The sequence below is a fragment of the Streptomyces sp. NPDC127119 genome (assembly GCF_042677425.1).
Taxonomy (GTDB): domain Bacteria; phylum Actinomycetota; class Actinomycetes; order Streptomycetales; family Streptomycetaceae; genus Streptomyces.
In genome coordinates, this window is record NZ_JBHXTO010000006.1 from 111,678 (window position 1) to 153,813 (window position 42,136).

At 70.2% G+C, this 42,136-nt stretch carries 41 protein-coding genes, 2 pseudogenes and 1 riboswitch; of the genes and pseudogenes, 18 read left to right on the forward strand and 25 right to left on the reverse strand.

The features are described 5' to 3' along the window. Window positions 1-151 precede the first annotated feature (151 nt). Window positions 152-802 carry a TetR/AcrR family transcriptional regulator gene (locus ACFVH5_RS05120; protein ID WP_385832158.1) on the forward strand — a complete coding sequence of 217 codons (651 nt, stop codon included), beginning with the start codon at window positions 152-154 and terminating at the stop codon, window positions 800-802. A gap of 66 nt (window positions 803-868) precedes the next feature. Here the strand turns inward: ACFVH5_RS05120 and ACFVH5_RS05125 are convergent, their stop codons facing one another. Continuing rightward, the gene (locus ACFVH5_RS05125) at window positions 869-1,318 is read right to left on the reverse strand and encodes a DoxX family protein (RefSeq protein WP_385832160.1); all 450 of its coding nucleotides are present in this window, start codon (window positions 1,316-1,318) and stop codon (window positions 869-871) included. Between the two features lie 328 nt (window positions 1,319-1,646). Here ACFVH5_RS05125 and ACFVH5_RS05130 point away from each other — a divergent pair, with 328 nt between their 5' ends. The 3 genes from ACFVH5_RS05130 to ACFVH5_RS05140 all read left to right on the forward strand — a co-directional run bounded on the left by ACFVH5_RS05130 (window position 1,647) and on the right by ACFVH5_RS05140 (window position 3,520). Then, a complete protein-coding gene (locus ACFVH5_RS05130) occupies window positions 1,647-2,099 on the forward strand; it encodes a MerR family transcriptional regulator (RefSeq protein WP_384796843.1) in 453 nt (150 codons plus the stop codon). Window positions 2,100-2,145: 46 nt separating this feature from the next. Next, a complete protein-coding gene (locus ACFVH5_RS05135; RefSeq protein ID WP_385832162.1) occupies window positions 2,146-3,252 on the forward strand; it encodes an NAD-dependent epimerase/dehydratase family protein in 1,107 nt (368 codons plus the stop codon). 91 nt (window positions 3,253-3,343) lie between these two features. Then, window positions 3,344-3,520 (forward strand): hypothetical protein, encoded by a 177-nt coding sequence (locus ACFVH5_RS05140; RefSeq protein WP_384796837.1) that lies wholly within the window; start codon window positions 3,344-3,346, stop codon window positions 3,518-3,520. 82 nt (window positions 3,521-3,602) lie between these two features. Here ACFVH5_RS05140 and ACFVH5_RS05145 read toward each other — a convergent pair whose 3' ends face one another. Beyond that, a complete protein-coding gene (locus ACFVH5_RS05145) occupies window positions 3,603-4,109 on the reverse strand; it encodes a CGNR zinc finger domain-containing protein (RefSeq protein WP_385832164.1) in 507 nt (168 codons plus the stop codon). 108 nt (window positions 4,110-4,217) lie between these two features. Between ACFVH5_RS05145 and ACFVH5_RS05150 the strand changes: the two genes are divergently transcribed. After that, a complete protein-coding gene (locus tag ACFVH5_RS05150; RefSeq protein ID WP_385832165.1) occupies window positions 4,218-5,084 on the forward strand; it encodes an alpha/beta fold hydrolase in 867 nt (288 codons plus the stop codon). A gap of 23 nt (window positions 5,085-5,107) precedes the next feature. Here the strand turns inward: ACFVH5_RS05150 and ACFVH5_RS05155 are convergent, their stop codons facing one another. From ACFVH5_RS05155 to ACFVH5_RS05175, 5 genes are all read right to left on the reverse strand, one after another. Next, the gene (locus ACFVH5_RS05155; RefSeq protein WP_385832167.1) at window positions 5,108-6,526 is read right to left on the reverse strand and encodes a glucoamylase family protein; all 1,419 of its coding nucleotides are present in this window, start codon (window positions 6,524-6,526) and stop codon (window positions 5,108-5,110) included. A 171-nt stretch (window positions 6,527-6,697) separates the two neighbouring features. After that, complete coding sequence (locus ACFVH5_RS05160; RefSeq protein ID WP_385832169.1) at window positions 6,698-7,900, reverse strand: glycoside hydrolase family 1 protein; 1,203 nt, start codon at window positions 7,898-7,900, stop codon at window positions 6,698-6,700. 174 nt (window positions 7,901-8,074) lie between these two features. Continuing rightward, window positions 8,075-8,971: a carbohydrate ABC transporter permease gene (locus ACFVH5_RS05165; RefSeq protein ID WP_385832170.1), complete on the reverse strand. Its 897-nt coding sequence runs from the start codon at window positions 8,969-8,971 to the stop codon at window positions 8,075-8,077. Then, complete coding sequence (locus ACFVH5_RS05170) at window positions 8,968-9,948, reverse strand: carbohydrate ABC transporter permease (RefSeq protein WP_385832171.1); 981 nt, start codon at window positions 9,946-9,948, stop codon at window positions 8,968-8,970. Before ACFVH5_RS05170 ends, ACFVH5_RS05165 begins: the two co-directional genes overlap by 4 nt. A 35-nt stretch (window positions 9,949-9,983) precedes the next feature. After that, the gene (locus ACFVH5_RS05175) at window positions 9,984-11,228 is read right to left on the reverse strand and encodes a sugar ABC transporter substrate-binding protein (protein ID WP_385832172.1); all 1,245 of its coding nucleotides are present in this window, start codon (window positions 11,226-11,228) and stop codon (window positions 9,984-9,986) included. Between the two features lie 749 nt (window positions 11,229-11,977). Here ACFVH5_RS05175 and ACFVH5_RS05180 point away from each other — a divergent pair. Together ACFVH5_RS05180 and ACFVH5_RS05185 are read left to right on the forward strand one after the other, a co-directional pair. Next, window positions 11,978-12,892 (forward strand): acetylxylan esterase, encoded by a 915-nt coding sequence (locus ACFVH5_RS05180; RefSeq protein WP_385832224.1) that lies wholly within the window; start codon window positions 11,978-11,980, stop codon window positions 12,890-12,892. Window positions 12,893-12,961: 69 nt separating this feature from the next. Further along, a complete protein-coding gene (locus ACFVH5_RS05185) occupies window positions 12,962-13,831 on the forward strand; it encodes an alpha/beta fold hydrolase (protein WP_385832173.1) in 870 nt (289 codons plus the stop codon). A 104-nt stretch (window positions 13,832-13,935) separates the two neighbouring features. Here the strand turns inward: ACFVH5_RS05185 and ACFVH5_RS05190 are convergent, their stop codons facing one another. The 3 genes from ACFVH5_RS05190 to ACFVH5_RS05200 form a co-directional block, all read right to left on the reverse strand. After that, the gene (locus ACFVH5_RS05190; protein WP_385832175.1) at window positions 13,936-14,838 is read right to left on the reverse strand and encodes a DUF1963 domain-containing protein; all 903 of its coding nucleotides are present in this window, start codon (window positions 14,836-14,838) and stop codon (window positions 13,936-13,938) included. A gap of 94 nt (window positions 14,839-14,932) precedes the next feature. Continuing rightward, window positions 14,933-16,018 carry a LacI family DNA-binding transcriptional regulator gene (locus ACFVH5_RS05195; RefSeq protein WP_385832176.1) on the reverse strand — a complete coding sequence of 362 codons (1,086 nt, stop codon included), beginning with the start codon at window positions 16,016-16,018 and terminating at the stop codon, window positions 14,933-14,935. A 204-nt stretch (window positions 16,019-16,222) separates the two neighbouring features. Further along, window positions 16,223-16,627: a VOC family protein gene (locus ACFVH5_RS05200; RefSeq protein WP_385832177.1), complete on the reverse strand. Its 405-nt coding sequence runs from the start codon at window positions 16,625-16,627 to the stop codon at window positions 16,223-16,225. Between the two features lie 45 nt (window positions 16,628-16,672). Here ACFVH5_RS05200 and ACFVH5_RS05205 point away from each other — a divergent pair. Together ACFVH5_RS05205 and ACFVH5_RS05210 are read left to right on the forward strand one after the other, a co-directional pair. Beyond that, window positions 16,673-17,178, forward strand: a pseudogene (locus ACFVH5_RS05205) (CoA-transferase); the annotation flags it as partial. Between the two features lie 119 nt (window positions 17,179-17,297). Beyond that, complete coding sequence (locus ACFVH5_RS05210; RefSeq protein WP_385832178.1) at window positions 17,298-17,918, forward strand: histidine phosphatase family protein; 621 nt, start codon at window positions 17,298-17,300, stop codon at window positions 17,916-17,918. Between the two features lie 14 nt (window positions 17,919-17,932). On the opposite strand, the gene ACFVH5_RS05215 is transcribed toward ACFVH5_RS05210, so the two are convergent. From ACFVH5_RS05215 to ACFVH5_RS05235, 5 genes are all read right to left on the reverse strand, one after another. After that, window positions 17,933-18,697, reverse strand: coding sequence for a CbtA family protein (locus ACFVH5_RS05215; protein ID WP_385832180.1), 765 nt, complete (start codon window positions 18,695-18,697; stop codon window positions 17,933-17,935). A gap of 19 nt (window positions 18,698-18,716) precedes the next feature. Further along, entirely contained in the window at window positions 18,717-18,935 is a 219-nt protein-coding gene (locus ACFVH5_RS05220) for a CbtB domain-containing protein (protein ID WP_384796760.1), read from the reverse strand. Between the two features lie 61 nt (window positions 18,936-18,996). Beyond that, a riboswitch (cobalamin riboswitch) is annotated at window positions 18,997-19,079 on the reverse strand. A 99-nt stretch (window positions 19,080-19,178) separates the two neighbouring features. Beyond that, window positions 19,179-20,234: an enoyl-CoA hydratase/isomerase family protein gene (locus ACFVH5_RS05225; RefSeq protein WP_385832182.1), complete on the reverse strand. Its 1,056-nt coding sequence runs from the start codon at window positions 20,232-20,234 to the stop codon at window positions 19,179-19,181. Between the two features lie 202 nt (window positions 20,235-20,436). After that, window positions 20,437-20,793: a PRC-barrel domain containing protein gene (locus tag ACFVH5_RS05230; protein WP_385832183.1), complete on the reverse strand. Its 357-nt coding sequence runs from the start codon at window positions 20,791-20,793 to the stop codon at window positions 20,437-20,439. Window positions 20,794-21,036: 243 nt separating this feature from the next. Then, window positions 21,037-21,198 (reverse strand): hydrophobic protein, encoded by a 162-nt coding sequence (locus ACFVH5_RS05235; RefSeq protein WP_385832185.1) that lies wholly within the window; start codon window positions 21,196-21,198, stop codon window positions 21,037-21,039. 229 nt (window positions 21,199-21,427) lie between these two features. Here ACFVH5_RS05235 and ACFVH5_RS05240 point away from each other — a divergent pair. Next, a pseudogene (locus ACFVH5_RS05240) lies at window positions 21,428-21,615 on the forward strand (NADPH-dependent oxidoreductase); the annotation flags it as partial. A gap of 67 nt (window positions 21,616-21,682) precedes the next feature. On the opposite strand, the gene ACFVH5_RS05245 reads toward ACFVH5_RS05240, so the two are convergent. From ACFVH5_RS05245 to ACFVH5_RS05285, 9 genes are all read right to left on the reverse strand, one after another. Beyond that, a complete protein-coding gene (locus ACFVH5_RS05245) occupies window positions 21,683-22,375 on the reverse strand; it encodes a response regulator (protein ID WP_385832187.1) in 693 nt (230 codons plus the stop codon). Continuing rightward, window positions 22,372-23,610, reverse strand: coding sequence for a sensor histidine kinase (locus tag ACFVH5_RS05250; RefSeq protein ID WP_385832189.1), 1,239 nt, complete (start codon window positions 23,608-23,610; stop codon window positions 22,372-22,374). The genes ACFVH5_RS05245 and ACFVH5_RS05250 overlap by 4 nt, the downstream gene beginning before the upstream one ends. Window positions 23,611-23,708: 98 nt before the next feature. After that, window positions 23,709-25,313, reverse strand: a complete 1,605-nt coding sequence (locus ACFVH5_RS05255) for a SpoIIE family protein phosphatase (RefSeq protein WP_385832190.1) — start codon at window positions 25,311-25,313, stop codon at window positions 23,709-23,711. Continuing rightward, window positions 25,310-26,764, reverse strand: a complete 1,455-nt coding sequence (locus tag ACFVH5_RS05260; RefSeq protein WP_385832192.1) for a sensor histidine kinase — start codon at window positions 26,762-26,764, stop codon at window positions 25,310-25,312. The genes ACFVH5_RS05255 and ACFVH5_RS05260 overlap by 4 nt, the downstream gene beginning before the upstream one ends. Window positions 26,765-26,779: 15 nt before the next feature. Next, entirely contained in the window at window positions 26,780-27,847 is a 1,068-nt protein-coding gene (locus tag ACFVH5_RS05265; protein ID WP_385832194.1) for an ATP-binding SpoIIE family protein phosphatase, read from the reverse strand. Next, window positions 27,835-28,257 carry an anti-sigma regulatory factor gene (locus ACFVH5_RS05270; RefSeq protein WP_385832195.1) on the reverse strand — a complete coding sequence of 141 codons (423 nt, stop codon included), beginning with the start codon at window positions 28,255-28,257 and terminating at the stop codon, window positions 27,835-27,837. The genes ACFVH5_RS05265 and ACFVH5_RS05270 overlap by 13 nt, the downstream gene beginning before the upstream one ends. After that, window positions 28,254-28,625, reverse strand: a complete 372-nt coding sequence (locus tag ACFVH5_RS05275; RefSeq protein WP_210885865.1) for an STAS domain-containing protein — start codon at window positions 28,623-28,625, stop codon at window positions 28,254-28,256. The genes ACFVH5_RS05270 and ACFVH5_RS05275 overlap by 4 nt, the downstream gene beginning before the upstream one ends. After that, window positions 28,622-29,473: an STAS domain-containing protein gene (locus tag ACFVH5_RS05280; RefSeq protein ID WP_385832197.1), complete on the reverse strand. Its 852-nt coding sequence runs from the start codon at window positions 29,471-29,473 to the stop codon at window positions 28,622-28,624. The genes ACFVH5_RS05275 and ACFVH5_RS05280 overlap by 4 nt, the downstream gene beginning before the upstream one ends. Window positions 29,474-29,540: 67 nt before the next feature. Continuing rightward, the gene (locus ACFVH5_RS05285; RefSeq protein ID WP_385832199.1) at window positions 29,541-29,897 is read right to left on the reverse strand and encodes an STAS domain-containing protein; all 357 of its coding nucleotides are present in this window, start codon (window positions 29,895-29,897) and stop codon (window positions 29,541-29,543) included. Window positions 29,898-30,212: 315 nt separating this feature from the next. Between ACFVH5_RS05285 and ACFVH5_RS05290 the strand changes: the two genes are divergently transcribed. Then, complete coding sequence (locus ACFVH5_RS05290; protein WP_385832225.1) at window positions 30,213-30,587, forward strand: ATP-binding protein; 375 nt, start codon at window positions 30,213-30,215, stop codon at window positions 30,585-30,587. Window positions 30,588-30,668: 81 nt separating this feature from the next. On the opposite strand, the gene ACFVH5_RS05295 is transcribed toward ACFVH5_RS05290, so the two are convergent. Next, entirely contained in the window at window positions 30,669-31,682 is a 1,014-nt protein-coding gene (locus ACFVH5_RS05295; RefSeq protein ID WP_385832201.1) for a LacI family DNA-binding transcriptional regulator, read from the reverse strand. Between the two features lie 295 nt (window positions 31,683-31,977). Between ACFVH5_RS05295 and ACFVH5_RS05300 the strand changes: the two genes are divergently transcribed. The 7 genes from ACFVH5_RS05300 to ACFVH5_RS05330 form a co-directional block, all read left to right on the forward strand. Further along, window positions 31,978-33,294 (forward strand): ABC transporter substrate-binding protein, encoded by a 1,317-nt coding sequence (locus tag ACFVH5_RS05300; RefSeq protein WP_385832203.1) that lies wholly within the window; start codon window positions 31,978-31,980, stop codon window positions 33,292-33,294. Between the two features lie 68 nt (window positions 33,295-33,362). Continuing rightward, on the forward strand, window positions 33,363-34,247 hold the full coding sequence (locus ACFVH5_RS05305; RefSeq protein ID WP_385832205.1) for a carbohydrate ABC transporter permease: 885 nt from the start codon (window positions 33,363-33,365) through the stop codon (window positions 34,245-34,247). Between the two features lie 4 nt (window positions 34,248-34,251). After that, entirely contained in the window at window positions 34,252-35,103 is an 852-nt protein-coding gene (locus ACFVH5_RS05310; RefSeq protein WP_385832207.1) for a carbohydrate ABC transporter permease, read from the forward strand. Window positions 35,104-35,181: 78 nt separating this feature from the next. Then, window positions 35,182-37,782, forward strand: a complete 2,601-nt coding sequence (locus ACFVH5_RS05315) for a family 78 glycoside hydrolase catalytic domain (protein WP_385832209.1) — start codon at window positions 35,182-35,184, stop codon at window positions 37,780-37,782. 92 nt (window positions 37,783-37,874) lie between these two features. Continuing rightward, entirely contained in the window at window positions 37,875-40,454 is a 2,580-nt protein-coding gene (locus ACFVH5_RS05320; RefSeq protein WP_385832210.1) for a glycoside hydrolase family 3 protein, read from the forward strand. Window positions 40,455-40,744: 290 nt separating this feature from the next. Next, window positions 40,745-41,605 carry an alpha/beta hydrolase family protein gene (locus ACFVH5_RS05325; RefSeq protein ID WP_385832226.1) on the forward strand — a complete coding sequence of 287 codons (861 nt, stop codon included), beginning with the start codon at window positions 40,745-40,747 and terminating at the stop codon, window positions 41,603-41,605. Between the two features lie 342 nt (window positions 41,606-41,947). Continuing rightward, a partial coding sequence (locus ACFVH5_RS05330) for a hypothetical protein (RefSeq protein ID WP_385832212.1) occupies window positions 41,948-42,136 on the forward strand: 189 nt, incomplete at its 3' end.

Consider the following 42,136-nt stretch of genomic DNA (forward strand, 5'->3'; position numbering starts at 1 on the left):
GGCCGTCCGGCCTTCCCGGTCCGTCGTGGCGTGACACCGAGGGGCGGACGAGGGGCGGTTCTCGGACCGCGGCCGGCGGTATTCGGACAGCAACGCTTATTGGGCGCATGACCAATTGCTTATTGGTCGCATACTCAATAACATTCACGGCATGACGTCAAGAGGTCCGGGCAAGCGGGTCCGCAAGGCTCCCGCGGAGCGCCGCCACGAGATCGTCGCGGTCGCCGCGCAGGTCGGCCTCGTCGAGGGGCTTGAGTGCATCACCCTGCGCAGGGTCGCCGACGAGCTCGGTGTCCAGCCCGGACTCGTCGGCCACTACTTCCCCGCGGCCGACACCCTGGTGGCCGAGGCCTTCACGGCCGCCACCATGGCCGACCTGGACACCCTGCTGCCCGAGCGGCCCGACGGCCCCGGCGACGACACCCCGCGGGCGGTCCTGCGGCGGTTCTTCACACTGATGTCCAGCACCGAGTTCGACAACGTCAGCAGGCTCTGGCTCAACGCCCGGCATCTCTCGCGCTACCGCCCCGGGCTGCGCCAGCACGTCGTGGCGCAGGAACTGCTGTGGTGCACGCGCATAGAGAAGGCGATCACCGCCGGTACGGAATCAGGGGACTTCGTCTGCGCCGACCCGCGGGCCGCGGCCGTCCGCATCCTGGTGGCGATCGACGGTGCCAGCGCCTACATCAACACCAGCGCCGAACAGCGCGGAGCCCCGATCACCCACTTGGCCAGGACCGTGGCGGAGGCCGAACTGGGTCTCGGGGCGGGGGCGTTGGAGCCGGAGGGTGAACACCCCTGAAGCGCGGCAGCACCATGCGGGTGACCATGCGGGTGCTCGTAGGCGCTGCCGCCGACGATCAGGTGGTCACCGGGACCCTTCCGCCACCGGCTCGGTGACGGGGCGCGTGGCACGCTCGCGTCCCGCCAGACGTTCCAGCGCGAAGGCACCCGGGCCGAAGAACACGATGAGCAGGAACCCCCAGCAGAAGAGCACCGGAGCCAGCCCGCCGTTCTGCAGCGGGAAGAGGCCGTCCTGCTGGTGCTCCGTGAAGTACGCGAACGCCATGATCCCCGAGCTGAGGAACGCCGCGCCGCGTGTGGCGACCCCGAGGAGCACCAGGGCGCCGCACACCAGCTCGATCACCCCGGCGTACCAGAAGGGCCAGTCGCCCGTCGGACTGGCCTTGCGGTCCAGCACCCCGAAGACCGTGGCAGCGCCCTCGGTGGTGAACAACAGGCCGAGGACCATACGGAACAGGCCCAGCACGAAGGGCTGGCGCGACGTCAGCCAGTCGCCGAGGCGCGAAGTGGTCATCAGAACTCCTCAGAAGTCGGTAGGCGATCGGTCGGTGCGCGACCGGTCAGTACGTGATCGATGGAATGAGGGGGAAATGGACCACGGAGTCCGGGTCGCGTCCCTCAGTCGTCCGTACGTGCGCGGGGCGTCCTGGGTTCAACCGGATGCCGAGGTCGTGGGCCGCTGACCGGCTCCTGTCCGCGAGCCGGCCTTCATGGCGGGCTCCGTGACGGCCTTCGCGACAGGCTCCGTGACGGGCTTCGTGGCGGCCCTCGTGGTGGCCTTCGCGACGGGGTCGGTGTGTCCGGTTTGACTTGAAGCGCTTCAAGTAGCGGAGGCTACTCACATGTCAGCGACCAGACAGCAAGCCGCGGACCTGACCATCCAGGAGATGGCCCGGCGATCGGGCTTCGCCGAATCCACGCTCCGCTACTACGAGAAGATCGGCCTCCTGGGCCCGGTCGCCCGCGACGAGTCCAGTGGGCATCGCCGGTACGGGCCCGCGACCGCGGATCGTGTCGAGGCGCTGTCCTGCCTGCGTTCGGCCGGGATGACGGTCACCGGGATGCGGCGCTATCTGGACCTGCTCGCCCGAGGGGACTCCGCCGCGGCCGAACAGCGGGACCTGTTCGCCGGGCAGGCCGAGGTACTGGCCGCCGACATCGAACAGCTTCAGCTGCGCCTGACGTATCTGCGGCGCAAGGCGGACCTGTGGGACGCCCGGGTCCGCGGGGACGCCGCCGCCGAGAAACAGGCGGCCGAGGACGTCCTCGACGTGATGCACCGATTCCGATTCTGACTCCGCGTCCGAAGAGCAGTACCGAAGGATTGAAGGACTGACGACCATGAACGCAGAAGATTTCGACACCGCTCCCCAGGAACTCGGCACCGTACTCGTCACCGGCGGTACGGGACTCGTCGGCAGCCACTCGATCGCCCGGCTGTTGCGCGAGGGACACCGGGCCCGCGTGACGGTACGGGAGCCGGGGCAGGAGGCCGGGGTGCGGGCGGCACTGCGCCGCGCCGGGGTCGATCCGGCGGACCGGCTGGAGTTCGCCGTCGCGGACCTCGGCTCGGACGCCGGATGGGGAGCCGCCCTGGACGGCGTCGGCCACGTACTGCACCACGCCTCGCCCTTCCCGGTCAGGCCGCCGGAGACGGAGGACGAACTGATCCGGCCCGCTCGCGAGGGTGCGTTGCGGGTCATCGCGGCGGCCCGGGAGGCCGGTGTGCCACGGGTCGTGTTGACGTCCTCGTACGCCGCGGTCGGATACACGCTGAAGCCCGACAACCGCTACTCGGAGACGGACTGGACCGACCCCGACACCGAGGGCCTGCCCGCGTACCACAAGTCGAAGGTCCTTGCCGAGCGCGCCGCCTGGGACTACGCCCGCGCCCACGACGACATCGAACTGACCGTCATCAACCCCACGGGCATCTTCGGTCCCCCGCTGGGCGACCGGCCCTCCGGCTCCGTCGGCCTGGTCCAGGGCATGCTGACCGGGCAGTTGCCGGTGGTGCCGGTCATGTACTTCGGTGTCGTGGACGTACGGGACGTCGTGGATCTGCATCTGCGCGCCATGCTGCACCCGAAGGCGGCGGGTGAACGTTTCATCGCCGTCGGCGGGCCGTCGATCAGCTTCTTCGACATGGCGGGCATCCTGCGCCGGCACTTTCCCGCCGCGGCCGGTCTGCTGCCCGCCACGGAACTGACCGTCGAACAGGTACGCGAGGCGGCGAAAGCCGATCCGGCCCTGCGGGACGCCGCGACTCTGCGGGGCCGCATCCCTGTCATCAGCAACGAGAAGGCCCGTACGGTCCTGGGCTGGCAGCCGAGGGACGTCACCGAGACGATCGTGGCGACGGCGGCCGGCCTGATCGAGGGCGATCTGACCCTGCCGGTGGACGGCGGCGGTCTGACCCTGCCGGTGGACGGCGGCGGCCGTCCCTGACCGGCTCGGCTCCCCGCGCTCCTGGCTCAGTTGTCCCGATTGCCGCGGTGACCCGGCTAGCCTGGGGGTTTCGCCATCGAGAGGAGCCGCCATGCCGGAGGAACCGACACCGGGAGGCCCGTTGGGCACAGCGATGCGAAAGGTGACGTTCCCGGACGGGTCGCGCGGGATCATCCTGGTGAAGGCGGGCACCTCGCAGGAGGAAGCGGATCTGCAGGCGGCGCAGGTGTGGGCGGAGCGGTCGGAGCGGGGCCAGGCCAACAGCTAGGGCCGTTCCGGCCGGAGCCGGTGAGGCTTCTCCGTGTCCCGGGCGGAGGGCAAGTTACCCATGAGCGCCGGGACGCAGGGCACTACTCGGGCCCGGAGGTCTCCCGGGTACGAGCCTGGTGCCGGCGGGCCTTGAGCCGGTTCCCGCAGGTCTTCATCGAGCACCACCGCGCGGTGTTGGCACGGCTGCGGTCCAGGAGGAAGAGGCGGCATTCGGGGTTCTCGCACGGCCGCAGCCGACCGGGCATGTGCTCCTTGACGTCCGCCCACGCGAGGACGAGTTCCGCGGCGAGTCTTCGTTCCGCCGGCGCCTCCAAGTGCCACTCGATGCCCGAGGCACTGGGCTGAGGGACCTTGTGAACGCCCGCGAGCAGCTCGCTCAACCGGGTCTCCGCGGCCGTGGCCGACGCCACCGCCTGGAGCGCGTCCCGGGCGGTGCGCAGCCACCGGCGCTCCTCGTCGCCGCCGAGACCGCCGTGCTCCCGCGCCCACCTGTCCAGTTCCTGGTCGGCACGCCACAGGTCCTGGCGTCGGCCGTCCACGACAGGGGTGCTGTTCAGCGCCTGCATCAGGGCCTGGTCGTCCAGCACGGGTCCCACCTCACCAACTAACTCCATTGAGACGTTTGACAGGTTACCCCAAACGCGGTCTACTTGACGCCGAGGGGTAACCGTCATGAACCATCGAAGGGGTTAGCCATGGTCGAGATCCGCCATCAGTACGCGACAGTGCGGGGGCATCGCGTCTTCTACCGCGAGGCAGGGCCCCACGAGGCCCCCACCCTTGTGCTGCTGCATGGATTTCCCACCAGTTCGCGCATGTTCCGCCACCTCATTCCGGCGCTGGCCGACCGCTTCCATGTCATCGCCCCCGACCACCTCGGCTTCGGCAACTCCGACACCCCGCCCGCGGACGCGTTCACCTACACCTTCGACTCCCTGACCGACATCACCGAAGCCCTGCTGGACCAGCTCGGCGTCACGCGCTACGCCGTGTACGTGCAGGACTACGGCGCACCCATCGGGTGGCGGCTGGCCCTGCGCGACCCGGACGCGATCACCGCGGTGATCACTCAGAACGGCAATGCATACGAGGACGGTTTCGTACCGGAGTTCTGGAAGCCCGTGCGGGCGTACTGGGACAGCCCGGGGCCGGAGACCGAACCTGCCGTCCGGGCCGCCCTCTCGCTCGACGCCATCCGCTGGCAGTATCTGCACGGCGTGGACCGGCCCGAGCTGGTCGACCCCGACACCTGGGCCGCCGACCACCGCGAGGTCAACCGGCCGGGCAACGACCTCGTACAGCTCGCCCTGTTCGCCGACTACGCCGGCAACCCGCCTCTCTACCCCGAGCTGCACGCCTACTTCCGGGAACGCCGGGTCCCCCTCCTCGCGGTGTGGGGCGCGGGCGACGAGATCTTCGGCCCGGACGGTGCGCGCGCCTTCGCCCGGGATCTGCCGGACGCGGAGATCCACTTGATACCCGGCGGCGGCCACTTCCTGCTCGAAAGCCACCTGGACACCGTCGCCGGGTACATCCGCGGGTTCCTGACCGCCACCGGCTGAGGGCGGACCGTGGCCCGGGATTCTCAGATGGAGAACCGCTCCTTGCGCAACAGCGGACGCACCCGAGCGTTGAAGCCCGCCGTGCGGAACGGGGTCTGGAGCAGACCGGGGCGCAGATGCTGGGCGATGGCCGCGGTGATCATGCCTTGGTCCAGGGCCAGTACGTGGTCACTCACGCGGCCGGTCGTCACATCGACCGAGTCGCGGAAACCGTAGCGGTCGTCGTAGGCGCCGAAGGCACGGTCCAGGGCGCGGAGATTGGAAAGGGCCTCGGCAGGGGCCTGGGGCAGGGCGAGGAAGGAGGCATGCGGGGTGACGACGCCCAGGGAGTTGTAGCCGTCCTCCTGCATACCGATGGCGTCGACGCCGTACTCCCGGTAGCCGCCAGCGGGTATGGAGGCCGGGGAGAAGCCCCAGTACCCCAAGTCCTCCTCGATCAGGCCGTGTTCGATCTGGCTGCGGACGTAACGCCGGTGGGTGGTGCCCCAGGAACGCGGGGACCACTCGGACTCGGGCACGAACAGCGGAACCATCAGCGCCTCGAACATGGAACCGCCCCAGGTGGGGACGAGGTCCCGGCCACGGTAGGTGTAGTGGCCCTCCCACACACGCACGCCGTCGATCTCGACGTACTCGCCCCGCGGTTCCTGTTCCTGGCCCATGCCGGGCAGCATGGTGCGGAGCAGGTGCCAGTAGTGCTCGGTGGGCAGTGAGCCGTCGGCGATACCGAGGTAACTGGCCATCCGGGGTTCGGTGTTGAGGGCGCCGTAGTGGTGGCCCGTGGGCTCGCCCTTACCCGGCTTGTCCGGCCAGAAGCCACCGCGCAACTGCCCGGGACCGGCGACGGGGTCGGCCGGGTCGTAGGGCGTGTAGTAGTACGACCAGTCGGCGTCGGCGAGGAGGGCGGCGACGCGGGGACGCAGTTCGGGGGCGGCGTCCGCGGCGATCCGCAGGCCGGTCACGAGCCACGCGTTGTCGACACTGGACAGGAAGGGCCGTATCGGGTCGCCGGTCTCCGGCCAGGCCGTCAGCAGTGAACCGTCGTGCGCGTCGTACCAGTTGAACCACATCCCGTGGGCACGTTCCAGGCGTTCCACGGCGGCGATCGTGCGGGCCAGCCGGCGGTGCATGGTGGCCGCGGAGATGACACCGAGTCCGGCTGCCGCGACGGTGGACCACAGGCCGCAGCCGATGTTGGTCGGTGAGGTCTGCGCGGACGGTACGGGCGTCCCGCTGCCGCTGACGTCGATCTTGTCGGCGGCCAGGCCGAGTTCGGTCGTCATGGCCTCCATCGAGCGATGGGTCGCGACGAACCAGTCGCGCAACAGGCGGCGTTCGGTGTCGGTCCGCCCGGCAGGGGCGGCGTGGGCCGTGCCGGTGAGGGACGTGGCGCACGTGGCGGCGGTGGTCGCTGCGGCGGTCAGGAAGCTACGACGGTTCATGCGGCTCTGGCTCCTCTGCGGTGAGCAGGCAGGCGGAAGGGTGCGTGTCCGTGGTGCTGAACGGCGGTACAGGGGTGAGGCGATGGAATGCGGGGTGGCGCGGTGAAGTGGGGGTGGGGCGGGAACCGGCCGGTGTCAGGTGCCGGCCGGCTCCCGGTCTGGGGGATGCGGTCAGACCGCGGTGCGCGGCAGGACGCGGTCGCGGCCGAGGCCGCCGAGCCACACGGCGGACGGCTTCGCCGTGCGCTCGAAGGTCTGCGGGTCCACGGCGATGAGCCCGAAGGTCGGCTTGAACGAGCCCCATTCGTAGTTGTCGAGGGCGCTCCACGCAAGGTAGCCCTGCACGTTCAGGCCGTGCTCGATCGCGGCGGCGACCTCGCCGAGGGCGCCGGTGTAGTAGTCCACGCGACGACTGTCGTCCGAGGCGGCGATCCCGTTCTCGGTGACGATCAGCGGGGTGCCGTCACCGATGACCTCGGCGGTGTGGCGCAGCGCGTACCCGACGGCGGCCGGGTAGTACTCCCACTGCGTGAGGGTGCGTTCGACGTCGTCCGGCGCCGGGACGGGCCCGGTCTCGGCGATCTTCGTGCGGGTGTAGGACTGCACGCCGATCCAGTCGTCGCCGCGGGCGGCCTCGATGAAGACGTCCTCGCGGGGGTGGCGGTAGTCGGCGGTGCCCTGCTCGGCGCCGGGCAGGGCCTGGTAGACCTGGTTGGCGATGGTCCAGCCGACCTGGATGTCGGGGTGACCTGCGCGGATGACCTTGACGGCCGCGTGGTGGGCGGCGATGACCGCGCGGGTGGTCTCCTCGTCCGGGGTGGGCAGACCGGCCGGCGGGAAGCCCTGGTTGCCGGTCTTGGCGAGGCCTGCCATGACGGCGATCATGTTCGGCTCGTTGATGGTGCACACGTGCCGGACGCCGTCGGCGATGACGGGCGCGCACTCCTCGACGTACCGCGCGAAGAGTTCGACCGCGCCGTCGGCGGTCCAGCCGCCGAAGTCCTCGAACCACTGCGGGACGGTGAAGTGGTGCAGGGTGACCATCGGGCGCAGCCCGCGGGCGAGGGCGCCTTCGACCATCCGGCGGTAGTGGGCGATCTCGGCGCGGGAGAAGGTGCCGCGGACGGGCTCGATACGGGCCCACTCGATGCTGAACCGGTAGTCGGTGAAGCCCAGTTCGGCGAGCAGGTCCATGTCCTGCTCCCAGCGGTGGTAGCTGTCGCAGGCGTCCAGGCTGGGCTCGGCGATCCCGGCGGCGGGGTCGTGCTCCTTGCGCCACCAGTCGCTGTTGACGTTGTTGCCCTCGATCTGGTGGGCGGCGGTGGAGGCGCCCCACAGGAAGCCGTCGGGGAAGCGGGTGGTGGAGTACGTCATCGTCCGTATCTGTCTTTCTGGTGTGGGGGTGGGAGTGGGGAGTCGCGATGGTGGTGGCATGGCGATCCGGCCCGGGGGTCGGCGGAGGGACCGATCGGCCGGCGGGTGCGGGAGGCCGGGAGAAGCGGGCACACGGAGGCCGGAGGAGGTCCGCGGAAAGAGGTGCCCGGTGGGCTACTTCAGGCCCGCCGTCGCGATGCCCTGGGTGAAGTGCCGTTGCAGGACGGCGAACACGGCCAGGACCGGGAGCACGACGAGGAGCGAGCCGGCCATCAGCATGCCGTTGCCACCGCCGACCGTGCGGTTGGGATCGTTGGCGAAGGTCGCGAGCGCCACCGGGAGGGTGTACTTGTCCGGATCGTTGGTGGCGATCAGGGGCCAGATGAAGTTGTTCCAGGAACCGAGGAAGGTGAAGATCGTCAGCGTCGCGAGGGCGGGCTTGACCAGCGGGATCACGATCCGCCAGAAGATGTACCACTCCCCCGCGCCGTCGAGACGGGCCGCCTCCAGCAGTTCGTCGGGCACGGACTGCATGAACTGCCGCATCAGGAACACTCCGAACGCGCCCGCCGCGAAGGGCAGGACCAGTCCGGCGTACGTGTCGATGAGGCCGAGGCCGTTCATCAGCACGTACAGCGGGAGGATCATGAGGTTGCCGGGGACCATCAGGGCGGCCAGCACGAGTGCGAAGACCTTGGAGCGCCCGGTGAAGTCGAGCTTGGCCAGCGCGTAGCCGAGCATGGAGCAGAACAGCAGATTGCTGACGGTCACGAGGACGGCCACGATCAGCGAGTTCAGGAAGTACTGCGGCATGTCGAGCTGGTCGAGCAGCGACGTGAAGTTGTCCAGCGTCCAGCGGGAGGGGATCCACACGGGCGGGTTCGCCGTGAGGTCCTGCTTCGTCTTGAACGCGGACAGTGCCATCCACAGGAACGGGGCGGCCATCACGAGCAGGGCGACCGAGGCGATCACGTACAGCAGCGGCGTGCGCCCCCGGCCGGTGCGTCGGAGGGCCGGGCGGGCCGGGTGGGCCGGGGCCTCGGGGGTCTTCTCGGCGGTCTCGGCGGTCATCGGGTGTTGTCCTTCAGCAGTCGGAGCTGGAGCACCGTGATGCCCATGATCACGACGAACAGGACGTACGCCATGGCACTGGCATAGCCCATGTGGAAGAAGTTGAAGCCCTCGCGGTACATGTCGAGCGACACGGTCAGCGTGGAGTCGGACGGGCCGCCCTGGGTCATCACGAAGGGCTCCTCGAAGACGTTCAGGTAGCCGATGGTGGTGATGACCGTGGCGTACAGCAGGGTGGGCCGCAGCAGGGGGATCGTGATGCCGCGCAGTTCCTGCCAGACTCCGGCGCCGTCGAGACGGGCCGCTTCGCGGACGTCCGTGGGGATCGCCTGGAGGCCGGCGATGCACAGCACCATGACGGTGCCCAGGTTGCGCCACACCGCCATGGCGATCAGGGACGGCATCGCCCAGGTCTCCGAGCCGAGGAAGTCCGGTGCGGTCAGGCCGACTTCGGAGGCGAGGGAGGCGATCAGTCCGTCGGACGGGTCGAGCACGAAGCGCCAGACGACGGCCACGGCGACGATGGTCGTGACGACCGGCGCGTAGAAGCCGACGCGGAACAGGGTGCGGGCCCGGTGGATGCCGTTGTTCAGCAGGATCGCCGCGAGCAGTCCGAGGACGATGGTCGCGGGTACGCCGACGACCACGAAGTAGGCGGTGTTGAAAAGGGCCTTGAGGAACTTGTCGTCCTGGAACAGCCGGGTGTAGTTGTCCAGGCCGACGAACTCCGCCTCCAGCGGCCGGGTGACGTTCCGGGCGCCGAAGTCGGTGAAGCTCATCAGGAGCGTGGCGACGATCGGGAAGAGCATGAAGACGCCGAACAACACCAGGAACGGTGTGGAGAACAGCCATCCGGTCAGATTGTGCTTGCTGAGCGAGCGGTTGGCACGGCGCTTGCGACCTGCCTTGCCACCGCCGTGCGGGCTCTTGTCGACGGCCGCCGCCTGCGGGGCGGCCGGTCCTGTGGTGAGGGACATGAGGGGGACTTTCTCCTACGGCCTCCTGCTGCCTGCTACTGCACGAGGCCTTCGATCTCGGACTGGGCCTTGTCCAGCGCTTCCTTCGCGGAGGACTTGCCCTGGGTGACCGACTCGATGGCGGTGTCCACCTTGGAGGTGATCTCGGTCAGCTTGGGCTGGGAGGGGGTGGCGCGGGCGGTGTCCATCTGCTGCCGCCACACCTGCATGGTCGGGTCGTCGGCGAGGTCACCGGTCGTCCAGGCCTCGGTGTTGGCGGGCAGGTCGTTGGTCCGCTCGAACCAGTCGGCCTGGCCCTTGGCGCCGGTGAGGTAGGCGACGAGTTCCTTGGCGGCGGCCTTGTGGTCGCTGTCGGCGGAGATGGCCAGGCTGGAACCGCCGGCCATGGACACGGACGCCACGTCGGCGGGTACGGGGGCGACGGCCCACTTGTCCTTGAGGTCGGGGTAGTTCTCGTCGATGAGGTTCGTGAGCCAGGGGCCGCCGAAGAACATGGGTACGGCGCCGGTGTTGAAGTCCTTGGTGACGTCGTAGCCGGGGCGTACGGACTTCTCGCTCAGGCCCTTGTCGAAGTAGCTGCCGTAGTTCTCCAGCGCCTTGACGGCCGCGGCGGAGTTCACGGCGGCCTTGCCGTCCTCGTCGATGATGGCGCCGCCGGCGGAGTACAGGAACTGGTAGAAGCTCTGTACGGTGTCGAGGCCGCCCGGCTGGATGGACAGGCCCCACTTGGTGTCGGCCTGCTTCTGGTACGCCTCGGCTGCGCTCTGCAGCTCGGCCATGGTGGCCGGGGCCTTCTCGATGCCGGCCTTCTTGGCGAGGTCCGTGCGGTAGAAGAGGACGCGCGTGTCGACGTACCACGGGGCGCCGTAGGTCTTGCCGTCGTAGGAACCCTGCTGCCAGGCGGCGGGGAAGTAGTCGGTCTCGTGGACGGTCTTGGAGTCGACCGGCTCCAGGACGCCCATGTCGGCGAACTCGCCCAGGTAGCTTCCGCCCATCTGCATCACGTCGGGCAGCTTGCCCGCGGCAGCGGCGGCGACCAGCTTCTGGTGGGCCACGTCCCAGCCGATCGGGGTGACCTTGACCGTGAGGTTGGAGTGGGTCTTCTCGTACTCCTCGGCCACGTCGCCGAGCTTCTCCCCCTCCGTGCCCATCGCCCAAACGGTCAGGGTCTGCTTGGCGTCTGCTGCCACGCCCGCGCCACCCGAACCGCCACAGGCGGTGAGGGTGAGGGCAGACGCCAGGGTGAGTGCGATCGACCCGGTTGCGGCGGCGCGGTTCATGGGCGGCTCCTCCTTGAGCGTTCTGACTGACGTCCACGGCTGAAGTTCACGGCCGAGGTGTACGCCTGACATTCATGATGTATGCGCTGCCTGTAAGCGCATACATCACTCTGTGGCAGTGATTCCTGGCCTGGCAAGAGGGGGCTTGGTCACACTCCCGTAACGGGCGGGACATTTTGTGGGCTGGTTCTGGTGTTCCACTGCCTGGCCCTGCCCGGGGAGGGGGTGGGGGACAGCCAGGGAGGGGGTGGGGGACAGTCTGTGCGGGAGCAACGCAAAACGGATCATTGCATGGGGTGGCGCTCCGCTTGGGGTGGGGATGGGGTTGGGATGGGGTTGGGATGGGGTTGGGTTGGGGGTGGGGGACTTGTGGCGTTCCCCGCGACCGCCTCGCGGCGCTTTCGGGGGGTCCGTTGTCGGGTGCGGGTTGTGGTGGGCTGTTTGCGCCGTTCCCCGCGCCCCTTTCCGGGCCCCGGGCCGCTGTCGAGTGCGGGTTGTGGTGGGCTGAGCGCGCCGTTCCCCGCGCCCCCTCCGGGGCCCTCCCGCCCGACGTTGGGTGACGGTCGTGGAGGGCTCAGCGCGCCGTTCCCCGCGCCCCTTTCGGGGCTCCGGTCTGCTGTCGGGTGGCGGTTTTCGTGGGGGGCGTGGGCCTCTGGGGGATGGGGTGGGGTGGTTACAGTCTGTGTGTGGCTTCTTCATTTTGCTTCTCTGCGCGGGGTCCGGGTGGTGGGTACGGGCTTGAGGAGTTGTTGGTCGTGGGGGTTCCGCGTGAGCCCGCGGACTTTGGCCGCTTCTGGCGGGGGCGGCGGGACGCGGCGGCTCGGGTGGAGCCGCGGCCACTGCTCGGCGAGGTCGTGGAGGAGCGCGACGGCTTCCGCGTGCACGAGGTCTTCTACGACGCACTCGGCGGCAGGTGTGCCGCTTTGCTGGCGCTACCGTGCGACGGGCCCGTACGCCATGGTTTCGTCATCGGGCACGGCTACGGCGGACGCAAGGATGTCGGCGCCGACATCCCTCTTCCGCTACCGGAGTCCGCCGCGATCCTGCCGATCGCGCCCGGCCTTCCCGCTCTCGGGCTGCGGCCAGGGGTGCCCTCGGACCCGGACGGGCACGTCCTGCACGGCATCGGATCGCGGGACACCTACCTCATCGGCGACTGCGTCGCGGCCGTGTGGGGCGCCGCCTCGGCCCTGCTGGAACTGGTTCCCTCGGCCGCGCTGGACGGCAGGCGACTGGGCTACCTCGGAGAGAGCTTCGGCGGCGGGATCGGCGCGCTGGCGCCGCCCTGGGACGACCGGTTCGCCGCGGCCGGGCTGACCTTGCCGACCTTCGGGAACCACCCACTGCGGTGCACCCTCCCCTGCACCGGCAGCGGCGAGTCCGTGCGCACCCATGTACGCGAGCATCCGGAAGCCCTCGATGTCCTCGCCTACTTCGACGCGGCGACCGCGGCGACACACCTGCGTATCCCGGTGCTGTCCGCCTGCGCCCTGTTCGACCCGGTCGTGCCACCGCCGGGCCAGTTCGCCGTGCACAACGCGCTCGCCGGTCCACGCCGACTGGAGGTTCTGGACGCCGGGCACCATGCCTACCCGGGTGAGGCGGAGCAGCGACGACAACTGGGGCAGGTCACGTCGGAGTTCTTCGGATCGTGGATGGGGTGAGGAGGGGAGGGGAGGAGATAACCGGCCACCGGAAACAGGCGACTCGCCGGCTCGTGCACACTTCCCCTCATGACAACGATCTCGACGCTCGACGGCCGACAGCTCGACATGGCCGTGACCGGGCCCGCGGACGGGATTCCGCTGCTCTTCCACCACGGCACCCCCGGCAGCCTGCGGCCGATCCGCTCCATGGAACGCGCCGCTCACGCACGCGGGCTGCGGTTCGTGACCTTCTCCCGTGCCGGGTACGGCGGGTCCACGCGCGCGCCGGGACGCGCTGTCGTGGACGTGGCCTCGGACGTGCGGGCCGTGCTCGACCACCTCGGTGCGCCTAGTTGCCTGGTCAGCGGCTGGTCGGGCGGCGGGCCGCACGCCCTGGCCACGGCGGCACGACTGGCAGACCGGGTCGCCGGAGTCCTGGTCATCGCCGGAGTCGCGCCGTACGGCCTGCCGGAGATGGACTTCCTGGCCGGCATGGGCGAGGGGAACATCGAGGAATTCGGCCTGACCGTACGCGGGGAGGCCGCGCTGCGCCCCTACTTGGAGAAGGAGGCGGCCGGACTGCGCGACACCGACGCGGCGGGACTGATCGCCGGTATGCGGAGCGTGCTGTCCCCGGTCGACCGTGCCGCGCTGACGGAGGAGCTCGGCGAGGATCTGGCCGCGAACTTCGCGGAGGGACTGCGGCTCGGCGTGGACGGCTGGGTCGATGACGATCTCGCGTTCACCAGGCCCTGGGGGTTCTCGCTGGAGGAGATCACGGTGCCCGGCTTCGTCTGGCAGGGCAGCGAAGACCTGATGGTGCCGTTCGCCCACGGGCAGTGGCTCGCGGCGAACCTTCCGCGGGCCGTGGTCCACCTCGAAGACGGTGAGGGCCACCTCTCGGTGGCCGTGGGCGCCGCCGACCGCATGCTGGACGAACTGATCCAGGTGCTCTGAGATCCGGCACTGGAATTCAGCTCTGGGACCCGGTGTCGGGACCTGGCTCCGGGACCCGCTGCTGGGACGTGGACCCGCGACCCGGTGCCGGCACTCGGCCCGGATCAGGGGTTCCAGAACACCTCGGTGAACGTGCGGTCGAAGCGCCGCGCCGCCAGGTCCGTCCGCTGGATCACCCAGTGGACGCTGGAACCCTCCCAGCCCTGTACGTCCATGCCCGCATGCCAGTCCGCCAGCAGCACCCAGTCCGCGACATCGTCCGAGACCGGCCCGTCCCAGCGGTCCGCTTCCGCCGCCCGCAGCACCCTGAACACGGCACGGGCGACCGGGTCCGTGTAGACGACCTCCTCGTCGGCGTATCCCCCGATCTGCAGCGGCCCTTCGGGAGCGATGGCGCCACGGGTGTGGTCCCAGGCCGCGACGAGTTCCTCCGAGCGCGGGTGTCCGGGAAGCGGTCCGCTCCCCGGCTGCCCGGAGATCTCGACCGCGTGGTGGTACGGCAGCGACACCTCGGCCGTCGCCCGCAGCGGACCCTGCGGGAACTCCTGGAACATCGCCTCGTAGTCGTCGAAGTCGTGGGGGTTCCAGGCGTGGCTGTCCCGTTCCACCACGGCTGTGCCGACGGGTACGTACACCGCGCTGCCCATGGTCTCGTGGTCGTCCGCCGTCTCGGGGAAGGCGAACAGCAGCAGGTGGCCGTCGGGAGGCAGCGGGAGGTCCGTCGCGTCGGCGGGCAGGGCCGCGAGGTCTATGGAGGCGACGAAGGGGTGCTCCGGATCCGGTGTGTCGGCGGGGAGCAGGAGCGGCCCGCCGAACCGGCCCACGACCGGGCCTCCGCCGCCTTCACCCTCGCCCTCGCCCTCGCCCTCGCCCTGCGTCAGCGTCGCGCACGGGCGGGCGAGGTTCGTCCATCGCTCGACGTCGTCGGCCGGGACGCCGCGCGCGATCGCCTCGTCACGGAACAGCCGTAACCGGTCCTGCATCTCGGAAGCCATGCCAGAAGTCATGGTCGAACCGTAGTGGGAGGCTCTGACACGCAGGCTCCGGCACCGGGCCGTGGGCGGCCGGACAATCGTCAGGCCGTGGGCGGCCGGACGAACCTCAGACGACCGTCGGCAGGACCGTCGTCTCCTCACAGCCGCAGCTCGCCCGGCGGGCCACACTGACCGGCAGCATCAGGGAGACGGGCTCCTGCGGAGGCTGTCCGCTCAGCCGTCGTACGAGCAGGTCGACGGCCTCCTCCCCCATACGCACCATCGGCTGGCGCACGGTGGTCAACGCGGGGCGCACCATACGGCTCAGCGGGATGCCGTCGAAGCCGGTCACGACGACGTCGTCGGGTACGCGCAGGCCACGGTGTTCGAGGGCCTGGAGCGCGCCCACCGCCATCTGGTCGTTGGCGAACACGAACGCCTCGGGCCGGTCGCCGCTTCCCTCGCACAGCAGGCGAGCGGCGCGGGCGCCCTCGGCCTGGGTCATCATCGGCATGCGCAGGGCCGGTGCGACGGCGGCCTCGACGCCCGCCTCGACGCAGGCGCGGCGGAAACCCCGGAAACGTGCCTCGACATCGGGTGAGTCGTCCACGAGTCCCACGTAGGCGAGGCGGCGCAGCCCGTGGTCGTGGACCAGGTGCCGGGTCAGCTCGTACTGGCCGTCCTCGTTGGCGACCTCGACGTGGTCGAGATGGTCGAGGGAGGGGTCCTTCGCACGAGGTCCGGCCAGCATCACCACCGGCCGGCGCCGGGAGATCGCTTCGAGTTCCTCCGTCGGCACCGTGCGGGCCATCACGGCGAAGCCGTCCACACGGCCGGCGACCTGGGCCACCAGGCTCTCCGGGCCCCCGGCGAGGGAGGCCGCGATGAGCAGCGCGTACCCGTGCCGACGGGCCGCGCGTTCCATGCCCCGGATGATCTGGTCCGAGTAGAGCATCGCGGCGTCGTCGTCCTCGGCGCCGACCGTGTCGGGGTCGGAGTAGTCCGGGAAGCACAGGCCGAGGACACCGGTGGAACGGCTGGCGAGACCCCGGGCATTGCCGCTCGGCACGTATCCCAGCTCGCTCGCCGCCGCCAGCACGCGCTCGCGGGTGGCGGCCCGTACGGAGTCGGGGCTGCGGTACACCCTGGACACCGTGGCGATGGACACTCCGGAACGTTCGGCCACGTCGTACACCGTGGGATTCGCGTTCACGATGCGGCGCCGTTCATGGGTCAGGCCCCCGTCTCTTGTGATGCATGCATGGCGATGAAAGCGCATTCACACTAGGGGCGTGCACGCCTGTGAGGCAACCGGAACCTCTTTGACCGGCCATGTCCACGACCGAGCCCGACCGAGCCCGACGAGCCCGACCGGTTGAACGGCTGAACGGCTGAAGGGCTGAACGGACATGCCCCCTCAGTCGCGGTCGAGCAGTTCGATGAGGTTGCCGTAGGGGTCGGCGACGAAGGCCATGACGGCGCCGGGGCGTGGAGCCGACCGCGGAGTCATGCTCACTCCCGCGCCGGCCGCGACGAGTCGTGCGAACTCCGCCGCCACGTCCTCGACGCACAGGCACATATGGCCGAAGCCGTGTGTGGCCGCCGCGTCGAGGGCGCTGCCCGGTGTCGGGCCCGGGCGGGCCGAGGGGCGGTGGAGCAGTTCGATGCGGTAGCCACTGGCGTGCAGGAGCATGACCCCGCGCAGATCGGTGCCCGGGATCGCGAACGCCGGGGCCGCGGTGAGGTCCAGCGCATCGCAGTACCAGGCGGTGGCGGCCTCCAGGTCGGGCACGGAGATGCCCACGTGGTCGAAGCGTGTCATCGGTCAGCGCACGCCCGTACGGTCTTCTCCCGGGCCGGGCCGTCGCCCCGCCGGGTGCCACCCGTGGTGTCGCCGGACGACCGGTCGTGCACCGGCTCATCGGGCGCCGGCCCGGACCTGATCAATGCGGGCAAGGAGACGGTGACCGTCCTGCCCGGGGCCTCCTTCTTCGACTCAGCGCTGTCCTTCGGCATGATCCGGGGCGGTCATGTCGACACGGCCGTCCTGGGCGCCCCGCAGGTGTCCGCCGCGGGAGACCTGGCCAACTGGAGTGTCCCGGGAAAGATGATCAAAGGGATGGGGGTGCCATGAACCTGGTCCACGGTGCCCGGCGGGTGACCGTGCTGATGGAGCACACCGCCAAGGACGGGACGCCGAAGCTCGTCGACACCTGCACGCTGCCACTCACCGGCCGCGCCTGCGTCCATCGTGTCATCACCGATCTGGGTGTCTTCGACATCACGGCGGACGGGCTGACGGTCGTGGAAAGGGCCCCCGGCGTGACGGCCGGAGAGATCGCGGCGCGTTCGGGGACGCCGGTGCGGGGCTGACCGCACGCACCGATCTGCTGCGTCGATGCGATGCGTCGATCGCATGCAGCCCCGGCGGTAGCATCCGCCAGCATGGACACGCTCAGCAAAGCGACACGGGAAACACGGGAAGCGGGCGCATGACCCACCGCATCACATTCGTCTCGCCCGCGATGAGTTCGGCACTGCGTCAGGCGCGCTTCGACGACGGGGGTTCGCTCGACGCCGGCGGGGAGGCGCAGGCCCGTGCCGCGGCAGGATCCCTGCCGTCGGCCGCGCGCGTCGTGGCTTCTCCCTCGGTGCGGTGCCGGGAGACGGCCGCCGCGCTCGGACTGGACGCGGTGGAGACGGCGGAGTTGGCAGGACTGGACGCGGGACGCTGGCGCGGCCGTACGCTCGCCGAGGTCGCCGCGGCCGAACCGGAGGCCGTGGCCCGATGGCTGGCCGATCCGGCCTCCGCACCGCACGGCGGGGAGTCCGTGGCCGACTTCTGCGCCCGGGTGGCGCGCTGGCTGGAGTCCTCCGCCGAAACGGACACGGGTACGGGTACGGTCACGGCCACGGACGGCCGTACGCTCGCCGTCGTCGAACCGGACGTCGTACGGGCCGCGGTGGCGCACGTGCTGGGAGCGCCTGCCGCGGCCTTCTGGCGGATCGACGTGCCGCCGCTGACGTCCACCACGGTCAGTGGACGCGGCGGCCGGTGGAACCTGCGGCTCGGGCAGCCGCTGGACGCCGCCGGAGCGGGCGCGGACCGGTGAGTCCGCGCGGCCGGTCAGTGCGGGGCGGGTGCCGCCGTACCCGCCCGGGCCGTGGCGGGTTTCGGGTGGAGCAGCCGTTCGGCCAGTTCACCGAAGACGAGCCCGAAGCCTGACCAGAGCGTGATCTGCAGGGCGAGGGCGGAGAGCCTGAACCGCCAGAGCAGGGCGGCCGGGAAGTCGCCGGGGACCTCGTTGACGGTGGGCAGGAACGCGTACGCCAGTCCGATCAGGACGATGAAGCCGAGAACGGCGGCGACGGTGGCGTACCAGGTGCCCAGTTTCGGGGCGAGCCGCTTGCCGACGATCACGGCGGCGACCGCGAGGAGCACGCTCAGCACCATCATGAGGAGGTAGAGGGTGGTCCGTTTGCCGATGGTGTCGCCGTTGCCGACCGCGGGCGGGTTGGCCGGGTACTTCAGGAACGGCACGACGTAGACGGCGAGCAGGGCCGCGCCCGAGAGCAGCAGCGCCGTCGCGCGGGCGCCGAAACGGCCGACGCGGCCGAGGGCGAAGCAGTAGGCGAGGGCGGTGATGCCGCCGAAGGCCACTCCGTAGATCAGTACGCCGGTGGCGAGGCCGGCGGTGGACTGCAGGCTGCGGGAGACGAGTTCGACCTCGTGCCCGTGCTCGTGCGCGGCTGCGTGGGACTCCTCGAAACCGATGGCGCTGTCGACGTTCGGTTCGCCGAGGAAGTAGGCGACGATCAGGGCGAGCACGCCGGCGGCCAGGCCGGCGAGCATGCCCCGCACGAGCAGATTTCTTACCGTTGCGGAGTTCATGGGTGTGCGGGGCCCCTCGTCAGTGGCAGGGGAAGCCGAGCAGGTGACGTGCGTCGTGCACCCATTCATGGACGTTCTCGCCGGAGACGAGGGAGGTGGCGCCCTGTTCGGCACCGACGAAGTACAGCAGGACCAGCATCAGGACGCCGATGAAGACCGCCCAGGGAGCGATGTCCTTCAGCGGCAGTTTGGCGGGCACGACGGGGGTGGTGCTCGGCGGGGCGACATGCTGCGCCATGACGGGGCCTCCTCTGGGAACTCGCGTCCCATCTCGGTGGTGCACAGGACGACGGCCCCGGGTCTGACTCACGGTGCGCTCCCCTGAGGGGGGGAGTCACACCGTTCACAGTGGCGCGACCGTGCCGGTTTCTCACCGGCTTCCGTGGTGCCGTCGTCGGTATCGAAGTGACGCTACCGCTCGACGGGTTCATGCCCAAGACCAGGAGCCGACAAGAACCTGCTCACACCGAACACTTACCTCTCAGATGCCCGGCTCCCACTCCGGTCCGTGCTCCCCCAGCGGCTCGAAGAAGCGTTCCACGTCGGTGTCGGTGACCTCGGCGAGGGTGGGCGGTGACCAGCGCGGGGTGCGGTCCTTGTCGATGACCTGGGCGCGGATGCCCTCGACCAGGTCGGGCGTGGTCAGGGCCGCGCAGGAGACGCGGTACTCCTGCTCCAGCACCCGCTCCAGCGAATCGAGCCGCCCGGCGCGGCGCACAGCCGCCAGGGTGACCTTCAGCGCGGTGGGCGACTTGGTAAGCAGGGTCTCCGCGGTCTCCTTCGCCGCGGGATCGCCGTGGTCGAGCAGCCGCCGGACGATCTCCTCGACCGAGTCGGCGGCGAAGCAGGAGTCGGTCCACTCCCGCTGCCCGGCCAACTCCCCTTGCGGCGCGGGCCGCGCGTGCCGGTCCAGCGCTTCCCGTACGGGCAGCTCGGCGAGGTCGTCGATGAAGCGCGGGAGCACGCCGGACGGTACGTAGTGGTCGGCGAGCCCGCACAGCAGGGCGTCCCCGGCGCCGATCGCCGCGCCCGTCAGGGCGAGCCGGGTGCCCAGTTCGCCCGGGGCGCGGGAGAGCAGGTAGGTGCCGCCGACGTCGGGCACGAAGCCGATGCCGGTCTCGGGCATGGCGATCCTCGACCGTTCGGTGACGACCCGGACGCTGCCGTGCGCGGAGATGCCGACGCCCCCGCCCATGACGATGCCGTCCATGACGGCGACGTACGGCTTGGGCCAGTGGGCGATACGGGCGTTGAGGCGGTACTCGTCACGCCAGAACGCGGCCGCGGCGGCGCCGTTGCCGTCGCGGGCGTCGTCGTGGACGGCACGGATGTCGCCGCCCGCGCACAGGCCGCGCTCCCCCGCTCCGGTGATGACGACCGTCTCCACGGCGGGGTCGTGCTCCCACGCGGTCAGCGCCTCGTCGACGCGCCGCACCATGGCGTGGTCGAGGGCGTTGATGGCTCTCGGGCGGTTGAGGGTGAGGTGGGCGGCCCGGCCGGCCGTGTGCAGCAGGACGGACTCTTCGTTGCCGGTCATCCGGTTACCTCCGTCGGACCGCGGGCCACGATGACACGCATGAGTTCGTTGGTTCCTTTCGGGACGCGACGGTGCGATGGACGCTCACGTCACGAGTGATCCTCTCAATGACGCATCCGGCCGGGCGGTCCGGGGCAGCGCGACGGCCCCGGGACTCGTGGAGGAGTCCCGGGGCCGTCGGGTGATGCGGTACGGGTCCGGCTCAGATGCGCGGGCCGCCCGTGCCGTAGTACGTGCCCAGCTCGTCGCGGTAGCCCTGGTCGCCCAGGTGCTTGTCGCGGTCGAACTCCGGGGCGTCCTTGATCTGCTGCTTGGTGCGGTCGACGACGATCTTCTGCTCGCCCTGGTCGATGCTGACGACCGTGCTGGCGGGGAGCAGGACCTCCTTGCCGAAGATCCACACACCGGTGTCCACCACCAGGTAAGCGTCACCGACCTCGTCGGAGTGCTTGTCGACCTTGCCGATACTGCCGTCCGTGGCCTCGACCTTGTAACCCGTGAGGTCTACGCCTGCCAGACGACCCGCGGTCGACTTGTAACCCCATACATTTTCAGTCACGCGAAAACAACTCCTCCGGTAAACAGAGGACAGTGGGGGTTCCCCACCGGCCCTCTCTTTTTCCGTACGTCGTGCACGGCGATTTCGTAACCACCGTCTTGGCGGCGGGTGCCCCTCCTCCGGGGCTTCACTCACTCAATTCGGGCCGGGTTTCTCACCGGTTTCCCGGAGCGGGCACGCCCTGCCCCCGTAACAGGGGACCAGCGCTGCCGCATACGGCCTGAACTGCACCGATGTGATCGGCTACCAGCGGTACCAGCGGCCACTGCCGCCCTTCGGGCGGGCGACGAAGCCGATCAGCCACAGGACCAGAACGACGATCGCGACCCACCACAGAATTTTCAGCGCGAAACCCGCACCGAAGAGGATCAGGACCAGCAGAAGAACAAGAAGCAGGGGAATCATGTTTGTTGACCTCCGAAGCACCGAGTGCCCAGATGATCTCCGTCCACGCACACGAATTCACGAATCGCGCACATTCCGCTGCCGACGCACCGCCGGCCCTCCGCCTCCGAGGTGAACTTGGGTATGCGGCCGCGACAAGGGGTACTCCTGCGCCAGAACCGTCGCAGAAAAGAGCCCTTTGCGGGCTTTCATCACTTTCTGCACCCTTTCTGTGATCAGGAACGCCGGCATCCTGGTCCTCTCGGCGCCGATCTGGCTGGCCACCCGTGCAGCATCGCCCAGCGGGTCATGGAACGTCTGGACGCGGAGATCTCCGAGACGGACGACCAGGGGCGGATGCTCACCTACGGGAAGGTCACCGCGGTGTGTGTCGTCGGCGACGAGGACGGGGCCCACAAGGTGAGCGCCGGCCTCTTCATCCGACACGGCAGCTCAAGGCGTCCCCGTACCCGTCGAGCTGGGTCGGGCCGACCGGAGTCCGCGCTCAGTCGTGGGCGCCGACCAGGCCCACCCGGTGGGCCAGCACGACCGCCTGGACCCGGTCCCGCAGATCGAGCTTGGTCAGGATGCGGGACACGTACGTCTTGACGGTCTCGCGGCTGATGACCATCCGGTCGGCGATCTCGGTGTTGGACAGGCCCTCGGCGATCAGCTTCAGCACCTCCGTCTCGCGCGGCGCCAGAGCGGCCAACGCCGGTGCGGCGGGGTCCCGCTGGGGTCGGCGGAGCCGGTCGGCGAACTTGCCGACGAGCTGCCGGGTGACGGCGGGCGCCAGCAGTGACTCTCCCGCGTCCACCGTCCGGATGCCGTGCACCAGGTCGCGCGGGGGCGAGTCCTTGAGCAGGAAGCCGCTCGCTCCGGCCCGCAGTGCCTCGTACACGTACTCGTCGAGGTTGAAGGTGGTGACGACCAGGACCCGCATCGGGTCGACGACGCCGGGGCCGGCGAGCAGCCGGGTCGCCTCGATGCCGTCGAGCAGGGGCATGCGGATGTCCATCACCACCACGTCCGGGCGCAGCCGCCGCGCGCTCTCGACCGCCGCGCGGCCGTCCCCGGCCTCTCCCACGACCTCGATGTCCGGCTGTGCGGTGAAGATGGTGACGTATCCGGTGCGTACTAGTTCCTGGTCGTCGCAGACCAGGACCCTGATCGGCGCCGCGGTGCCCGGCCCGGTCATGCCTCTCCCCCGTGTGCGGCGGCTTCGCCGTGTCCCGCGGACGGTATGCGCGCGCGGACGCTGAAGCCGCCGTCCGGCCGGTCGCCGGCGGAGAGTTCGCCGCCGAACACGCTCACCCGCTCGCGCAGCCCGATCAGGCCGTGCCCGCCGCCCCGGCCCAGCGGTCGGCGCCGCTGGGCGGTCGCCGTGGCGGGCGCTCCCTCGGTGGTCACCTCGACCTCGACGTCCTTGCGGCCGTAGTGGACCTGGACGAGGGTCCGGTGGCCCGGGGCGTGCTTGAGCGCGTTGGTCAGCGCCTCCTGCACCACGCGGTACGCGGCCAGTTCCACGGCAGTGGCCAGCTCCTGCCGTTCGCCCCGCTCGGCGAGTTCCACGGGCTGTCCGGCGGTGCGGGTCTGCTCGACCAGATCGCTCAGTCGGCCCGGTTCCGGGGCGCGGTCCGGCGCGGACGCGTCCTTGGGGCCGTCGGCGGCCGTGCCGTCGGACGTCCCGCCGGACGCCTTCAGTACGCCCAGCAGATGCTGGAGGTCTCTCAGGGCCCGCCGCCCGGAGTCGCTGATCGCTTCGAGTCCGGTCTCCACCCGCTCGGGCGCGTCGGCGAGCAGGAACTGGGCGGCGTCCGCCTGGACCACCATGGCGGTGACGTGGTGGGTCACCACGTCGTGCAACTCCCGTGCGATACGTGCGCGTTCGCGTGACATAGCCGCCTCCACACTGAGCCGGCGCCGTTCGGCCTCCCCGTCCTGCCGGGCCCGTACCGTCCTGCCGACGGCCCAGCACACCACCAGGATCAGGTACATGAGGACGAAGTCGGCCGCGTGCTGGGGCGAGCCCCTGTGGTGCAGCCCGAGCGCGAACAGCGTGAACGCCGTGCCGGCGACGGCGACCGCCAGCACGCGGCGCATGCCGCTGGCTCGGTTTCCATGGGCTCCGAGGCTGTACAGCGCGATGTACAGGCCCAGCGTCGCGCAGCTCTGCGGATAGCCGACCAGTTGATGGACCGCGAAGGCGCCCGCGATCAGCGCGAGGCACACGACGGGCCACCTCCGCCGCAGCACCAGCGGCAGCCAGAGAACGGCCGTCACCAACGCACCCGGCAGTCCTGACGGATGTTCCGGCAGATCGCCGAACTGTGCGCCGATCGGGGCCGTCACCGGCGCGAACACCAGCGGGGCGAGCAGCACGGTGAACACCGCGTCCCGGCTCACCACGCTCAGCGCACCCCAACGCGCCACGAGAACAGGCGTGTTCTTCCTCAAGTCCGACCCCGCTGATCCGAGCACAGGCAGAGCCTAGCCCCCTGCCGGACCCCGGATGTTCCGGCCGCGGAGCCTTATGCGAACAGTGCGGTGATCAGGGCGATGTCGTCGTCCTTGTTCTGTCCGAAGCGGGCGAGGAGCAGGTCGCACATCTCCTGCAGATCGGCCGGCCCGTCGGCCACGGCCTCGCGGAACTCGGCGAGGGTGGCGTCCAGATGGGCGGTCCGTACCTCGACGAGACCGTCCGTCACCATGAGCAGCCGGGTGCCGGGCGGGGCGTCCACGACGGTGGGCGGCGGATGCGGGAGACCGAGGCCGATCAGCGGGCCGTGGGGTTCGTGGAACCGCGGCCCCTTCTCCGGGTCGATGACCAGCGGCGGGATGTGACCGGCGTTGGCGATGTGCAGGCGGCGTTCGTCCAGATCGACCAGGACGAGGCAGAGGGTGACGGTGAGGCCGGGCTGGGACTGGCCCAGCAGCGTTTCCAGCCGGTCCAGTATGTGGTGCGGGGCGTGCCCTTCGATGGCGTAGGCCCGCAGTGCGTGGCGTACCTCGCCCATGACGGTCGCGGCCTCCACCGAGTGCCCGACGACGTCCCCGATGGCGAGCAGCAGGCCGTTGACCGTCCGCACCGCTTCGTAGAAGTCGCCCCCGATCTCCGCGTGTTCGGAGGCGGGGAGGTAGCGGAAGGCCAGCTGGACGCCCGGGACGGTCGGCATTTCCTTGGGGAGGAAGGAACGTTGCAGCGCCAGGCCCAGGGCGTGTTCCTCGTTGTAGGTCCGCAGGGCTTCGAGGGCGAGGGCGCCGGAGTTGGCCAGCTGTTGCAGGAGCTGCTCGTCGTCGGCACTCTGCAGGGCTGTCGCGGGGACGGCCAGACAGATGGGGGGACGGCCTCGCTTGGTGCGGGACACCGCGAGTGCGATGTCTCCGGAGAGGTGGTCGTCGGGCAGCATGCCCTGCCACTGTCCGTGCGGGACCCGGACGATCGTGACGCCCGTTTCCTGGTGCAGGCTCAGGGCCGCCAGCTGCTTCAGGAGGCCCGGGTGAGCGGGATGGATCCGTACCGGTGACCGTGGGGCGTCGACCATGCTGTGGACGGCCTGCGCCTGGGGCGAGAGGAACACCGCGCTGGCCTGGCTGTCCAGGACGGCCGCCGCGCCGCCGGTGGCCGCCGACGCGAAGGAGTGGAAGCCGACGGCGCTGTAGACGTCCAGCGTCGCCTGGTTCAGCGCTATGAGGCGCTGTGCGAGTTTCTCGGCGCGCTGCCGGGCCCTGGCGTAGCGCAGTGTCGCGGAGACGGTGGCGAGGAGCTCGCCGGGGTCGATGGGCTGGTCGAGATAGGCGTCCGCGCCCCGTCTCAGCCCCTCCGCGTGGTCGTCGGGGGTGATGGCGGCGGCGGAGATCTGGATGATCGGCAGATAGGCGGTCCGCGGGCTGTTCTTGACCCGTTCGCTGACCTCGAAGCCGCTCATGTCGGGCAGCAGGACGTCGATGATCGCGATGTCCGGAAGCGCGTCCTCGCCGCTGTGCAGCCGGGTGAGGCCTTCCTCGCCCGTGCCGACGCTGATGACGGAGTGTCCCGCGCGCTGCAGCCAGCTGGTGAGGATGTAGCGGTTCGTCTCGTTGTCGTCGACTACGAGCACGGTCGCGGGCAGAAGCTCCTGGGCGCTGTCGGTCACGGCCTGCCCTTTCGGTTCTGCGAGTCCTGCGCGTACTCATGGCCGAGGTCCGGCAGACGGACCTCCACCCTGGTGCCGGCGCCCAGAGTACTGGTGAGGGTGAGGGAACCGCCGAGCAGTTCGGCGAGCGTACGGGCGTAGGGCAGGCCCAGGCCGGTGCCGGGCCGGCCGGTCTGATGGGGACCGCGGACCTGGTAGAAGACCTCGAAGACCCGGCCGAGTTCCTCGGGCGGGATGCCGATCCCCGTGTCCGTGACGGTGAACAGCACCGCGGGGGCCGAGGGTTCGGGATCGACCTCGATCTCCAGGCGTACCTCACCGCTCTCGGTGAACTTGAGGGCGTTGGAGAGGAGGTTGCGCAGGATGCGTACCAGCAGCGTCTCGTCGGTCACCAGGGGCAGCTGCTGTTCGAGGCCGGGCGTGAGGAGGGTCACCCGGTCGTGGCCGTGGCTGCTCAGTATGAGGCCTCGGAGGTGGGCGACGAGCAGCCGCAGATCCACCGGTTCCGTATGGATGTCGAGGTGCCCGGCCTCGGCCTTCGCGACGTCCAGCAGGTCACTCACGAGCGACAGGAGCGTGTGGCCGGACGCCCCGATGAGTTCGACCTGTTCCCGCTGCTCGGCGCTGAGGGCGGGGGAACTGGGCGCGAGCAGCAGCGTGGAGAGGGCGACCACGGAGTTGACCGGGGTGCGCAGTTCGTGGCTGATGTTCGTCCAGAACCGGGTCTTGGCCTCGCTCGCCTCCTGCAGCTGCTGGCGCTTGTCCTCCAGTTCGGTGTGCAGTGCGAGAACACCGCTGTTGGTGGCCTCCAGCTCCTGCGTCAGCTCGGTGTACAGCGCGAGGACACCCCGGTTGGTCTCCTCCAGCTCCTCGTTGAGATGGCGCAGTTCCTCCCGCTGAGCCCGGGTCTCCTCCAGGGTGGCGATCAGGTCGCGGGTCTGGGCACGGAGGTCGTCCGCCTCGGTGGACCGGGAACCGGCCTTCAGGACGTCCGCCAGCCGGGCATGCTGTTCGGCGGCGCCGCCGGACTCGGGGGTGAGCGGCTGGCTGACGACGATGCGGCCGCCTGCCGGGGCGGCCTCGTAGTCGATCCCCACGAGCTTCGCGGCCAGATCGAGCGTCTCCTTCGCCGGGGGCGGTCCGCCGGTCCAGTCGAACGTGACGACCAGGGCCGTGGGCCGGTCCTGCGGGACCAGGCCGAAGGAGACCTCCAGGCCGCGGCAGCCGAGCCGGTCCCGGCCGAGTTCGCTCAGCGCGGTCGCCAGCCGGACCTGGTCCTGTCGCTCCAGCGACATGGCCGCCGCCGCCTGCTGCGCGGTGCGCCGCAGTCCGAACACGTCCTGGGACGAGGACAGGGCGAAGGGCGCCACCGTGCGGACAGGGCCGACTGCGGCCGAGCGGCCGTGGTGGGCCGCTTCGCCGCGAGGACCCGAGTCAGACACCACGCTCATCCCGCCCCTCGCCGGTCACCATGCCCCCTTGATCACGACAACACTGGCGTCGTCCCGTCGCACTCCTGCCTCTCGCAGCAGCTGACCGGCCATGACGAGCGGCGTGTGGTGCAGCAGACCGGGCAGGTTCCCATGGTCCCAGCGTTCGGTCAGACCGTCGGAGTGCATCACCAGGGCGCCGTGGGCCGGCAGCGGTTCCTCGAACGTCCGCAGGCGCCGCATGTGCGCGCCGACGATACCGGGCGCCGACAGCAGTCCCTTGCGGCCGTCGTCGCCCAGGAGGAAGCCGCTGACGTTGCCGATTCCGCAGTAGAGCACCCGTCCCGCGGCCGGCTCGACGCGCGCCACGGCGACCGCGCCGCCGCGTGTCCCCCGCAGGGCGCGGTGGATCGCGTCGAGGGCGCCCGCCGGACTGAGATCACGGGTCTCCTGGAACGCTTTGACCGCTGCCTGGCTCGCGCGCGCGGCGAGGGGGCCGTGTCCGAGTCCGTCGCACAGCATCACCAGGATCGCCGGGCGGTCCCCGGCGGTTTCGCTGTCGTCGACGCGTACGGCCCACGCGTCCCCGCACACGGTCTCACCGCTGATGGGCCGCGTGACCCCGGCGGCGACGGACAGGTCCCGGGAGGCGACGACGGCTCTGCCGTCCGCGGTGCGCGGCCAGAACTGTGCGGCCATGACCGTGCCGCGGCCCGGCACGGAGTGCAGGTCGAACTGGTCCGCGAGCCGGGCGACCGCGCCCAGGCCGATGCCCAGCGTGCCCGCGCTGGACGATCCGTCGGCCAGCGCGGCGGGCACGTCCGTCATTCCGGGCCCCGAGTCGACGGTGAGGAACTCCACGCCGGCCTGTTCCCCGGATCGCACCACGCGCAGCAGCAGGGCTCCGTCGTCGGCATGCCGCTGCACGTTCGTGGCGGCCTCGGTGACGGCGAGGGCGACCTCGGCGGCCCGGTGGCTGTTCAGTCCGATGCGCCTGGCCAGCGTGGCGGCCGCGCCCCTGGCCGCCGAGGCCAGGGAGGCGCCGTCCCTGAACCAGGCGATGTCCTCGTAGCTCAGGGCGACGGTGGTGTTCACCGCACCCACTTGATGATGGTCACGGTCGTTCCCTCGCCGGGCGCGGTGACGAGCCGGAAGTCGTCGACGAGGCGCCGGGCACCGCTGAGGCCGAGACCGAGTCCGCCGCCGGACGTCCAGCCGTCCGTCATCGCCTGGTCGACATCGGCGATACCGGGACCGGAGTCCTCGAAGACGGCGGCCACGCCCTTCTTGCCGTTCGCGCTGACCAGTCCGGAACTGACCGTGCCGCCACCGCCGTAGATGAGGGTGTTGCGGGCGAGTTCGCTCGCCGCGGTGATCATCTTCGTCTGGTCGACCAGGGACAGCCGGCACTGCTGGGACAACGCCCGGATGGCCTGCCGGATGTGCACGAGATCGCCGCTGCGCGCGATGGGGTAGACCTGCGGGTCTTCGCCCGCAGTCCAGGGCGCTGTCACCGCAAGGCCGAACTGGTGGGCTGACGCAGCTTCGCCAGCCCCTTCTCAAGGTCGAGCGCAGTGCTGACCCCGCCGAGCGAGAGGCCCAGCTCGACCAGGGTGATGGCCACGGCGGGACGCATGCCCACCACCACCGTCCTGGCGTCGAGCACGCGCGAGATGGCGGCGACCGTCGCGAGCATGCGGCCCACGAAGGAGTCGACGATCTCCAGGGCGCTGATGTCGATGATGACGCCCCGGGCGGACTTGGCGACGATCTCTTCGGCCAGGTCCTCCTGGAGGTTCAGCACCATCTGGTCCTCCAGATCGAACTGGACGGACACCAGCAGGATGTCTCCGATACGCAGGATCGGAAGGCGCTCGCTCATCGCTGCGCACCCTCGTGGGCGACGAGGTCCACACCGGACCGGCGAAGCGCCAGCTTGAGGGCGTCGGCCAGGCTGGCCTTCGTCACGATGTCGTCGAACTCGATGCCCAGCGCGACGATGGTCTGCGCGATCTGCGGGCTGATGCCGGACACGGTGCATTCGGCGCCCATGAGCCGGGCGGCGACGATGGTCTTGAGCAGGTGCTGGGCGACCTGGGTGTCCACGGCGGGAACGCCCGTGATGTCGATGATCGCCTGCTCCGAGCCCGTGTCCACGAGCGCCTGGAGAAGCTTCTCCATCACCACCTGCGTACGCGCCGAGTCCAGCGTGCCGACGAGCGGCACGGCGATGACCCCGTCCCACAGGCGCACCACCGGTGTGGACAGCTCCAGGAGCTGCTCGGCCTGCGCGGTGATGAGCTCGTCGCGCGTCTGCGTGTAGGTCTCGATCGCGAAGAGGCCCAGTCCGTCGAGGATGCCGTTGAACTGGAGGTAGGCGCGGATCTGGTCGGCGCTTCCGTCGGACAGAACAGGTTCGAGGACCCGCTTCAGGGCGAAGACACTGATCGCGGTCTCACTCGGCGAGAACCCCTGGCGGGCCCTGTTCCTCGACAGCTCCGTCAACAGGGCACGGATCTCGGACATCTGTTCGGAGTGGACATCGACGGCCCCTTGACGCAGCGCGTCCACCAGGGCGTCGTACAGCTCCCGAAGCTCGCGTTCGAGCTCGGCGGTGCCGATGCGCCCTCCCAGCGACCCGGACACCTCCCGCACCCACGCCGCGGCAAGGTCCTGACCCTCGACGGTCAAGAGCCCTACCAGGTCCGCAGCGCTGTCTCGCTTCGCCATTCCGGCGCTCCTTCAATGTTCATACTTACGTGTCAGGGACGACCTGGGAAGCCTACGGCACTTGCCCTCACCGGCAGGTGCGACCTGGGAAAGGCCCTTGACGGCGCACACCGGCCGGACCTCTTCGACGGGGAGCGGCACGGACGGCCCGGACCTCTCCGGCGGGGAGCGACGCGGCCGGGCCGGGCGTCCGCCGCGAGCGCACGGGCCCCGCACAGGTCAGCTCTCCAGCGCCTGACGCAGGGTGGGGCGGCACGGGATGAGGGCGGGCGTCGACCCCGACGAGCTCGATCACCCTCCGCACCGACTGCCGCACCCCTGCCACACGCAGCCACCGCTGGGCGTCCCGAGCCGCGCGACGGGCGGCGGCGAGCAGATCGACACCGCGGGAGTCCATGAAGGTCACGCCGGTGAGGCCGGCCACCGTCCGGGGGCGCTCGCCGGCCGGCGCCGGGCGCCCCCGGACGGTGTCCGGACCGTGCGGGACATGCGTCTGTCACCATGTCCTCGACTCGGTGTGCCGATGCGGCTCAGGCCGGAACTCACGCATGAAGCCTGCCCCGATGGCACGCACCGCCGCGCTCGAACACGTGGTCGATCCCAGCGTGAGCGGCATGTGTCACGCCAAACAGGGTAGCCGCGAACGGACAACGGGAACGAAGGTGGACAAAAAGTGGAGTCAGTCGGGAGAGGCGGCGCGGGGCCGTCGGAAGCCCATGCCATAGCCGCCGCCGTCTCCATGACCGGAGGCGGCTCCTGCATCGCCGAGGCACGACGCTTCGCGGTCGACTTCCTGGCCCGGGCCAGGACGGACCTCGGCGTCCCCGTCTCCGCCCGCGCGACGGACCTCACGCAGCTGGTGGTCAGCGAACTGGTCACCAACGCCCACAAATACGCCCCCGGCCCGCTCTTGGTGGAGCTGCGCATCACCGACGAGGTGGTGGCGGTCTGCGTGCACGACAGTGTCGGCGCCACGCCCGTGGCCCGCTCCGTCGACCCGCACCGAGTCGGCCAGCACGGCCTGGAGATCGTCATGGCCGTCGCCCAGGAGTTCCGGGTGGATCTCGAACCGGCAGGCAAACGCGTCACCGCGTCCATCGCCCTGACCAGCTGAACCCGCCGCCGGCATCGACCGGCACCCACAGGCGTCCACCGGAACGCGTCGGCATCCGCCAGATCTCGGTGAACCGCTCCCTCAGAGCGCCGACGGCGCCGACGTGCTCCCCCGGACGACGAGACGCGGCGTCATGGTCGTCTGGACGGCGTGGTCGCGCCGGCCCTCCACCCGCTCGATGAGCAGCCGCGCGGCGGTGGCCCCCATGTTGTGCCCGGCCTGGTCGACACTGGTGAGCTGCACGGTGGCGAGGTCGGCGATGGCGGTGTTGTTGTAGCCCACCAGGGAGACGTCCTGCGGGACCCGCAGACCCAGTTCGTGGGCCGCCCGCCAGACACCGAGCGCGGCCACATCGGCTCCCGTCATGATCGCGGTGGGCCGGTCCCCCGCGGTCAGCAGGCTCATCCCGGCCTTGTAGCCGCCTTCGTCGGAGTACGACGTCCGGCAGATCCGGGTGTGGTCCGCGAGCTGGTTGCGGCCCATCGCCTCGGCATAGCCGTCGCTCAGGACGATCTCAGGGGTACGAGCCCATTTGCTCGACCGGGTTCCGGGAGAGGAGACCAGCGCGATGTTGCGGTGCCCGAGGGACACCAGGTGGTCCACGACGAGACCGGCACCGGAGCCGTCGGCGTCGACGACGGAGTCGTGCAGGTCGGAGGTGTCGTGGTGGCCGATGACCACCGTGGGCGTCGACTGCGCGGTGGACAGCACTTCGGAGCGCGGGATGCCGGGGGCGATCAGGACGAGGCCGTCCATCTGACGGTCGACCATGGACCGGATGGTCTTGTCCTGGGCCTCGGCGTCGAAGCCCGCGGCACCGATCAGCACGGTGTACTCGCTGTCCCGCAGTTCGTCGCGGACGCCGTCGAGGATGTCGGCGAAGAAGGTGTTGCGGATGTTGTCCAGCAGGATGCCGATGGTGTACGTCCGGCCGCGCATCCCGCGCGCGGCGGCATGGGGGCGGTAGTCGAGCTCGGCCATGGCGGCCCGGACCTTCTCCTGCATGGCCGCGCTGACCCCGTACGCGTTGCGCATGACCTTGGAGACCGCGGCGGTGGACACTCCCGCGTGACGCGCGACGTCCGTGATCGTCACACGCTTCTTCCGCTGTGATCCCTGCTCCATGCGCGCTGCCCCCTGGGGTGCCGTACTGCTGAGGACAACGTTCTACAGGACGATCCGGTTCGGACGCCAGATGTAGTCAGCTTTTCGGTGATGTTGCGACGCGATGTCTTGACGACGGCTTGCGCTGCGTGCACTGTGGTGCGCACTTCGACGTAGAGAACGTTATACAAAACTCTCGCTCCACCACTTTTCGCAGGGCCTTCGCCGTGCGCTTTCGTCGCGCCTCCATCGCGCCTTTCGTCCCACGATGACAGGGAGCCATGCTGTGACCACCTCCTCGACCTCCGCCAGAAGGTCCCGCCTCGCCGGCCCGACCGCGGGCGCTGCCGCCCTGGTCGTCCTCGTCTCCGCCTGCGGGGGCACGGGCGGAGGTTCCACTTCCGCGCCCGAGAACTTCAGCTACCTGAGCGTCACGGAGAACACGACCGTCAAGACGGCGCTGACCACCCTGTCGAAGGGGGAGTGCAAGACCGCCCAGGAGGGCCTGCCGCTCAAGGTGGAGACCGTCCCGCAGGCGAGCCTGGACCAGAAGCTGCAGCTGCTGGCCGGTCAGGACGCGCTGCCGGTCCAGTTCGCGGCGGGCAACGCCCCCGCCCTGACCCAGCAGTTGTACACGTCGGGCAAGGTCGCCGATCTGGAGGCCGAGCTGAAGTCACTCGGCGTCTACGACCAGTTGGAGCCCGCTGCCGTCGCCACCATCAAGGCGCTGTACGGCGGCAAGGTGGAGGTCCTGCCGTACGAGTACAACATCGAGGGGATCTTCTACAACAAGAAGATCTTCAGCGCGAACGGGCTGAAGGCGCCGGCCACCTGGGCCGAACTGGTCTCGGCCGCGGGCACGTTGGAGGCCAAGGGCATCCAGCCGTTCTCGGCCTCCGGCCAGCAGGGGTGGCCCCTGACCCGGCTGATCAGCGGCTACCTCTACCGCAGCCTGGGCCCTGACGCCCTGAAGGCCGTGGCGGACGGCAAGGCCAAGCTGACGGACCCCGAGTACGTCAAGGCGGCCCAGGAAGTGGCCGCGCTCGGCAAGAAGGGCTACTTCGGCAAGGGTGTCGGCTCCATCGACTACGACACCTCCATGAACGAGTTCCTGGGCGGCAAGGCCGGCATGCTCTACATGGGCAGCTGGGCGCTGGCGAACATCGCCGACGAGAAGCAGAACAAGGTGGGGGCCGACAACGTCGGCTTCATGCCCTTCCCTGCCGTCGAGGGCGGCAAGGGCTCGATCGAGCAGTACCCCTCGAACGTCGGCCTGGGCATCACCCTCGGCGCGAAGTCCTTCGACAAGAAGACCGGCGCCTGGGTGTCCTGCATCGCCAGGAACTACGGCACCACCGCCCTCAAGGACCAGGGAGCCATCTCGGGCTTCAAGGTCAACACCCCCGTCGAGGACGGCAACGAGGTCACCGGGCAGGTCCGCAGGACCATCAGCGGGTCCCGGCAGAACGTTCTCTGGTTCGAGGCCCTGTTCTCCACCAAGGCCACCACGGTCAGCCAGAGCAACGCGGCCGGCCTGGTCGCCGGCAGCCTGAGCCCCGAGAAGTTCATGCGGACCGTGCAGGACGCCCTGGCCGAGAAGTGAGGCGGACGGGCCCGGCGACGGGCCCCCGCTGACGACAGCCTGACACCTCACGAACTGGACACCCCTCCATGCACCGCGTACTCGGTGACCGCAAGGCGGTCCTGATCCTCCTCGGTCCCGCCCTGCTCGTCTACTCCCTGATCATGCTGGTCCCCATGGTGTGGTCCTTCGGGTACTCGTTCACCAAGGGCAACACCATCGAGGGTTTCACCGGCAACGGCCTGGACAACTTCCAGCGCCTGTTCTCCGACCCGGCCGTGCGGGACGCCCTGTGGTTCACCGCCAAGTACGCGGTCGTCGTGACCGTCGGCCAGGTCGTCGCCGGCTATCTGCTGGCCCTGCTGTACGTGTTCTTCCTCAAGCGGGCCTCCGCGCTCATCCGCACCCTGGTGTTCTTCCCCGTGGTGCTGCCCACCGTGGCCGTCGGTCTGCTCTTCCAGAAGTTCTTCCAGGTGGCCCCGCAGACCGGCCCGGTCAACTCCCTGCTCAGCGCGGTGGGTCTGGACTCCGTCGACTGGTTCGGCAGCGCGGGACACGCCTTCTGGGTCCTGATCGTCATGGACATCTGGCGCTCCATGGGCTTCTACGCCGTGCTGCTCTTCGCCGGCCTGGTGGACATCCCCGAGGAGGTGCTGGAGTCCGCGCGTCTCGACGGCGCCTCCGGTCTGCGGCTGGTCCGCCACATCGTCCTGCCCATGTCGTTCCCGGTGCTGATGTCGTCGGTCATCTTCAGCATCAACGGCACGCTCAAGGTCTTCGACTCGATCGTGGCACTGACCAACGGCGGTCCCGGCAGCGGCACCACCCCACTGACCCTGTACATGTTCCAGACGTCGTTCACCTACGGCGACTACGGCTACGGCAGCACCATCGCCCTGCTGCTGACCGTCGTGTGTCTCCTGGTGACCCTGGTCGTCTTCCGCGTCTCGCGGCGCGACCTCACGGAGGGCTGAGCCCATGGCCATCGACACATCTGTCAGGATCTGGCGTCCGCGCCGCCTGTGGGTCAAGCTCGTCGTCGCGCTGCTGCTGGTCGTCGAGGTCTATCCGCTCGTCTGGATGTTCCTGACCTCGCTCAAGTCGAACGACGACTACCTCAACAACTCCACCTGGTCCCTGCCCACCACCTGGGAGTGGGACAACTACACCGACGCCTGGACCACCGGGCACATCGGCCTGTACGTGCAGAACAGCCTGCTCGCCGTCCTGCCGGCGCTCGCGCTGATCCTGCTGCTGGGCACCGCGGCCGGGTTCGCCCTCCAGGTCATGGTGTGGAAGGGCCGCAGTCTGACCCTGCTGGTCTTCCTCACGGGCATGATGGTTCCCGCGCAGATGATCCTGCTGCCCCTGTTCACGGTGTACTTCCAGACCGGTCTGTCCGGCACGCTGTGGCCGCTGATCCTCACCTACACGGGCACCGGCCTGCCCCTGACGGTGTTCATGATGGCCACCTACTACAAGACCGTCCCGCGCGAGCTGTTCGAGGCGGCCACCATCGACGGCGCGGGCATCCTGCGTGCTTTCTGGACCATCAGCCTGCCCATGGTCCGCAACGCGATCCTGACCGTCGGCCTGGTGCAGTTCTTCTTCATCTGGAACGACCTGCTGATCGCGCTGACCTTCACCAACAGCCAGGACCTGCGCACCATCCAGGTCGGCCTGCTCAACTTCACCGGCGACTTCGGCGCCACCCAGTACGGCCCGCTGTTCGCCGCCATCTGCATCAACGTCTTCGGCACCCTGGTGATCTACCTCTTCCTCAACCAGAAGGTGATGAAGGGCCTCACCTCGGGAGCCGTCAAGGGGTGACGGCCGCGCCCCCACCGGGCTACAGCTCCGGCCAGGCGCCGGCCGTCCGCACCCGTATCCATGGAAGGTCCCCCACCCATGTCCTCTCAGCCTGCCCCGGTCACCTTCGAGCACCTGCCCGACGGCCTCGGCACCGGCGTCGCCCGGCCACGCCTGACCTGGCGTCTGCCCCGGGGAGCCGCCGTCCAGGACGCCTACGAGATCGAACTCGACCGGGCCGGCGCCCTCCACCGCACCGGCCGGACGACCCACGCGGAACAGGTCCTCGTACCGTGGCCCGGCGAACCTCTCGACTCCCGTGAACGGGTCGGCGTCCGTGTACGGGTGTGGGTGGACGGGGCCGCGGACCCGACCGGGTGGAGCGAGCCGAGCACGGTCGAGGCCGGGCTCCTGGACGCGGCCGACTGGAGTGCCGTACCGGTCGGCGCCGCCTGGCCCGAGGAGCCCGGCACCGACCGGCGCCCGGCCCGCGTCCGCCGGACCTTCACCCTCGACGCCCCGATACTCCGGGCCCGGCTCTATGTCACCGCCCATGGCGTGTACGAGGCCGAGATCAACGGCCGCCGGGTCGGCGACGACATCCTCTCGCCGGGGTGGACCGTGTACGGCGAACGCCTGAGGTACTACACCTACGACGTCACCGAGCACCTCGTGCCGGGTGACAACACCATCGGTGCCTGGCTCGGGGACGGCTGGTACCGCGGCCACATCGGCTTCGACGGCGGTTACCGCGACCTCTACGGCAGTGACCAGTCCCTCCTCGCCCAGCTCGAAGTCACCCTGGCCGACGGCACCACGGCGGTCGTCGCCACCGACGGCTCCTGGCAGGCCGCGCCCGGCCCGATCCTCTTCAGCGGCCTCTACGAGGGCGAGACCTTCGACGCGCGTCTGCACGACCCCGACTGGTCGACCCCTCAAGGCGGCCTGGACGAAGGCGAGTTGTGGACACCGGTCGCCACCCGCACCCGCGACCCGCACACCCTCATCGCCCCCAAGGGCGCCCCCGTCCGCCGCACCCAGGAACTGTCACCCGCCACCGTCACCGCCAAGGGCGACGGCCGGCACATCCTGGACTTCGGGCAGAATCTCGTCGGCCGGCTGCGCATCACCGTCGCCGGACCGGCGGGCACGACCGTCACCCTGCGCCATGCCGAGGTCCTTCAGGACGGCGAACTCGCCACCCGTCCCCTGCGCGGGGCCACGTCCACCGACACCTACGTCCTCGACGGCTCCGGCGAACAGACCTGGGAACCGCGCTTCACCCTGCACGGCTTCCGATACGCCGAAGTCGGCGGCTGGCCGGGCGAGTTGACGGCGGACGACGTGACGGCCCGGGTGTACCACACCGACATGACCCGGACCGGCTGGTTCGAGTGCAGCGACCCCCTGGTCAACCGGCTGCACGAGAACGTCGTGTGGAGCATGCGCGGCAACTTCGTCGACATCCCCACCGACTGCCCCCAGCGCGACGAACGCCTCGGCTGGACCGGCGACATCCAGGTCTTCGCCCCCACCGCCTCCTTCCTGTACGACTGTGCCGGCATGCTCGACTCCTGGCTGGACGACGTCGCCGTCGAGCAGCTGCCCGACGGAACGATCCCCTGGTACGTGCCGGTCATCCCCGGCGGCCCCCAGTGGACGCCGATCCAGCCGGGCGCCGCCTGGGGCGATGTCGCGACCCTCACCCCGTGGGTGCTCCACCAGCGCTTCGGCGACCTGGAGCTGCTGCGCCGCCACTTCGACATGGGGCGGGCGTGGGTGGACCTGATGGACCGGCTGGCCGGGGAGAGCCGGCTGTGGGACACCGGGCACCAGCTCGGTGACTGGCTGGACCCGATCGCCCCGCCGGACGACCCGGCCGGGGCCCGCACCGACCGCTACCTGGTGGCCACCGCGTACTTCGCCCACTCCGCCCGCCATCTCCAGTGGTCGGCCCGCGCACTCGGCCACATGGAACTCGCCGAGCGGTACGGGCGGCTCGCGGACGAGGTGACCAGCGCCTTCAGGGCCCGCTATGTCCGGCCCGACGGCCGGATGACCAGCGATGCCCCGACCGCGTACTCGGTGGCTCTGGTCTTCGGTCTGCTGGACGACGACCGGCAGCGCCGTGAAGCGGGTGACCGACTCGCGGAACTGGTGCTCCAGGACGACGCCCGGATCGCCACCGGCTTCGTCGGCACGCCGCTGATCTGCGACGCCCTGACCGACACCGGACACCTCGAAGTGGCGTACCGGCTGCTGACCCAGACCGAGTGCCCGTCCTGGCTGTACACCGTGTCCATGGGCGCGACCACCATCTGGGAGCGCTGGGACAGCCTCCTGCCCGACGGCACCCTCAACTCCGGTGGGATGACGTCCTTCAACCACTACGCGCTGGGTGCCGTGGCCGACTGGATGCACCGGGTCGTCGCCGGGCTCGACCTCTCCTCCCCCGGGTATCGCACGCTGCGTTTCCGGCCGCGTCCCGGCGGTGGCATCACCTGGGCCAGGGCCCGCCACGAGACGCCCTACGGCGAGACGGCCATCTCCTGGGAACTGACCGACTCGGGCATGACCGCGGAGGTCACGGTCCCCGGCGGCTGCCAGGGCGTGGTCGAACTCCCCGGGCACGCTCCGCTGACCGTGGGCCCCGGCCGGCACCACCTCGACACCCGCGACCTCGGACGCAGCGCCGCCTGAGCCCTGTGGGCACCGCCCGGCTCCACGCACCGCCTCGTGAAAGAGCATCCGCCGCCACTCGAAGGAACCCGACGCTCGAAGGAGAGTGTGACGTGACCCGTTCCAGAGGACGTTCCGAAGATTCCGGAGAAGGCTCCACAGGGCTGACCCGGCGCGCAGCCGTCGCCGTGTCCGTGGCCGCTCTGGGCGGAGCCGCGGTGCTGACCGCCGGGCTTCCGGCCGCCGCAGCCGCCCCGCGTACCGCCCCCACCGGTCAGCCCTGGCGTGACAGGAAGAAGTCGGCCGCCCGCCGAGCCGACGCCCTCCTCGCCGCCATGACGCTCCAGGAGCAGATCACCCTCGTCACGGCGGTCGAGGTGGCCGACTTCGCGCCCCTCGCCCACCTCGGCATCCCGGCCATGACCCGCGTCGACGCCTCCGACGGCCTGCGGGGTGACACCGGAGTGACCGCCTTTCCCGCCCCCAACGCACTGGCGGCGACCTTCGACACCGACCTGGCCGAGCGCTACGGCGACGCGATCGGCGCCGAGGCCCGGGGCAAGGGCTGGAACGTCCTGCTCGGCCCGACCGTCGACATCGACCGCAATCCCCGCAACGGCCGCGAGGCCGAGTCGTACGGCGAGGACCCCCTGGTCAACGGGCTGATCGGGGCCGCCGTCACCCGCGGCTTCCAGAAGAACGACGTCATCGCCCAGATCAAGCACTTCACCGTCTACAACCAGGAGGAGGGCCGCAACTCGCTCGACGTACGCGTCTCCGAGCGGGCCCTGCGCGAGGTCTACTACCCGGCCTTCGAACACACCGTCCGCGACGGCGGCGCCCTGTCGGTCATGGGCTCCTACCCCAGGGTCAACGGAGTGTTCGCCTGCGAGAACCCGCACCTCATCAGCGCCCTCAAGAACGACCTGGGACTCAAGGGCTACCTCGGCACCGACTACTACCCGTCCGGGGACCGCGTCGCGGAGATCAACGCCGGTGTCGACTCCGCCGCCCTCACCCCCGACACCCCCAAGGCCGCCTTCACCGACGGCCGGATCCCGCAGGAGCGCACCCGGGACGCCACCCGCCGCATCCTGTACGCGCTGTTCGCCTCCGGAGCCTACGACCGTCCGCTGCCGGACGGGCCCGCCGAGGTGGTGACCACCGCCGCGCACCAGACCCTGGCCCGGATCACCGGTGAACAGGCCACCGTCCTGCTGAAGAACAGCGGCAGCCTCCTGCCGTTGTCGAAGAAGAAGACGGTCGCCGTGATCGGCCCGGCGGGCAAGGACGCCGTCACCGGCGTCGAGGGCTCCTCGTACGTCGATCCCGGAGACTTCACCACCGCCGTGGACGCGATCAGGAGCAAGGCCGGCGCCTCCCGGGTGCTGTTCTCCCAAGGCAGTCTCGGTGATGTCGCCCTGCCCACGATCCCGGGTGACGTCTTCACCACCCCCGACGGCGAGCCCGGCCTGCACGCCGAGTTCTTCGCGGGCGAGGACCACTCCGGCAGCCCGCTGACCACCACCACGACGGCCGACGTGGACTTCCGCGGCGCCCCGGTCGGCGGCCTCCCTGCCACGTGGTCCGCTCGCTGGACCGGCCGCCTCACCCCGCCCGGCACCGGTCCGGTCCGCATCTCGGCCCTGTTGGCGGGCGCCGCGAAGATCGTCGTGAACGGGGTGACGCTCCTCGACGAGTCCCGCTTCCTCTGGGACTCCTTCTTCGGCCCGAAGGAGAGCGCGATCGGCGGTGTCGCCGAACTGACCGGCGGCAGAGCCGTCGACATCACGGTCGAGTACAGCACCAAGGACGCCGGCTTCCGGGGACCCGCCATGACCCTGGGCTGGCAGCCCGAGTCACTCATACCGGCCGCCGTCGCGACGGCGAGGAAGGCCGATGTGGCGGTGGTGTTCGTCAACAACTACACCGGCGAGGCCTTCGACCGCGACAACCTCTCCCTGCCCGGCGACCAGGACCGGCTCATCGAAGCCGTCGCCACCGCCAACCCGAACACGGTCGTCGTCCTCAACACCTCAGGGCCCATGCTCATGCCGTGGCTGGGCAAGGTGAAGGGCGTACTGCAGGCCTGGTACCAGGGCGCCGCGACCGGCACCGGAATCGCCAACATCCTCTACGGCGACGCCGAACCCGGCGGCCGGCTCCCCGTCACCTTCCCCGCCGACGAACAGCAGGGCCCCGCCACCTACACCGGCGCCAAGGACGACGACATCGCCAACACCCTCACGTACGACGAAGGCATCCACGTCGGCTACAAGTGGTACGACAAGCACCGCGCCAAGCCTCTCTTCCCGTTCGGGCACGGGCTGTCGTACACCTCTTTCCGCCACGGCACGGCACGCGTGCACAGCCTCGGCCGCGGGGACGAGGCCGCCGAGGTCACCGTCGAGGTGCACAACACCGGCCGCCGTACGGGGTCCGAGGTGGTCCAGGTCTACATAGGGCACCTGCCGACCAGGACCGACACCCCGGCCAGGACACTCGTCGGCTTCGCCCGCGTCGAGCTGGAGGCAGGGCGGCGCAAGAGGGTCCATGTCACCGTCAGCCGGCGCGCGTTGTCCTACTGGGACGAGGCCAGGGGCCGTTGGGTGACTCCCACCGGCCAGGTGCCCGTGTACGTCGGACGCTCCGCCGCCGACCTCGACCACGCGGGCAGCATCACCGTCAAGTGACCCGGGCCCGGGGGCCGGTTGTCGAAGACCGGTGATATTGCCGATGGCCGCGCCCTCCTCCCGGCCGGACAGTGGCACGGCCGACCACCGGTCGGCGCCGTCGGCAGAGCTGCCGGACGTGCCCCGCGGGTCCTCCGTGCGGCACGTCCGGTCCGGCGGCTCGTCACGGCCGAGAGGACGACTTCGTCGTGCACCAGCACTCGCAGAACAGCTCGCTCACCCCCGGTACGGTCCCGCCCCCATCCGCCGTCCACAGCCGCCGCGATCGCAGGGGGAGGACCGCGAAGCGGCTGACCGGCGCCCTCGCGGCGCTGGCCGCCGTCGTGGGGCTCAGTTCCCTGGCGACTCCCGGGGCGCAGGCCGCGGACAACCCCTACGAGCGCGGCCCCGCCCCCACCACGTCGAGCATCGAGGCGGCACGCGGTTCCTACAGCGTGTCCCAGACCACGGTCTCCTCGCTGTCGGTCACCGGCTTCGGCGGCGGAACCGTGTACTACCCGACGAGCACCAGCGACGGCACGTTCGGCGCGGTGGCGATCTCCCCCGGCTACACCGGCACCCAGTCGTCGATCTCGTGGCTGGGCCCACGGCTGGCCTCCCAGGGCTTCGTCGTCTTCACCATCGACACCCTGACGACCCTGGACCAGCCCGACTCGCGCGGCCGTCAGCTGCTGGCCGCGCTGGACTACCTCACCGGGCGCAGCAGCGTACGCACCCGGATCGACAGCAGCCGGCTCGCGGTGGCGGGGCACTCGATGGGCGGCGGCGGCAGCCTCGAAGCCGCCAAGTCCCGCCCGGCCCTCCAGGCGGCGATCCCGCTGACGCCCTGGAACACCGACAAGTCCTGGCCCGAGGTCAGCACACCCACGCTGATCTTCGGGGCCGACGGCGACACGATCGCGCCCGTCGCCTCGCACGCGGAGCCGTTCTACGGAAGCCTGCCGTCGTCCACCGACAAGGCGTACCTGGAGCTCAACGGCGCGACACACTTCACGCCGAACTCGTCCGACACGACGATCGCGAAGTACAGCATTTCCTGGCTCAAGCGGTTCGTGGACAACGACACCCGCTACGAGCAGTTCCTCTGCCCGCTGCCGCGGCCGAGCCTGACCATCGAGGAGTACCGGGGCAACTGCCCGCACACCTCCTGAGGCCGGCACCCCGATGAGCAGCCGGTGGGCGGTCGTGCGGGGAACGCGGCCGCCCATCGGCGCTGTGCGGGTGCACAGATCTGCGGTGGCGCCGCTGGGCAGACGTACACGGGAGGCTCGGCCTCAGCCCGTGTCGGCGCAGGTGGGAGCGGGAAACCGCCTGCCGGGAGGCGCCGGACGGAGAGCTTCCGCCTCGCGTCGCGCGAAAGTAACGTCACAGGGATGACCGGACGGACGAACGCGCCCCAGTCTCCCCCACCGTGGTCCCCCGCACCGCAGTCACCCCCACCGCGATCTCTTCCCCCGCACGGTCGGAGTGCGGAACTCGCCGCACTGGCAACCGTGTTGGGCCTGTCCGACCTGGACGCCCCGAACGCCCCGGTGCTCGTACTGGCCGGGGATCCGGGCCTCGGCCGTACCTCGCTGATCGACTGGGCGGCCCGCTCCTTCACGGCCGGGCCCGTGCTGCGCGTACGGGCCAGTCGTGCGGAGTCCGCGCTGCCCCTGAGCGGAGTGCACGCGCTGCGGTGT

Bases quoted from the DNA above. Each gene is read 5' to 3' on its own strand.
- ACFVH5_RS05120 (WP_385832158.1), top strand. From the start codon at position 152: ATGACGTCAAGAGGTCCGGGCAAGCGGGTCCGCAAGGCTCCCGCGGAG.
- ACFVH5_RS05125 (WP_385832160.1), bottom strand. From the start codon at position 1,318: ATGACCACTTCGCGCCTCGGCGACTGGCTGACGTCGCGCCAGCCCTTC.
- ACFVH5_RS05130 (WP_384796843.1), top strand. From the start codon at position 1,647: ATGTCAGCGACCAGACAGCAAGCCGCGGACCTGACCATCCAGGAGATG.
- ACFVH5_RS05135 (WP_385832162.1), top strand. From the start codon at position 2,146: ATGAACGCAGAAGATTTCGACACCGCTCCCCAGGAACTCGGCACCGTA.
- ACFVH5_RS05140 (WP_384796837.1), top strand. From the start codon at position 3,344: ATGCCGGAGGAACCGACACCGGGAGGCCCGTTGGGCACAGCGATGCGA.
- ACFVH5_RS05150 (WP_385832165.1), top strand. From the start codon at position 4,218: ATGGTCGAGATCCGCCATCAGTACGCGACAGTGCGGGGGCATCGCGTC.
- ACFVH5_RS05155 (WP_385832167.1), bottom strand. From the start codon at position 6,526: ATGAACCGTCGTAGCTTCCTGACCGCCGCAGCGACCACCGCCGCCACG.
- ACFVH5_RS05160 (WP_385832169.1), bottom strand. From the start codon at position 7,900: ATGACGTACTCCACCACCCGCTTCCCCGACGGCTTCCTGTGGGGCGCC.
- ACFVH5_RS05165 (WP_385832170.1), bottom strand. From the start codon at position 8,971: ATGACCGCCGAGACCGCCGAGAAGACCCCCGAGGCCCCGGCCCACCCG.
- ACFVH5_RS05170 (WP_385832171.1), bottom strand. From the start codon at position 9,948: ATGTCCCTCACCACAGGACCGGCCGCCCCGCAGGCGGCGGCCGTCGAC.
- ACFVH5_RS05175 (WP_385832172.1), bottom strand. From the start codon at position 11,228: ATGAACCGCGCCGCCGCAACCGGGTCGATCGCACTCACCCTGGCGTCT.
- ACFVH5_RS05185 (WP_385832173.1), top strand. From the start codon at position 12,962: ATGACAACGATCTCGACGCTCGACGGCCGACAGCTCGACATGGCCGTG.
- ACFVH5_RS05190 (WP_385832175.1), bottom strand. From the start codon at position 14,838: ATGACTTCTGGCATGGCTTCCGAGATGCAGGACCGGTTACGGCTGTTC.
- ACFVH5_RS05200 (WP_385832177.1), bottom strand. From the start codon at position 16,627: ATGACACGCTTCGACCACGTGGGCATCTCCGTGCCCGACCTGGAGGCC.
- ACFVH5_RS05210 (WP_385832178.1), top strand. From the start codon at position 17,298: ATGACCCACCGCATCACATTCGTCTCGCCCGCGATGAGTTCGGCACTG.
- ACFVH5_RS05215 (WP_385832180.1), bottom strand. From the start codon at position 18,697: ATGAACTCCGCAACGGTAAGAAATCTGCTCGTGCGGGGCATGCTCGCC.
- ACFVH5_RS05220 (WP_384796760.1), bottom strand. From the start codon at position 18,935: ATGGCGCAGCATGTCGCCCCGCCGAGCACCACCCCCGTCGTGCCCGCC.
- ACFVH5_RS05225 (WP_385832182.1), bottom strand. From the start codon at position 20,234: ATGACCGGCAACGAAGAGTCCGTCCTGCTGCACACGGCCGGCCGGGCC.
- ACFVH5_RS05235 (WP_385832185.1), bottom strand. From the start codon at position 21,198: ATGATTCCCCTGCTTCTTGTTCTTCTGCTGGTCCTGATCCTCTTCGGT.
- ACFVH5_RS05245 (WP_385832187.1), bottom strand. From the start codon at position 22,375: ATGACCGGGCCGGGCACCGCGGCGCCGATCAGGGTCCTGGTCTGCGAC.
- ACFVH5_RS05260 (WP_385832192.1), bottom strand. From the start codon at position 26,764: ATGAGCGTGGTGTCTGACTCGGGTCCTCGCGGCGAAGCGGCCCACCAC.
- ACFVH5_RS05275 (WP_210885865.1), bottom strand. From the start codon at position 28,625: ATGAGCGAGCGCCTTCCGATCCTGCGTATCGGAGACATCCTGCTGGTG.
- ACFVH5_RS05280 (WP_385832197.1), bottom strand. From the start codon at position 29,473: ATGGCGAAGCGAGACAGCGCTGCGGACCTGGTAGGGCTCTTGACCGTC.
- ACFVH5_RS05290 (WP_385832225.1), top strand. From the start codon at position 30,213: ATGACCGGAGGCGGCTCCTGCATCGCCGAGGCACGACGCTTCGCGGTC.
- ACFVH5_RS05305 (WP_385832205.1), top strand. From the start codon at position 33,363: ATGCACCGCGTACTCGGTGACCGCAAGGCGGTCCTGATCCTCCTCGGT.
- ACFVH5_RS05310 (WP_385832207.1), top strand. From the start codon at position 34,252: ATGGCCATCGACACATCTGTCAGGATCTGGCGTCCGCGCCGCCTGTGG.
- ACFVH5_RS05315 (WP_385832209.1), top strand. From the start codon at position 35,182: ATGTCCTCTCAGCCTGCCCCGGTCACCTTCGAGCACCTGCCCGACGGC.